Raw genomic sequence first — 54,989 nt, 5'->3', positions numbered from 1 at the left:
GATGGGCAAGTCGCCAGCCGAGGCCGCATAGTGCAGCGCCGTCCAGCCGCTCTGGTTGACCTTGGCGCCCTTGGCCAGCAAGGCGTTCACGGCTTCCAGCTTGTGCTTGTAGGCTGCCATCATCAGCGCCGTGTTGCCGTTGGCCGAACGGGCTTCGATATCGATGCCGGGCGAATCGAGCAATACCTGGAACACCCGGTCCGCATCGTCGCGCAAGGCCAGCACGAGGGGAATGTCGCCCCGCTGCGCGTCAGGCTGGTTCGGATTCATGCCTTCCGCCAGCATGCTGCGCACGCCGCTGACATTATTGACGGAGACGGCGCGGAAGAAAGCGTCCGGTTCCGGCGCCGCGTGGCTGGCGGTGGTGCAGCACAGCAGCATCGCCAACGCGAGTTTTTTCATCATGTCTGACCTTAAGAAGTTACGGCAACTGATTGAATAACTTGAAGAAATTATCCGTCGTCTGGCGCGCCACCTGGTCCAGGGGGATGCCTTTCAAGGTCGACAGGTATTCCGCCACGTGGGCCACATAGCCGGGTTCGTTCATGCGGCCGCGGAACGGCACGGGCGCCAGATACGGCGAATCCGTCTCGATGAGGATGCGCTCGAGCGGCACTTCCAGGGCCACGGCCTGCAAGTCTTTCGCGCTCTTGAACGTGACGATGCCGGAAAAGGAAATATAGAAGCCCATGTCGATGGCCGCGCGCGCCACTTCCAGAGATTCCGTAAAGCAATGCATGACGCCGGCCACGCCGCCGTCGGACACGCCCGCACTCTCTTCGCGCATGATGCGTATGGTGTCTTCACTGGCCGCTCTTGTGTGAATAATCAAGGGCTTGCGCGTGATTCTTGAAGCTTTGATGTGAGTGCGAAAACGCTCGCGCTGCCATTCCAGGTCGCCCGTCAAACGGAAATAGTCGAGACCCGTCTCGCCGATGGCGATGATCTTCGGATGATCGGCCAGGCGGACCAGGTCTTCCACGGACGGTTCAGGCGTGTCCTCGTAATCGGGATGCACGCCGACGGAAGCAAAGATATGCGGATACTGCTCGGCCAGGGCCAGCACCTGTGGAAAGTCCGGCAAGTCGACGGACACGCACAGCGCGTGCGTCACCTTGTTCTCGGCCATCTTGGCGAGGATCTCGGGCATGCGAGCAGCCAGCTCGGGGAAATTGATATGGCAATGGGAATCGATATACATAAGGCGGGATTGTACCGGAGCACGGGAAAACTGGCAGGGGGAAGGTGCAAATTCCTACTGCCGCTGACTGCTCCCGTGTGGTTCGCCTATTGCCCCTGCGGCGGCTGCCACAGCTCCACCTTGTTGCCCTCGGGATCGATGACCCAGCCGAACTGGCCATATTCGGAATTGGGCGCCTTTTCCAGCACGTTGCAGCCCTCGTCGCGCAAGGCTTGCAGCAGCGCGTCGAGGTCGTCGACGCGGTAGTTGATCATGAAGGAGGCCTTGCCGGGCGCGAATTGCTCGCTGTCCTTGGCCGCGACGGACCAGATGGTGGTGCCGCCAGTGGGCTTGCCATCGGCGTCCGTCCAGGTGAAGGCGGCGCCGCCCCAAGGCTGCACGTCCAGGCCCAGGTGGCGCTGATACCAGGCGCGCAGCGCAGCCGGGTCTTGCGCGTGGAAAAAGATGCCGCCGATGCCAGTGACTCGCTTCATTTGATGCCTCCGGTGCAGCGCTGCCGCGTGGTTTGCAAGGATGACTGACTGTAACACCGCGTTCCCGGCATGGCAAACGGACCTGGCCTGGGGAAGCGGCCAGCCTTGACTTGCATGGCTAGGCAAAAATATTATCAAGATGTATAGTGGCTTGCCGGAGTGCAACCATGGGGTTGCGCGCGGAACCGTGGAGAGTGTTCATGCTGAAAGTTGCCGGCCCTTTGATACTGCTGGCCTGCCTGGCCCTGACAGCGCATGCGCAAGACAAGCGCGATGCGCCGAAGGCCACCCCCGATGCCGGACTGTGCCAGCCCGTCTGCGCCTCGGCGCGCCAGGATTGCCGCGCACAAGCGCAAGGCGCCACGGAAAACGATGGCAGCCCCATGCTGTTGATGAAGCCGAGCAGCAATCCCTACGTTGCCGCTGGCAAAGAAGCCGGCGCCCAGTCGCAGCAGTTGCGCCCGACGGAGGCCGAAGCCTTCCGCGCCCGGCGCGCCGAGCGCCAGCAAGCCTGCGAAGTGCAGTACCGCAGTTGCACGCGCACCTGCGGCTAAGTCATTCCAAACCGGCAAAAAAGCGCACAATCCGGATTAACTTGGCAGCGCAAGTGTTTGATTTTATTGGCAACTGGATGCGTAGTCGAGCAGCATGTCTTCCAGGAACAGCTTGGGCGACAGCGGATGCTCGGCAATCGCCCGGCGTTCGTTGGCGGCCTTGATGGCGGCCATCAAACGGCTCACGTTGATGCGTCCCGCCAACGCTTCCAGTTCGCGCCGGTGGCGCGGGTAGTAGCGGATGGTGCCGGACAGCTTGACTGAAAACACGTCGTACAGCCAGCGCTGCAAGGAAGCGACCAGCGGCGCCAGCGGAGACTTCTGTAATTTGTCCGCCGCCTTCAGGGCCGCTTCCACGCCAGGGTTAGCCAAGACTTGCAACAATTGTTCCGTCTCTTCGCGGCCACCCGATTCGGACTGGGCTAGCGCAGCCAGCGGCGCGCCGCCCTGCTCGCGCAGCCAGCTGTCCGCATCGTTCAAGCCTTGTTGCTTGAGCCACGTCAAGGCTTGCTCATGGCTGGGCATCGGCAAGGCAAATTTCCTGCAGCGCGACAATATCGTCGGCAGCAGGCGGTCCAGGCTGTTCGATGCCAACAGGAACAGGGTGCCCGGCGGCGGCTCTTCCAGCGTTTTCAGCAAGGCATTCGAGGCAGGCGTGTTGAGCGCCTCGGCCGGGTACAGCACCACCACGCGCAAGCCTTGGCGGTGCGTGGAAATGTTCATGAAGTCGGCCAGGTTGCGGATCTGCTCGATCTTGATGTCTTTCGACGGCGTCTTGGTCTTGGCGCTTTTCTTCGCGCCTTCCCCCTCTTCGCCATCGTCCGCCACGTCGTCTTCCAGCGCTTCCGGACGGACCCGGCGGTAATCGGGATGGTTGCCCTGGCTAAACCAGCCGCACGAGGCGCAGGCGCCGCACGCATGGCCGTCGGCGCGCACGTCTTCGCACAGCAATGCTTGCGCGAAATGCTCGATGAAGTCGGCCTTGCCGATGCCCTGCGCGCCATGGAACAGGATGGCGTGCGGCATGCGTGGGCGCAAGGCTTGCAATTGCTGCCAGGCATCCTGCTGCCACGGATAGAGAGAAGTCGTCATTTTATTCTTTACAAATCAACAGGTTACGATGCTTTTCTCAAGTAACACGTCAAGCAGCTGCGCCAGTTGTACTTGAATATCGGCAATGCTTTGCGTGGAATCGATGATGCGGAAACGCTGCGGGAACTGGGCCGCGCGGCGCAGATACTCGTTGCGCGTGGCGGCGAAGAAGTCGGCCTGCTCCTGCTCGAACTTGTCGAGCGCACGCGTGGCGTCCAGGCGGGCACGGGCGACGGCCAAGGGCACGTCGAACAGGAACGTCAGGTCCGGCTGCAGGTGCGGGTGCACCCACGCTTCCAGTTGCTCCATCTTGCGCAAATCCATGCCGCGCCCGCCGCCCTGGTAGGCGAAGCTGGCATCGCTGAAGCGGTCGGAAATGACCCATTCGCCGCGCTCGAGCGCGGGCGCGATGACTTGCGCGATGTGTTCGCGGCGGCTGGCGAACATCAGCAAGGCTTCCGTTTCCAGGTGCATCTTTTCATGCAGCAGCAGTTCGCGCAGCTTTTCGCCCAGGCTGGTGCCGCCCGGTTCGCGCGACGAGACGAGAGTCACGCCCCGCTGCTGCAGGTAGTCGGTGACAAAGCCGATATGCGTCGACTTGCCCGCGCCATCGATGCCTTCGAAGGTGATGAAACGGGGTTGATAGTGTGGTGTCATGAAGCTTCTAGTTTGAAATAATTAACGCTGGTATTGATTCACGGCGCGGTTATGGTCGGGCAAGTTGGCCGAGAACTGGCTGGTGCCGTCGCCGCGCGCGACGAAATACAGCGCCTGCGTGCGGGCCGGCGCCAGCGCCGCCGTCAGCGATTGCGCGCCAGCCAGGGCGATCGGCGTGGGCGGCAGGCCGCCGCGCGTGTAGGTATTGTACGGGGTGTCCGCTTCCAGGTCGCGTTTGCGGATCTTGCCCTGGTAGTTGTCGCCCATGCCATAGATCACGGTCGGGTCCGTCTGCAGCAGCATGCCTGTCTTCAGGCGGTTGACGAACACGCCGGCGATCATGGCGCGCTCGGACTTTTGTCCCGTTTCCTTTTCCACGATGGAGGCCATGATCAGCGCCTCGTACGGGTTTTTATACGGCAAGGCCGGATCGCGCTTGTCCCACGCTTCGGACAGGCGGCCGATCATGGCCGCGTGCGCCTGCCTGAAAATCTGCATTTCGCTGGCGCCCTTGGCGAACAGATACGTATCCGGGAAGAACAAGCCCTCCGGCAACACATATTCCGGGCTGATTTTCGCCATCAGTTCCTTGTCGGACAGGCCCGCGGTATCGTGCTTGAGACCGGCATGGTTGGCCATGGCCATGCGCATCTGCTTGAAGGTCCAGCCTTCGATGATGGTCAGCGACTCTTGCGCGAACTCGCCGCGCGCCAGTTGCGTGATCAAACGCTGCGGCGTGGTGCCCGGTTTCAATTCGTAGGAACCGGCCTTGATCTTCGACGTCTTGCCTTCGATGCGCGCCAGCATGTTGAACAGAATGGGCACGATGGGCACGCCCGCGTCCGCGATCTGCTGGCCGGCCGCATGCGCGCCGCTGCCCGGGCTGATCGTAAACGGAATCGCGTCGCCGTCCGTGGTGATGGGCTGCTGCGCCCAGTACACAAAAGTACCACCGACGCCGATGGCGGCGATGACCGAGCTGACTACAAGTTTTTTAAAGAAAGCCATTGTTCCGATTCTTGTGATGCGGGCGCTGATGGCCAACGTCCGCTTGTTATGATCGTTCATTTGTGAAGCAAGTGCGCGCAAAGCGGCGCCAACACTGGCAATCTTGCCGCTGCCGACGCAATCTGCCCGACATCACTATAATGAACCCGTAATGATAATGCTTAATCGCTGATCTAATGGAAATTATGAATAACTGGAATCAATTTTTAACCGCACAAGGCGCCCGCCCCGTTGCCGCCGATGGCGCGCCTGACAGCACCGCCCCCATCGCCACCGCCCCTATCGCCGACTTCGGCCAGTCCCTGACAGTGTCCCAACTGCAAGAAGGTTTTGTCGCGGCCATCACGGACCAGGGCTTGATCGGCTTGATCGGCGACGAGGCAGCCAGTTTCCTGCACGGCCAGCTGACCAACGACGTGGAACACCTGAGCCCGGAGCAAGTGCGCCTGGCCGGCTACTGCACGCCGAAAGGCCGGATGCTGGCCAGTTTCCTGATGTGGCGCAACGCCACCACCATTTATCTGCAATTGCCGCGCGCCATACAGCCAGCCATCCAGAAGCGGCTGCAGATGTTCGTGCTGCGCGCCAAGGCCAAGCTGCACGATGCCTCCGGCGACGAAGCGAACCAGGTCGTGCTGGGCCTGGGCGGCAAGCACGCCAACGCGGCCCTGTCCGCCTGGTTCCCCGTCCTGCCCGCCACGCCGTTCAGCAAGGTCGAACACGCGTCCGGCACCCTGCTGCGCGTGGCCGACGCCTTCGGCAGCCCCCGCTATGAATGGCTGACGTCGGCCGCCACGGCGCGCGACGCGTGGCCGCCATTGACGGCACAGCTGGCCAAGGGCGGCAATGACGCCTGGCAATTGTCGGACATCCACGCGGGCATCCCGCAGATCACGGCCGCCACGCAAGAGCAATTCGTGCCGCAAATGGTCAATTTCGAGCTGCTGGGCGGCGTGAATTTCAAGAAAGGCTGCTACCCGGGCCAGGAAATCGTCGCGCGCAGCCAGTATCTGGGCAAGCTCAAGCGCCGCACCACCCTCGTCAGCATCGCTGACGCAAGCGTCGTCGCCGGTGGCGAACTGTTTGCCGTCAGCGACCCCGAGCAGCCTTGCGGCATGGTCGTCAACGCGGCGCCCAACGGCGACGGCGGCATCGACGCCCTCGTCGAAATGAAGCTGGGGGCGATCGAAGAAGGTTCAAGCGCCGCCGGCGCCGTGCGCTACGGCTCGGCCCAGGGCGCCGCCGTGCAGTTCCTGTCCATGCCTTACGTGCTCGACGCACTCGACTTGTGAGAATGCCATGAAAGATCTGTACGTTTACTATCAGGTAAAAGAAGAGCACGCCCAGGCGCTGGAAGCGCGGGTCCGCGCCCTGCAGGGCAAGCTGGCGGCCGCTTCCGGCGTGGCGCCGCAGCTGAAGCGCCGTCCGGAAGCCAAGGACGGCTTGCAGACGTGGATGGAAATCTACCCCGTCGTCGGCGAAGGCTTTACGGAACTGCTGGCCAACGTGGCCGAGGAAGCGGGCTTGCTGTCCCTGACGGCTGGCGCGCGGCATACGGAAGTGTTCATGGATTTGCCCCCATGTGCCTGATCGTTTTTGCCTGGAAAGTCAATCCGCACATCCCGCTGATTGCCGCCGCCAACCGCGACGAATTCTATGAACGCGCCAGCGCCCCCGCCGGCGCCTGGCCCGAGCACCCGCAAGTGTATGCGGGCCGCGACTTGCAGGCAGGCGGCAGCTGGATGGGCATCACCCAGGCCGGCAGCGGCAGCTCGCGCTTTGCCGCCATCACGAATATCCGCAGCCCGCAAGACCGCAACCCGGACGCCCCCTCGCGCGGCGCCCTGGTGGCAGACTATCTGGCTGGCGACATGTCGCCACAGGACTACATCGCGCAAATCCGCCCCGGCTGCAAAGCCTACAACGGTTTTAACCTGGTGCTGGGCGACGCGGATACCCTGATCTGGTTTTCCAACCGGGGCGACGGCGATGCGCGCAATGGCCAGCCCTTGGAACCGGGCATCTACGGCCTGTCGAACGCCCTGCTCGACGCGCCGTGGCCGAAGGTGCTGAAAACCAAGGCCCAGTTCGCCAGCCTGCTGTGCCAGGGCGCGCCCGACGAAGCGTATTTCGACATGCTGGCCGACACCACGCGCGCGCCCGACTTCCGCTTGCCGGACACGGGCGTGCCGCTCGACCTCGAGCGCGTGCTGTCCGCCGTCTGCATCGAAACGCCGGGCTACGGCACGCGCACGTCCACCGTCGTGAAGCTGTTCCCGGACTCTCCCGGCGAATTGCACGAGCTGGTGATTCAGTAATTGCTGCGGGGCCGGCACCGTCCGGCTCCGCCCCGTTTCCCTCATTCATTCCCTCCCGCGCGGCTTGCTTGCCTTGGCAAAATATCGTTCGCGCAAAAAAAGAAAGCGCTTGCGCAAGCGCTTTCTTTTGTTTACGATAGCTTCAATCGCGGCGACACAGCCGTACCCAATCGCAGTACACAATAATAAAAAAAACCTCAGGAGACACCATGGCCACCATGGAAGATGTAGCGCGGGCGGCGGACGTATCGCTGTCGACCGTCTCTCACGTAGTCAACGGCACCCGCAAGGTCAGCCCGAAAACCGTCGCCGCCGTCAACGCGGCCATGCAGCAGATCGGCTATGTGCCGAACATGCTGGCGCGCGCACTGGCAGGCTCCTCGTCGGGCACCATCGGCGTGGCCATTTCCGCCTTCACCAATCATTATTTCAGCGAAACCGTGCGCGCCATCGAGGCGGCTTGCACGCGCCATGGCTTGATGATGCTGTTTTCCGATACGCATGACGACCCCGAACAGGAGTTGAAGGTGGTGCAGAACTTGCACCAACGCCGCGTCGACGGCATCGTGCTGGCGCCGTCCGGCGATCCGCACAACCGCGCCCTCGACTATTTGACCAGCAACAAGATCGCTTCCGTGCTGGTCGACCGCATGTCGCCCCAGCCCTTCGACCAGGTGGGCGTGGAAAACACGCACGCCACGGCCGAGCTGGTCAGCCACCTGATCACGGTCCACGGCCACCGCCGCATCGGCTTCATCGCGGGCGCACCGGGCCTGTCCACGACGGACGAGCGCATCGCCGGCTACCGCCTGGCCTTGCAGCGCGCCGATATCGCCTTCGATGGGGACTTGCTGCGCTCGGGCGACTCCAACCTGGAGCGCAGCGGCGCGGCCACGCGCGAATTGCTGGCCCTGCCCGCCGCACAGCGTCCCACGGCCATCGTCGCCGGCAATAACCTGATGACCATCGGCACCATGCACGCCTTGCGCGACGCGCACATTGCGGTACCTCAAGACGTCGCGCTGGCCGGCTTCGATGATTTCGACTGGGCCGATTATTTCAGCCCCCGCCTGACCGTGATGGCGCAGCCGCTCGAAGAGCTGGGCGCCATGGCCGTCGACCTGTTGATCGACCGCATCGCCAATCCGGGCCGCGCCCAGCACGTGCAGCGCCTGTCGCCAACCTTGCGCGTACGCAACTCCTGCGGCTGCCCCTGACCTTCACATATAGACACACCATGCATCCAGCCATTTCCCTCGGTATCGACCTCGGTACCTCCGAACTGAAAACCGTGCTGATGGACAGCGCAGGCAGCGTGCGCGGCCAGGCGTCCGTGCGCATCGACACCAGCCGCCCGCAAGCAGGCTGGTCCGAACAAGCGCCGCAGGACTGGTGGGCCGCCTGCGTTCAGGCGCTGGACCAGCTGCGCGCCGGCTGGCCGCAGGACTATGCGCAGATCGCCTGCATCGGCCTGTCGGGCCAGATGCACGGCGCCGTGCTGCTCGACCTTGATGACAACGTCATCCGTCCCGCCATCCTGTGGAACGATGCGCGCGCCGAAGCCGAGGCCGCTACCCTGGCGCGCGACTATCCCGCGTATGCGGACGTGACGGGCAGCCTGCCCATGGCGGGCTTGACGGCACCGAAACTGCTGTGGCTGCAAACGCACGAGCCTGACGCCTTCGCCGCCATCGCCTGCCTGCTGTCGCCAAAGGACTATCTGCGCCTGCAATTGACGGGGATCAAACTCACGGACATGTCCGACGCGGCCGGCACCCTGTGGCTGGACGAGGCCCGACGCGCCTGGTTCGCACCCATGCTGGCCGCCTGCGGCCTGACGCCGGAGCAGATGCCGGCCCTGGCCGAAGGCGACGCTGCCACGGGCACCGTGCTGGCGTCCATCGCCGACCAGCTGGGCTTGCCGGCGGATGTGGTGGTGGCGGGCGGCGGCGGCGACAATCCCGTCTCGGCCGTGGGCATCGGCGCCGTCAACGGCGGCGACAGTTTTATCTCGCTGGGCACCAGCGCCGCCATCGTGTCCGTCACCGAAGCGCCCCTGGGCAATCCGGCCGGCGGCGTGCACAGCTTTTGCCACGCCCTGCCCGGCCGCTGGTATGCGATGGGCGCGATCCTGTCCGGCGCCAGCTGTTTGCGCTGGGCCACCGGCGTGCTGGACCAGCCCGACGAAGCGGCCCTGCTGGCGCTGGTGGAAGCGGGCTTGCCGCTCGACGCCCCCGTCGCCCCGTCCGCGCCCCTGTTCCTGCCCTATCTGTCGGGCGAGCGCACGCCGCATAACGACCCGCAAGTGCGCGGCGCCTTTTTGCAACTGGGCCACGACAGCACGCCGGCGCAGCTCGGCTACGCCGTGCTCGAAGGCGTGGCCTTCGCCTTGCGCGACGCCATGGCGGCCGTCACGTCGACGGGCGCCGTCGTTCCCCACTGCATGCTGGTGGGTGGCGGCGCGCGCAGCCAGTACTGGGCGCAATTGCTGGCCAATGTGCTGGGACGCGAAATGCGCACCCTGCACAACAGCGAACTGTCGGCCAGCCTGGGCGCGGCCAAGCTGGGCTTTGCCGCCATCGGCAAGCGCCAGCTGCTGCCCACCGGCTTGCCCATCAAAAACACTTTCCTGCCCGATGCCGCGCACAGCGCAGCCTTGAGCATCCGCTACGGCCGCTACCGTAGCCTGTTTCCCGCCGTGCAAGCCTTGCACCAACTCAGTGATAAGGAATAGTAATGAATCAGCTGCAACAATTGAAGCAACACAGCACCGTCGTCGCCGACACGGGCGACTTCCTGCAACTGGCGCGCTTCGCGCCGCAAGACGCGACCACCAACCCGTCGCTGATCTTGAAGGCCGTGCTGCAGCCCGATTACGCGCCCTTGCTGGAAAGCACGGTCGCCGCGCATCAATCCGCCAGCCTGGACGATATCGTCGACCAGGTGCTGGTGCGCTTCGGCCTGGAAATTTTGAAAGTCGTGCCGGGCCGCGTCTCGACGGAAGTCGATGCCCGTTTGAGCTTTGACCGCGACGCCACCGTCGCCCGCGGTCGCCGCCTGATCGCCCTGTACGAGCAAGCCGGCGTGGCCCGCGAACGCGTGCTGATCAAGGTCGCCGCCACCTGGGAAGGCATCCAGGCCGCGCGCGAGCTGGAAAAAGATGGCATCTTTTGCAACCTGACCCTGCTGTTCGCGTTTTGCCAGGCCGTCGCCTGCGCCGATGCGAACGTGCGCCTGATTTCGCCGTTCGTGGGCCGCATCTACGACTGGCACAAGAAGTCGCAGGGTGCGGCATGGGACGAAGCGGCGCGCAGCCTGTCCAACGATCCGGGCGTGCAATCGGTCACGCGCATCTTCAATTACTACAAGCAACATGGCATCGCCACCCAGGTGATGGGCGCCAGCTTCCGCAACGTGGGTCAGATCACGGCCCTGTCCGGCTGCGACTTGCTGACCATCAGCCCGGACTTGCTGGCCAAGCTGGAAGCGGCGGATGCGCCGTTCGAGCGCGCGCTGGGCGGCGACCTGGGCGCGGCGCAGCCGGCCGTCACCTACGATGAAGCGGCTTTCCGCTATGCCTTGAACGACGACGCGATGGCGACCGAAAAGCTGGCCGAAGGCATCCGCGGCTTCGCCGTCGATGCGGGCAAGCTGGACGCCATGATCGAGAAATTGCGCACTCGCTGAGTTTTCACCCAGTTTTTACCGTAGCACCGTTTGTTTTTTACAATAAAAACCCTTGGAGATCCTCATGAAAAAAGTCATTACCGCCTCCCTGCTGCTGTCCGCCGCCTGCGGCGCCTTCGCCGCCGACAAACCGCTGAAATCCATCGGCGTGAGCGTGGGCGACCTGGCCAACCCGTTTTTTGTCGCCATTGGCCGCGGCGCGGAAGAAAGCGCGAAAAAACTGGGCGGCCCTGGCGTGAAAGTCACGACTGTTTCCAGCAAGTATGACCTGAACACCCAGGTGGACCAGATCGAGAACTTCATCGCCAACAAGACCGACATCATCATCCTGAACGCCGTCGATTCCAAGGGCATCGCGCCAGCCATCAAGAAAGCGCGCAATGCGGGCGTGGTCGTGATCGCCGTCGACGTGGGCGCCGTGGGCGCCTCGGCCACCGTGATGTCCGATAACACCATGGCGGGCGACGTGTCGTGCGCCTACCTGGCCAAGCAGATCGGCGGCAAGGGCAACGTGGTGATCCTGAACGGCCCGCCCGTCACGTCCGTGATCGACCGCGTGAATGGCTGCAAGAAGACCCTGGCCGCGTTCAAGGATATCAAGATTCTGTCCGACAACCAGAATGCGGGCGGCAGCCGCGACGGCGGCATGACCGTGATGTCGAACCTGCTGACGGCCCATCCGAAGATCGACGGCGTGTTCGCCATCAACGACCCGACGGGCATCGGCGCGGAACTGGCGATCAAGCAATCGAAGCGCACGGACGTGAAACTGATCACGGCCGTCGACGGCGCGCCCGATGGCCAGAACGCCCTGAAAAACAAGGCCGGCCTGTTTGCCGCCACTTCGGCGCAAAACCCGTACCGCATGGCCACGGACGCCGTGCAGATGGGCTACGACATCATGAACGGCCGCACGCCGAAACAGACCATGGTGCTGTTGCCGACCCCGGCCATCACCAAGGAAAACGTCGCCACCTACACGGGCTGGGTAAAGAACTGATCTGCCTGACCTGAACCACGTGGCGCCGCCTGCGGACAGGCGGCGCCAGTTTCACCAGCAAGGAAGGACAGTCATGAGCGACGATATTATTTTTGAAATGCGCGGCATCGAGAAGCGCTTTGGCGCCACGCGCGCGCTGCGCGGCGTGCACCTGACGGTGCGCAGCGGCGAAATCCATGCCGTGATGGGCGAAAACGGCGCCGGCAAGAGTACCCTGATGAAGATTCTGTCGGGCGTGTACACGCCGGACGCGGGCGAAATCATTCTCGACGGCAAGCCGATTCGCATCCGCAACCCGGGCGAGGCACGCGCGCTGGGCATCAACCTGATCTACCAGGAATTGAGCGTGGCCAAGAACATGACGGTGGCGCAGAACGTCTTCATGGGCAGCGAGCCGCAAGGACCGTTCTGGACCGTCAAGGGCGGCGAAATGCGCGCGCGCACGAACGCCATCCTGGCCGACCTCGGTTCCCGCTTCGATGCCGACACCATGGTGTCCACCCTGTCGATCGCCGAGCAGCAGCAGGTGGAAATCGCCCGCGCCCTCGTGCACGAAAGCCGCATCCTGATCATGGACGAGCCCACTGCCGCCCTGTCCGACCGGGAAACAGAACAATTGTTCCGCATCATCGAAGAACAGCGCGACAAGGGCCTCGCCGTGCTGTACATCAGCCACCGCATGGCCGAGGTGGAGCGCCTGGCGCGCCGCATCACGGTGCTGCGCGATGGCGCCTATGTGGGCGAGCTGGGCAAGGATGAGCTGGATCAAAAGAAAGTCGTGCAAATGATGGTGGGCCGCCCCGCCGACGACTTTTATTCGCACCAGCGGCGCACCACGCGGGGCGCCGAGCGCTTGCGCGTGGAAAACGTGGGCGGCGGCAAGGTCAAGCCCGCCTCGTTTTCCCTGCATGCGGGCGAAGTCACGGGCCTGGCCGGCCTCGTCGGCGCGGGCCGCACGGAACTGGCGCGCCTGATCTTTGGCGCCGACAAGAAACAATCGGGACAAGTGTGGCTCGACGGCCAGGAAGTGCACATCCAGCGCCCGCTGGCGGCCATCCGCCACGGCATCGGCTACCTGCCCGAGGACCGCAAGAGCCTGGGCTTGTTCATGCAATTGTCGGCCATGGAAAACATGTCGATGAATATCCTGTCCAAGCATGCGACGGCGGGCGTCGTCAACCGTGGCGCCCTGACGCAGCTCACGCGCGAGGCGATCAGCAACCTGAACGTCAAGGTGTCGGGGCCGGATGGCATCGTCGGCGGATTGTCTGGCGGCAACCAGCAGAAAGTCTTGCTGGCGCGCTGGCTGGCCATCGCGCCGAAAGTGCTGATCCTCGACGAACCGACGCGGGGCGTGGACGTGGGCGCGAAGAGCGAGATCTACAAGATCATCCACCAGCTGGCCGATGCGGGCACGGCCGTGCTGTGCATTTCCAGCGAACTGGCCGAGCTGGTCGGCATCTGCGACCGCGTGATGGTGATGTGCGAAGGACGCCTGACGGGCGAAGTGACGGGCGACGACATCACGCAGGAAAACATCCTCGCCTATGCCACCCAGCTGGAAGCGGCATAAAAACACCTGTCAAAACCTACTGCGCGTCGCGGGTTGCGGTTTCCGATGCTCACTGACTCGGCGTCCCCGTGCTTCGCACAGTTCCGCGTCTCAACCACACCCCACATCCGCTCGCTACGGTTTTGTCAGGCGTTTTAAGAATACGTCTTAAATAATCATTCAGGAGACTCATGATGACAACTAGCACCACCCGCGGCGCCGCGCGCGCCGGCGAACCCTTCAATGCCTCGAACCTGATGCGCCGCCTGGGCATGCTGCCCGTGCTGGTGGTGCTCTATCTGGCCATGTATGGCTTGACCGTGTATTTCTCGGCCGACGGCACGTCCACGTTCATGACCAGCAATAACACCATGAACATCTTCCGCCAGGTGTCGATCAACATCGTGCTGGCGTCCGGCATGACCTTCGTCATTTTGACCAGCGGAATCGACCTGTCCGTCGGCTCCGTGCTGGCCGTCTCGGCCGTGGCAGGCATGCTGATGTCGCTGTCGGCGCAGTTCGCCGGCTTCTCGATTCCCGCCTTCCTCATCGTCGGCCTGCTGCTGGGCGCGCTGAACGGCGTGCTGGTGGCCCTCGTCGGCCTGAACCCCTTCGTCGTGACCCTCGGCACCATGACGGCCCTGCGCGGCGCCGCTTACCTGCTGGCGGATGGCACCAGCGTGCTGAACACGGAAATCCCCAGCTTCGAATGGATGGGCAACGGCAGCTTCCTGGCCGTGCCCTGGCTGATCTGGCTGGCGGCGGCCGTCGTCGTGCTGACGTGGTTCATCTTGCGCAAGACCACCCTGGGCCTGCATATCTATGCCGTCGGCGGCAATATCCAGGCGGCCCGTTTGACGGGGATCAAGGTCGGTCTCGTCTTGATGTTTGTCTACACGATCAGCGGCCTGTTCGCGGGCCTGGGCGGCGCCATGTCGGCCAGCCGCCTGTATGCGGCCAACGGCAACTGGGGTACCGGTTATGAACTCGATGCCATCGCGGCCGTCGTGCTGGGCGGCACCAGCCTGATGGGCGGCGTGGGTTCCGTCTGGGGCACAGTCATCGGCGCCCTGATCATCGGGGTGATGAACAATGGCTTGACGATCCTGGGCCTGTCGTCGTTCTGGCAGTATGTAGCCAAGGGTGTCGTGATCGTGCTGGCCGTGATTCTCGACAAATGGCGCCAGTCGCACGCGCAGAACTAGGAGCACTCCGCACGACGTCCATGGCTGCGTTGCATTGCCTAGCCGTACTATTCGTACTGTCTTCGGCAATGCGCCTTGCCCTGAACGCCGTGCGGGGCACTCCAGCATTCGCTGATTAAGTCAGCACCAGCCGCATTTCCACATGCGCAATCCCCGCCTCTTCGAATACTTCCCCCTGCTGCACGAAACCGTGGCGCGCATAGAATGGCGCGGCCACGGTTTGCGCGTTCAGCACCACGGCGGCATCGCCCCGTTCGCGGGCTTTGTCCATCAGCAAGGTCAAAATGGCGCCGCCCACGCCCGTGCCGCGGCCCGGCTGGCGCACGGCCATGCGGCCGATGTGGCCGTCAGGCAATAGCCGGCCCGTGCCGATGGCGTTGCCGGCATCGTCGTAGGCCACGGCGTGCAGGCAGACGGCGTCCATGTCGTCGAGTTCGATCTCGGCCGGCACTTTCTGTTCATCGACGAAAACTTCAAAACGGATGGCGGTGGCGTCAGGGCCCAGGGTGGCCCAGTCGCCGAGGCGGATGGTGTGCTTGGTCATGGTGTAATGTAGAAAGAGACAGGCCGCAATTGTCGCACGACCTGCCTTTCCACAGAGAGATCAGCTGAGCTTGACCAGTTGCTTGCCGAAGTTGCGCCCTTTTAAGAGGCCGATGAACGCTTCCGGCGCGCTGGCCAGGCCGTCAGCCACGGATTCGCGGAATTTCAGCTTGCCCGTCGCCACCAGCGTGCCCAGTTCACTCAAGCCTTGCGGCCAGAATTCCGGCTGCTCGGAAACGATGAAGCCGCGCACGGTGAGGCGGTTGGTGAGGATCAGGCGCGCATTGTCGAGCGGCGTCGGTTCGCCGTTGTAGCCGGCGATCCAGCCGCACACGGCGATCCGGCCAAACGCGTTGGTGCGCGCCAGGGCCGCATCGAAGATGGCGCCGCCCACGTTTTCAAAGATGGCGTCGATGCCGTCCGGCGTGGCCGCCGCCAGGTCGGACGCCAAGCTGCCCGTCTTGTAGTCGACGCAGGCGTCGAAACCCAGTTCATTCACCACATACGCGCACTTGTCCGCGCCGCCGGCGATGCCGACCACGCGACAACCTTTCAATTTCGCCAACTGCCCCACGACGCTGCCCACGGCGCCGCTGGCCGCCGACACGACGACCGTTTCGCCCGCTTTCGGCGCCATGATCTGGTTCAAGCCATACCACGCCGTCATGCCCGGCATGCCGACGGAACCCAGGTAGGCGGAAGCGGGAATGTGCGTCGTATCGACCTTGCGCAGCATGGTGCCGTCCGACACGGCCACTTCCGTCCAGCCCAAAGTGCCCACGACGGTGTCGCCCACGGCAAACTTCGGATGCTTCGATTCCAGCACCACGCCCACCGTGCCGCCTATCATGGTTTCATCGAGCGCCTGCGGCGCCGCATAGCTTTTATTGGCGCTCATGCGTCCGCGCATATAAGGGTCGAGCGACAGGTACTGGTTGCGCACCAGCAATTCGCCATCCTGGATGGCGGGAATCTCTTTGGTTTCCAAACGGAAATGTGCCGGCTGCACTTCCTCATTGGAGGCGGGGCGCGAGGCGAGGACGATGCGTTGGTAGGTGGTCATGATGCTCCTGTCAATAAAGTGAGAGAGTTACATGCTGATGAACAAGGTGTCTGCTGCGTAAAGACTAGATCTCATAATCCATACATTGTCTGGCTTCCCGCACGGCGCCAAAGAATGGCTTGATTTTCACGTGCTCGGGGTGGTACTGGTAAGCGTCGAGCGCCTCGCGGCTGGCAAATTCGCTGTACAGCACGATGTCGTAGGTCGCTTCCAGGCCCGGCTGGGCCACGGCTGCCTCGAATTTCAATATGCCCGGCACCAGGTCCGAGCAGGAATCGAGCAGGGCTTTCAGTTTCAATGCATTGGTGGCGCGGTCGGCGCCTTCGGCGTGGTCTTTGAGTTTCCAGAAAACGATGTGCTTGATCATGGCGGCAGGCTGCTTGTTTATTAATGAAGCATTACTGTAACCGCTATCGGCGCGTCTTGCAGGAACAGGGCGCGAAATGCAAACGGGCGGCCCTGGAAGCCGCCCGCGGACCAGGTTTACCTATATCACAGCACTTCGAACAGCCCGGCCGCGCCCTGCCCGCCGCCGATGCACATGGTCACCACCACGTATTTGACGCCACGGCGCTTGCCTTCGATCAAGGCGTGGCCCGTCAGGCGGGCGCCCGACACGCCGTACGGGTGGCCGACGGCGATCGCGCCGCCGTTCACGTTCAGGCGGTCCATGGGGATGCCCAGGGTGTCGGCGCAGTACAGCACTTGCACGGCGAACGCTTCATTGAGTTCCCACAGGCCGATGTCGGCTACCGTCAAGCCCGCCTTTTTCAGCAGCTTCGGGATGGCAAACACGGGCCCGATACCCATTTCATCGGGTTCGCAGCCGGCCACGGCGAAGCCGCGGAAGATGCCCAGCGGCTGCAAGCCTTTCGCTTCGGCCACTTTCGCATTCATGACGATGGCCATAGCCGCGCCATCGGAAAACTGGCTGGCGTTGCCGGCGCTGATGACGCCGCCCGGAATGGCCGGGCGGATCTTCGCCACGCCATCGTACGTCGTGTCCGCGCGGATGCCTTCGTCTGCCGAGATCGTCACTTCGCGCGACACCAGCATGCCGCTGGCCTTGTCGGCCACGCCCATGATGGTGGTCATCGGCACGATCTCCGCATCGAACAGGCCGGCAGCCAGGGCCGCGGCGGCGCGCTGCTGGCTTTGCGCGCCGTAGGCATCCTGGCGCTCGCGCGAGATCTGGTAGCGCTTGGCCACGGTTTCAGCCGTCTGCAGCATGGGCCAATACACTTCCGGCTTGTGCTGCTGCAGCCAGACGTCGCGGTACATATGCGTATTCATTTCATTTTGCACACAGGAAATCGATTCCACGCCGCCAGCCGCATAGATATCGCCTTCGCCGGCGATGATGCGCTGCGCCGCCAGGGCGATGGCCTGCAAGCCCGAGGAACAAAAACGGTTGACGGTCATGCCGGCCGTCGTGACGGGGCAGCCGCCGCGCAAGGCCACCTGGCGCGCGATGTTGCCGCCCGTGGCGCCTTCGGGAAATGCGCAGCCGACCAGCACGTCTTCCACTTCTTCCGCTTCGATGCGCGCGCGCTCGACGGCGGCCGCCAGCACATGGCCGCCCAGGGTGGCGCCATGCGTCATGTTGAACGCGCCCTTCCAGGACTTGGCCAGGCCCGTGCGGGCGGTCGATACGATGACGGCTTCATTCATGCTGTGTCTCCTTGTGGGAATGTTATATGGTCGGGTGATAGATCTGCGGAATCAGAATAGCACATTTAAGTACGGTCGTTCGCAAAGTTGAAATGAATGGCAACTTGTAAGCTTGCTGTAAGTTTCAAGCAAGCATGACGTAAGGTTCGGAGAACACACTCGCCTCCAGCTGTTGCAAGAATGGTCAAAAAGACCGCGGCAATGGTTCACTATAAAACATAGGGAGACAAACCATGGCATCACCATCCGGCTCTGCCGACGTACGGAAAATTTCCACCAAAGGAACGCCGATTACGCCAGAGGAACGCAAGGTCATCTTTGCATCCTCCTTGGGCACCGTCTTTGAATGGTACGATTTTTACCTGTACGGTTCGCTGGCATCGATCATCGCCAAGCAATTCTTCATCGGCGACCCCACCACCACCTTCATCTTTGCGCTGCTGGCCTTTGCCGCCGGCTTCATCGTGCGTCCGTTCGGCGCGCTGGTCTTCGGCCGCCTGGGCGACATGATCGGCCGCAAGTACACTTTCCTGATCACCATTCTGATCATGGGCGGCTCCACCTTCATCGTCGGCTTGCTGCCGGGCCACGCATCCATCGGCATCGCCGCACCGATCATCCTCGTCATCCTGCGCATCCTGCAAGGCCTGGCGCTGGGCGGCGAGTACGGCGGCGCAGCCACCTACGTGGCCGAGCATGCGCCTGAAGGCAAGCGCGGCGCGTTCACGGCGTGGATACAGACGACGGCAACCCTGGGCTTCTTCCTGTCGCTGATGGTCATCCTGGGCACCCGCCTGGCGACCGGCGAGAAGGATTTCGAGGCGTGGGGCTGGCGCATTCCCTTCCTGGTCTCCGTCATCCTGCTGGGTATTTCCGTATGGATCCGCCTGGCCATGAATGAATCGCCGGCGTTTGCCAAGATGAAGGCCGAGGGCAAGACCTCGAAAGCCCCGCTGACGGAAGCGTTCGGCAAGTGGAAGAACCTGAAGATCGTCATCCTGGCCCTGATCGGCTTGACGGCCGGCCAGGCAGTCGTGTGGTACACGGGCCAGTTCTACGCCCTGTTCTTCATGATCCAGACCCTGAAAGTGGATCTGGCAACGGCCAACGTGCTCGTCGCCGTCGCCCTGCTGCTGGCCACGCCGTTCTTCCTGTTCTTCGGCAGCCTGTCCGACCGCATCGGCCGCAAGTACATCATCCTCGGCGGCTGCCTGATCGCCGCGGCTACCTACTTCCCGATCTTCAACGGCCTGACCCACTTCGCCAACCCGCAGCTGGAAGCAGCACTGAAGAACTCGCCAGTGGTGGTGGTCGCCGATCCGGCTTCCTGCCACTTCCAGTTCAACATGACGGGTACCAAGAAGTTCCCATCGTCGTGCGACATCGCCACGGGCTTCCTGTCGAACAGCTCGGTGAACTACACGAAGGAAGACGCGCCGGCCGGCAGCATCGCCAAGGTGCGCATCGGTACGAAGGAATTTAGCTCGTTCAACGCCGTCATGACGGCCGACGGCCTGAACTTCGATGCGGACAGCAAGGCCCACGAAGCGGCGCTGAAGAAAGAACTGGGCGCCGGCATCAAGGAAGCGGGCTACCCTGCGAAAGCGGATCCGGACCAGATCAACAAGCCGATGGTCGTCTTGCTGCTGTTCATCCTGGTGCTGTACGTGACCATGGTGTATGGCCCGATCGCCGCCATGCTGGTGGAAATGTTCCCGACGCGTATACGCTACACCTCGATGTCCCTGCCCTACCATATCGGTAACGGCTGGTTCGGCGGCTTGCTGCCGACCACGGCCTTCGCGCTGGTGGCCTTCAAGGGCGACATTTATTATGGCCTGTGGTATCCGATCGTCGTCGCCCTGGCGACTGTCGTGATCGGCACCCTGTTCGTCAAGGAAACCAAGGACAACAATATCTACGCCGACGATTAAATGGATGCCGGCCCCGGCCGCAAGACCGGGGTCCGCAAAGCAAAACGCCGCTGACTGGTCAGCGGCGTTTTTTTATGTGGCGTCTATGGCGGCAGGCTTACTTGTCGTTTTTCTTTTTCAGCTGGTCGCGCTGCTGCACGTATTCCTGGTAGCTGGTCTGGTTGCGCTTGCGGCAGGCGTTGCGGTCGTCAAAATTATTGAGGCTGTTGCAATACTCGCCGATCTTGTCCCGGTTTGCGTCATACAGTACTTCACAGCCAGTAATGGCCAGCAAGAAGGGAATGATCAGATATTTCATTGCTACTCTCATGGATAGGGACGGGATTGCGCGAAAAACACCAGATTGCCCACTGGATAAGCGGGCAGCTTTATCTTAACGCGATCCTGGCGAAAAGTACAAGCGCTCGGTATTACTTATTAGAAAGGATTACCTGCGCGCGCGCCACTGCATGCTATGGTGGAAGTTTCTCCAACCGGATTCGTCCCCAGGCATGCCGACCATCGCCCCCGCCCCCTGCGGCCCGCTGCAGCAGCATTTCGACGCCTTGCTGCAAGACGTCTGCGCCAGCCTGGCTGCGCACGCCGGTCACTTGCTGGACGGCATATACCTGTACGGCAGCATCGCCCGCGGCGATGCCACGCCGGGCGTGTCCGACCTCGACCTGACCCTGGTGCTGCGCCAGCCGCCCACGCCGCCGCAGCGGGAAACGCTGGAAGCGCTGCGCCTGGCCCTGCAGGCACGCCACCGGGAAGTACTGAAAATCGATTTCGATATCGGCCACCGGGCCCAGGTGCTGGCGCCGGAGCACCTGTACAGCTGGGGCTACTGGCTCAAGCACCAGTGCCGCTGCCTGTGGGGCGAGGACCTGGCGCCGCACTTTGCGCCCTTCTCTCCCTCGCGCGCCATCGCCCTGGCCGTGAATGGCGACTTTGCCCGCGTGCTGGACGATTATGCGCGGCGCCTCGATGACGAGCGCGACCTTGCCGCCATCGCCCGCCTGCAGCGCGAAGCGTCGCGCAAGCTGATCCGTTCCTGCAACCTGCTGCGCCAGGATGGCGATCCCGGCTGGCCCGCCAGCCTGGACGAGCATGTCGCGCTGTTGCTGCGCCGCTATCCCGCCATGCAGGCGCAGGCGGCCTATTTTCTTGCCCAGGCCAGGCCCGGCGCCGCGCCGGCCAGCGGCTTTGCGCCGGCGCTGCGCCAGTTCACGCAGTGGCTGGCGCAGCAACAGGCGGGCTAGACGCCGGCCTCGTCGTTCAACAGCGGATTGCCGGCCGCAAACGCCGCCAGGTGCTCGAGCAGCACGCGCACGCGGGCCGGCAGGTAGCGCCGCTGCGTCCACACGGCGTACACGTGGCGGGGCTGCGGCATCCAGTCGGGCAGCACGCGCACCAGGCTGCCGCTGGCCACTTCGTCGCGGCATTGCAGAAGCGGACACAGCAGGATGCCGATGCCCGCATCGGCCATCTCCACGGCCAGGCGCATCTCGTTCACGCGCAGGCGCGCCTGCGGTTCGATCACCATTTCGGCGCCGTCGCCGGGCCGCCGCAAGCGCCAGGTGCGCAGCGGTTCGGCCACGATCAGCTCGTGCTTTTCCAGCTCCTGCAAGTCGCGCGGCACGCCGGCGCGCGCCAGGTAGCCGGGCGCGGCCACCATCACCAGCGCGGCGCTGCCCAGGCGGCGCTGCATCAGCGAGGAGTCGTCGAGCGAGCCCACGCGGATGGCCAGGTCGGCGCCGCTGCCCACCAGGTCTTGCAGCAGGTTCGACAGTTCCAGCTCCAGGCGGATGTCCGGATACTTCTGCATGAAGCTGACCCAGGCCGGCGTCAGCAAGCCGCTGGCGAAGTTGACGGGCGCCAGCACGCGGATGCTGCCCGAGACGGCCGACAGGCTGGCGTCGAGCTGCTGCGTGGCTTGCCGCAGGGCATGGACCAGGGGACGGCACTGCTCGTAGTATTGCCAGCCTTCCGCCGTCGGCTGCAGGCGGCGCGCGCTGCGGTTGAGCAAGCGGTAACCGAGCTGGCTTTCCAGCTTTTGCAGCCGGCGCGTGACGGTGGCGGCGGGCAAGTCTTCCTTGACGGCCGCCGCATGCAGGCTGCCCGCCTCGACAATGGAAACAAACAGGGCTAAATCATCGAGCATGATTGCATTTTCGGAATTTGAAATTAAAAATATGGCTCTAGTATAGATTGCTGCAAGTTGTTACGCTGCCCTTTCCTTACCATTTTGAAAGTGTCCCATGTCCGAAGCCCTGCGTTTGCGTTGCGTATTTGCCTTCCTGATGTCGCTGGTCATGACCCTGCTGATGAGCGCCTGGGTCACCTGGCTCAATATCGGCCTGCAGGCGGACTTCCTGCCCCGCTGGCGCCACGCGTTCTTCGCCGCCTGGCCCGTGGCCTTCTGCGCCGTGATGCTGTTCGCGCCCCGCGTGCAAGTCATCAGCCGCAATATCGTCACCCGGCTGGCGCGCCCGGCACCGACCTGCCCCGCCTGCGCGGCCGATGCGCCATGTGCGTGCGCCCGCCGCCCTTAACCAGCAGTCGGCCACCGGCAGTATCACTCGGTCACTCCCGCCCCCGGCCGCCCTGATCCGGGCTATGCTATGGCCGTCCTTGTTTTTACTGCGGAGTGACCATGCTCGACCACGTTTCCCTCACCGTCAGCGACCTGGAACGCGCCGAGCGCTTCTACGACGCCATCTTCGCCGCGCTCGGCGTGCCCAAGGTGGGCAGCGACCATGCCAATGCGTGGATAGGCTATGGCGAGCGCAGCGATGCCGAACACCCGGAACGCAGCTATTTTTCCGTGCGGCTGGGCCCCGCGCCCGGCGACGCGCCGCGCCGCCATTGCTGCTTCAAGGCCCCCTCGCGCGCGGCCGTGGAAGCGTTCTGGCATGCGGGGCTGGCGCAGGGCGGCATCGACCTGGGCGCGCCCGGCTTGCGCCACTATCACGCCAGCTATTACGCGGCCTTTTTGTTCGATCCCGACGGCAACCGCATCGAAGCCGTCTGCCACCGCGCCGACGCCGGCTGACAGGACGGGAAATCCACCTCTGTTCGGCATTTCCACTTCGTGACGATTTGCCTATAATGGCTGGCACGCCATACCGGTCCCCGGTCCCTGCACCAAGAAGGAGATTCATGCATCATCTATTCGTCGGCCGCCCCGCGCGCACCATGCTCCTCTCCAGCGCCGGCTTGCTGCTGGCAGGCTGTTTTTCCGGCTGCTCCCTGTTGCCATCGACCCCGGTCATGCCCGGCGTGCCGGCTACCGCCGCCCTGCCCGACGCCAGCATCGCCTACACCGTGAGCGGCCAGGGCGGCGTGCCCGTCGTGTTCCAGTCGGCCATGGGCGACGGCAAGGATGTGTGGGCCAAGGTGGCGCCCGAAGTGGCCAAGCAGCACCGCGTGCTCGTGTACGACCGTCCCGGCTACGGCGGCAGCAAGAAAACCACCACGCCGCGCGACCCGTGCACCATCGCCGCCCAGCAGCGCGCCCTGCTGGCGCAAGCGGGCCTGAAACCGCCGTATGTGCTGGTCGGCCATGGCTTGGGCGGGCTGTACCAGTATGTGTATGCGAAGCTGTACCCGCAGGACGTGGCCGGCCTGGTCTTGCTCGATCCCACGCACCCGCAGCAATGGAACCGCCTGCAGACGGACGCATCCACCTACGCCATGCTCGTCAAGACGCGGCGCAAGCTGATGTTCAACAGTACGGAATCGGCCGAATTTGATGCCCAGACGCAATGTCTGCAGCACGTCGACATGGGCAGCCCGCTGCGCGTGCCCGCCATGCTGCTGGTGCGCGACAAGTTTGGCATCGAGGAAATGGGCTCGTTTGAAAACGTGGTGCGGGCCCAGGAAAAGGATTGGCAGCGCCTGTCCGGCGCGCCAGCCATCGAGCGCATCACGGGCGCCGGCTACTACATCCAGAAGGACAACCCCGTCATCGTCAACGAAGCGATCAAGATGGTAGCGAAGAAGAAATAAAAAAAGGGCAGAGAAATCTGCCCTTTATCATTCAACAGCCCAACATCAACTATTGAAGCCCTTGCCCTCGCCCGCCAGCTTCACCAGCAGGGGCGCCGGCGTCCACGCTTCGCCATGGCGGCCTTTCGCATAGCCGGCGATCGTATCGAGCACGTTCGGCAAGCCGACCGTGTCCGCGTAGAACATCGGGCCGCCGCGGAACAGCGGGAAGCCGTAGCCCGTCAGATACACCATGTCGATGTCCGAGGCGCGCAGGGCGATGCCCTCTTCCAGGATGCGCGCGCCTTCGTTGACCAGCGCATATACGAGCCGTTCGACGATTTCCTGGTCGCCGATCTTGCGCCGCGCCACGCCGATGTCGGCGGAGTGCTGGACTATCATGGCGTTGACCTGTTCCGAGGCGTACGCCTTGCGGTCGCCCGGCTTGTAGTCGTACCAGCCGGCGCCCGTCTTCTGGCCATAGCGCCCCAGTTCGCACAGCAGATCGGCCGTCTTCGAATACGTCACTTCCGGTTTTTCCACATAGCGGCGCTTGCGGATGGCCCAGCCGATGTCGTTGCCGGCCAGGTCGCCCATGCGGAACGGGCCCATGGCAAAGCCGAATTTCTCGACGGCCTTGTCGACCTGCTCCGGCAGGCAGCCTTCTTCCAGCAGGAAACCGGCTTGGCGGCTGTATTGCTCGATCATGCGATTGCCGATGAAACCGTCGCACACGCCGGAAACGACGCCCGTCTTTTTCAGCTTTTTCGACAGCGCCAGCGCCGTGGCCAGCACATCCTTGCCCGTTTCCTTGCCGCGGACGATTTCCAGCAGCTTCATGACGTTCGCCGGGCTGAAGAAATGCGTGCCGACCACGTCTTGCGGGCGCTGGGTGAACGCGGCGATCTTGTCCAGGTCCAGGGTCGAGGTGTTCGAGGCGAGGATGGCGCCCGGCTTCATGACGGCGTCGAGCTGCTTGAAGACAGTTTCCTTGACGCCCAGCTCTTCGAAGACGGCTTCGATGACGATGTCCGCCTGCGCGATGTCCGCATACGCCAACGTGCCGGAAACGAGCGCGATGCGCTGCTCGGCCTTGTCCTGCGTCAATTTGCCCTTCTTGACCGTGTTTTCATAATTCTTGCGGATGGTGGCCAGGCCCTTGTCCAGCGCTTCCTGCTTCGTTTCCAGCAAGGTCACGGGGATGCCCGCGTTGGCGAAATTCATGGCGATGCCGCCGCCCATGGTGCCGGCGCCGACAATCGCCGCGCTGGCGATGGCGCGCACGGGCGTGTCGGCCGGCACGTCGGGCACCTTGCTGGCGATCCTCTCGGCAAAGAAGGCGTGGCGCAGGGCTTTCGATTCCGGCGACTGCACCAGCTGCATGAACAGTTCGCGCTCGTACTTCAAGCCGTCGTCGAACTTCATCGTCACGGCGGCCGCCACGGCATCGACGCATTTCAGCGGTGCGGGGAACGGGCCGGACATGGCTTTCACGGTATTGCGCGAAAATTGCAGGAACGCTTCGTGGTTCGGGTAATCGACCTTGCGCTCGCGCACTTTCGGCAGCGGGCGCACGTCGCCCACTTTCGTGGCGAAGGCCACGGCGGCGGCCAGCAAGTCCGCGCCGGGCGCGATGACTTCGTCGAACAGGGCCGTGCCGGCCAGTTTTTCCGACGCCACGGGCGTGCCCGAGACGATCATGTTCAAGGCCATTTCCAGGCCCAGCACGCGCGGCAGGCGCTGCGTGCCGCCCGCGCCCGGCAAGATGCCGAGTTTAACTTCAGGCAAGGCCATCTGCGCGCCAGGCGCTGCCACGCGGTAGTTGCAGCCCAGCGCCAGCTCCAGGCCGCCGCCCATGCAGACACTGTGGATGGCCGCCACTACAGGCTTGGTCGATTGCTCGACGACGTTGATCAAGGTATGTAGCGTTGGTTCCGTGAGCGCCTTGGGCGAATTGAATTCCTTGATATCGGCGCCGCCCGAAAAGGCCTTGCCGGCGCCCGTGATGACGATGGCTTTGACGGCGTCGTCCGCCAGCGCCTGGCGGATGCCGGCCACGGCGGCCGTACGCGTCGCCAGGCCCAGGCCGTTGACGGGCGGGTTGGCCAGGGTAATGACGGCAACGGCGCCGTTCACTTGATATTCAGCACTCATGTCTCTTCCTTGTTGGTCTATAGGTTTTTGCTTGGCGATGAGGTGGTTGCAAGGGATGAAGCTGCACTATACCGCATAAAAGAACGCTCGTATTATTTTTGTCGTGCGCGCGCAGGCGCCAGCATGGTACGCCATGGTACAACATCATTTGCGGAAAGATTCTGCTGCATGCAGCAAGGTCCAGTAGAAGCTATCACTTGAATATTCATTTAAATAATAAAAGCACAATAATAATAACGCCGTTTTATTATGTAAGAAAATGCGTTTGTTATATGCCGGCATGGGCCAATTGCGACAGTTTTTACATTATTTATTCCCGCCCCTTGTTTTTCGCCAGATGCTGGGGAATAATAAAATTGTTGATACAAATCAATACTCTACAATTTATCTACAATAAGGCATACCGCAGGAAAAACACTGGCGGCCGTTCTGCGCGCACATTCTCACCGATTATCACCAGATGTCGACCGCGGCAATAACATTGCTGCCTTTTATGGATAGCAGTAAAAGTAATAGCAGCGGCATTATCGTTCCCATTCCTCTTCTCACCCCGAAGGAAATACTATGGACGCAGCCAGCCATGTCAGCCACTCCCAGGATCTGGACTTACAAGCGATAAATACTGCATTGAACCGTGTCCAGGCCGTGATCGAATTCGAACTCGACGGCACCATCCTGCATGCGAACGACAATTTCCTGCGCGTCGTCGGCTATACCCTGGCGGAAGTACAAGGCAAGCACCATGCCATCTTCTGCGACCCCGAGTATGTCAAGACGGATGAATACAGCAACTTCTGGGCCAAGCTGGGACGCGGCGAGTTCGACCATGGCGAATACAAGCGCCGCGCCAAGGATGGGCGCGAAGTGTGGATCAACGCATCCTACAACCCCATCCTCGACGCGGACGGCAAACCGTATAAAGTCATCAAGTTTGCCACCGACATCACGGCCACCAAGCGCCGCAACGCCGATTACGAAGGCAAGATCGACGCCATCAGCAAGGCCCAGGCCGTGATCGAATTCCGGCTCGACGGCACCATCCTCGACGCCAACGACAATTTCCTCAAGTCCGTCGGCTACACGCTCGACGAGATCAAGGGCAAGCATCACCGCATGTTTTGCCTGCCCGACTACGCCAACAGCGACGACTATGCGCAGTTCTGGCACAAGCTGGGACAAGGCCAGTTCGACGCGGGCGAATACAAGCGCGTCACCAAGGACGGCCGCGAAATCTGGCTCAATGCCTCGTACAACCCCATTTTCGATACGGAAGGCCGGCCCTTCAAGGTGGTCAAGTTCGCCAGCGACGTCACGGCCCTGAAAAAGCGCAACGCCGAATACGAAGGCAAGGTCAGCGCCATCGGCAAGGCGCAGGCCGTGATCGAATTCGACATGCAGGGCAATGTGTTGGATGCGAACGACAATTTCCTCGCCGTCATGGACTATGACTTGAGCGATATCAAGGGCGAGCACCACCGCATGTTCTGCGAGCCCGAGTACGCGAGCAGCGCCGAATACAAGAAATTCTGGCAAAAGCTCAACCGCGGCGAATTCGACGCGGGCCGCTACAAGCGCCTGGGCAACCATGGCAAGGTGGTGTGGATACAAGCCACCTACAACCCCATCCTGGACCTCAACGGCAAGCCGTATAAGGTGGTCAAGTTCGCCATCGACATCAGCGAACAGGTGAACCTGGAAAACAGCATCCAGTCCAAGGCCGCCAACGACAGCCGCAAGGTCAATGCCCTGCTCGAGTCGGTGGCGCGCGCGGCGCAAGGCGACCTGACCTGCAATATCGTGCCCGAGGGCGACGAGCCGATCGACCTGCTGGCCGGCGGCATCAGCAAGATGATCATCGACTTGCGCGGCGTGATCGGCAACGTGGTGTCGGCGGCGAACGGCTTTGCCGACGCCTCGCACGCGATCGCCGAACGGGCCACGGGCGTGGCCGTGGGCACGCAGGCGCTGGGCGCCACGGTGGAAGAAATGAACGCCTCCATCGACGGCCTGACCTTTTCCATCAATTCCATCGCGGAAAACACCTCGAACGCCGATTACCTGGCGAAAGCCACGCAGCAGGAAGCGGAAGCGGGCGCGCGCGCCGTCGCCAAGTCGATCGAGGCGATGGACTTGATCAACCGCTCGTCGGAAGACATCGGCGAAATCGTCAAGGTGATCAGCGAAATCGCCAACCAGACCAACATGCTGGCCTTCAATGCGGCCATCGAGGCGGCCCGCGCGGGCGAGCACGGCCTGGGCTTTTCCGTCGTCGCCGACGAGGTGCGCAAGCTGGCCGAGCGCTCTTCGCAGGCGACCAAGGAAATTTCCAAGCTGATCAACGAGTCCGTCAAGCGCGTCTCGACGGGCAGCGAAATCTCCCGCCAGGCCAGCGACGCCTTCGACAAGATCGTCTCGGGCGTGGCAAAGACCACCCTGGCCATCTCGGATATCTCGAAGGCGGCCAACGAGCAGCTGCTGACGGCGCGCGAAGTCTCCACGGCGATCCAATACATTGCCGAGGAAACGGAAAAGTCGGCCGCCAACTGCGACAGCATCGCCCGCTCGACGGATGGCTTGAACGAGCGCGCGGGCAGCCTGAACCAGACTGTCTCCGGCTTCGTGGTGTAAGCCATGAGCCACGCGGCCACCTTGACGCCCGAGGTGCTGACGACCCTGATCGCGCTGGTGCGCCAGCATACGGGCATCGCCATGACGGCGCGCAAGAGCGTCTTGCTGGAACGGCGCTTGCAGCCACGGCTGCAGGCGCTGTCCCTGCACAGCTACCAGGCGTACCTGGACCGCGTGGCCAGCGACCGCGACGAGGTGGCCCATTTCATCGACCTGGTGACCACCAACGACACCCTGTTCTTCCGCACGCCGTCCATCTGGGATTATTTCCGCGACCGCTACCTGCCCGCCTGGGCGCGCGCGCATCCGGGCGGCTGCCTCGCCATCTGGTCGGCGGCGGCCGCCAGCGGCGAAGAACTGTATTCGATCGCCATGCTGTGCGAGCAATTCAAGCTGCAGGCGCCCGCCTTCCGCTACCAGATCCTGGCCAGCGACATTTCGCAGCAGATCCTGGGCGCGGCGCGGGCCGGCCAGTACAGCGGCCGCTCCGTCGAGCGCATCCGCCTGTCGCATCCTGACTTGCTGCGCAAATATTTCACGCCCGCGCCGCATGGCGTCAAGGTCAACGAGGAGTTGCGCCAGCACGTCAGCTTTGCCCAGCATAATCTGCTGGAAGCGCTGCGCCCGGCCCAGCGCTTCGACCTGGTCTTCCTGCGCAATGTGCTCATTTATTTCGACGCCGAGCACCAGGAAACCGTGCTGCGCCAGGCGCGCCTGAGCCTGAAGGACGAGGGCCGGCTGATCCTGGGCGAGTCGGAAACCATCGCCCGCCTCGGCACCGGCTATCAATTCGAGTTTCCCATGATTTATAAGGCGGGTACCGCATGAGCATCATCATCGAGCATAAGCTGCCACTGCAACATGTTGGCATGGGGCAACTCAGCGTGGGCACGCAGGGCGAGCAGCTGCAAGCCTTGCTCGGTTCCTGCATCGGCATCGGCTTCATCTGGAAGAATGGCCCGTGCTGCGGCCTGGCCCACTGCCTGCTGCCGGAAGCGCCCGGTACCGCCGGCGCCCCTGGCGCTCCGAATGCACGCTATGTCAGCCAGGCCGTGCCCTCGCTGCTGCGCCTGATGGGCGTGCGCCAGGCCGATTACGCCGATATCGAAGTGGTGCTGGCGGGCGGCGCCAGCATGTTTGGCCCGCGCAACGGGCGCTTGCAAGTGGGCCGACAAAACGCGGAAGCGGCGCAAAAATACCTGGACCAGTGCGGCTTGTCGGTGAGTTTTTGCGCGCTGGGCGGCCGCCACGGGCGCCAGTTGCTGATCGATTGCGCCCGGCACAGCTATGCCGTCACCGATGTGGTGGCGCAACCCGAATTGATTCCACGCAAGGAAGGCGCATATGGATATGCATGAAGCAACGGGCTTGCAAGCGCAGGGGGCCAGCGACACGGCCACCGAACTGTTCGGCTCCTTCCACCTGGGCGACGATGAATTCGCCCTGCCCGCCAGCTGCATCCGCGAGGTCGTCAATTACCCCGCCAAAGTCACCGCCCTGCCCCTGTCGCCCGCCTACCTGGAAGGCATGTTCACCTTGCGCGGCAGCGTCATTCCGGTGGTCAACCTGGGCCGCTTGTTCCGCGCCGACGCGCCGCGCGCCGTGGCCACGGACAAGATCGCCATCCTCGATTTCCAGCAGGTGCTGATCGGCATCGTCTTCCAGGATACGGGCGAAATCCTGCGCGTGCCCGCCAGCGCCCGCAGCGCCCTGCAGTATGCGGCCGGCGACAGCCACGCCGTCATCGCCGGCACGATCCTGCAGGACGGCGGCGCGCGCCTGCTGCAGGTACTCGACCCGCACGCCCTGCTGCGCATCGAAAACGTGCCCCACGTGCTGGCCCTGCAGGCCACGGGCGCCAGGCTGAGCACGTCCCGCTACCATGCGCAAAGCGAACGCCGGCAGTGCGTCAGCTTCCATGCGGCGGGCGCCACGTTTGCCTTCGAAATGCTGGCCATCCAGGAAATCATCCGGGTGCCGGAACTGCACAGTTCCCTGCTGAACAGCGAACTGTGCCTGGGGCGCATGCATTTTCGCGGCAGCCAGGTGGCCGTCGTCGATTTCGGCGCCCTGCTGCAGGCGGGCGAGCCCGGCAAGGCAGCCACCGGCGACCAGCGCATCATCGTCGTGCGCCTGGAGGACACGACCGTGGGCTTCCTCGTCGACTCCGTCGACAGCATCGTGCATTTCTTTGGCGACGAAGTGCTGCCGATTCCCCTGCTGAGCAAGGCGCGCGCCGCCATGTTTGCCGGCTGCATCACGAAAGAAGGCCTGGGCGACATCATTTTCCTGGATCACAAGGAAATCCTGTCGCAGGCGGAGATCGTCGAAATGCGCGACGGCCACGCGCGCCTGTACCCCAGCGACCCGGAAACGGCCACCGCCGCCACGCGCAAGGCGCAGCGCCGCGTCTACATCACGTTTACGGTGGAAACCCGCTTCGCCGTGGAAATCGGACAAGTACGCGAAATCATCGATTTCAGCGGCGCCATCACCATGCCGCCAGGCATGCCGGCCTGCATGCGCGGCATGCTGAATTTACGCCAGCAAATGATCAGCATCATCGACTTGCGCCAGCTGTACGCGATGCCGGCCTTGCCGGACGCCAGCGCGGGCAAGATCCTGATCGTGGAACGGGGTGACGAGCGCTACGGTTTTCTCGTCGACCATGTCGATAACATCATGACGATATCCGACAGCCAGCGCTTTGCGGCGCCGCAAATCATCCGCACGGGAGAGCATGACGACTTGCGCAGCGAAATGGATGAAATGATCGATATCGGCACGGATAAGCAGCGCCAGACCCTGTCCGTCTTCCAGTGCGATCATTTGCTGGAAAAGCTGGGGTCGGCGCTGCCGCAGGCGGCCTAGGCTGGATTACATCCCCGGCAGCTTGTGCCCCTTGAACTGCTCGCGCAGCTTGTTTTTCTGGATCTTGCCCGTGGCGCCCATGGGCAAGGCATCGATGAACAGCACGTCGTCCGGCGTCCACCACTTGGCGATCTTGCCTTCGAAGAACTGCAATAGCGCATCGCGCGTGACCGTCATGCCGGGACGCAGCACCACCACCAGCACGGGCCGTTCATCCCATTTCGGGTGGAACACGCCGATACAGGCCGCCTGCAGCACGGCCGGGTGCGCCATGGCCAGGTTTTCCAGGTCGATGGTGCCGATCCACTCGCCGCCCGACTTGATCACGTCCTTGCTGCGGTCCGTGATCTGCATGTAGCCGTCCGCATCGATGGTAGCCACGTCGCCCGTGGGGAACCAGCCATCCTGCAGCACCTCGCCGCCCTCGTTCTTGTAGTACGAGGAAATGATCCACGGCCCTTTCACCAGCAAATGGCCGTAGGCCACGCCATCCCACGGCAATTCCTTGCCATCGTCGTCGACGATCTTCATGTCCACGCCATAGATCGCATGGCCCTGCTTTTGCAGGATCTTGCGCTGTTCCTCCTTCGGCAAGTCCATGTGCTTGGTCTGCAAACCGCCTGCCGTGCCCAGCGGCGACATTTCCGTCATGCCCCAGGCGTGGATGACCTCGATGTCGAACTTGTCGATCAGGGTATCCATCATGGCGGGCGGGCACGCGGCGCCGCCGATCACCGTGCGGCGGAAGGTGGAAAACTGCAAATTATTCTGCAAGGCGTGATTGAGCAAACCCAGCCAGACGGTGGGCACGCCAGCCGAGAACGTCACCTTTTCCGCCTCGAACAGTTCGTACAGCGACTTGCCATCGAGCGCCGCGCCGGGAAACACCATGCGCGCGCCAGACAGGGGCACGGAATACGGCAAGCCCCACGCATTCACGTGGAACATGGGCACGACGGGCAGCACGGTATCCGAAGCGCGCACGTTCAGGGCGCTGGGCATGGCCGACGCATACGCGTGCAGCACGGTCGAGCGGTGCGAATACAGGGCGCCCTTGGGGTTGCCCGTCGTGCCCGACGTGTAGCACAGGGTGGCGGCTGCATTTTCGTCGAACAGGGGCCAGGCGTAATCGTCGGAATGCGTGGCGATCAAATCTTCATAGCACAGCAGGTCGGGAATCGTGCTGCTGGCGGGCATGCGGTCGCGGTCGCACATCAGCACGAAGTGACGGACAAACGTGCAGTCGGCGGCGATTTTCTCCACCACGGGCAAGAAGGTCAAATCGAACAGCAAGACCTGGTCTTCGGCATGGTTCGAGATGTAGGCGATCTGGTCGGGGAACAGGCGCGGATTGATGGTGTGCAGCACGGCGCCCGAGCCGGACACGGCATAATAGGCTTCCAGGTGGCGGTAGCCATTCCAGGCCAGGGTGGCGACCCGGTCGCCCATGCCGACGCCGAGGCCATGCAAGGCGTTCGCCAGCCGGCGCGCGCGCTGGTGGCAATCGCGGTAGGTGTAGCGGTGCATATCGCCCTCCACCCGCCGCGAAATGATTTCGCTGCCTCCATAATGACGCGCTGCAAACTCGATAATGCTGGAAATCAGCAGGGGCTGATTCATCATCTGGCCCATCACTGGACTCAAGGGAAATGCCGACATCGTGTCTCCTGGGTTGGATACTCGGTTATTGTTGGAATTTAAAGATTTTCCTTAGTTTCGTACGGTCGTGCGGAAATCGTCAACGCATTTCGATATTGCATTGCAGCATGGAATTTTCGATTCCGTTTTTTGCCGCCTTGGCCCCCATTTCCGCGCCCGCCACGCAGCTTGGCGCCGTGCGGTAAAATCGCCTTCCAGGCTGGCGCACCTTGCCGGTCCCTCTTATCTGACTGGAATTGCCATCACCGCTCATACCTTACCACTGGATAACGCCTTTGCGGCCTTGCCGCCCGCGTTCTATACGCGCTTGATGCCCACGCCCCTGCCCGCCCCGTATTTCGTGGCCGCCAGCGCGCCGGCCGCCAGCCTGGTCGGCCTCGATGCCGCGCGCCTGGACGGGCCCGATTACGTGGAGCTGCTGAGCGGCAACACGGTTGCCGAGCGCTCGATTCCCCTGTCGGCCGTGTATTCGGGCCACCAGTTCGGCGTCTGGGCCGGCCAGCTGGGCGACGGCCGCGCCATCTTGCTGGGCGATATCGCCACCGAACACGGCCCGATGGAGCTGCAGCTGAAAGGCGCCGGCGCCACGCCGTATTCGCGCATGGGCGACGGGCGCGCCGTGCTGCGCTCATCCATCCGTGAATTCCTGTGCTCGGAAGCCATGGCGGCGCTGGGCATTCCCACCTCGCGCGCGCTGTCCATCATGGGTTCGCAGCAAGGCATCATGCGCGAAACGGTGGAAACGGCCGCCGTCGTGACGCGCATGGCGCCCAGTTTCGTGCGCTTCGGCTCGTTCGAACACTGGTTTTACCGCAAGAAGCCGGACGAGCTGAAAATCCTGGCCGATTACGTCATCGACGGTTTTTATCCCCATTTGCGCGCCGCATCAAATCCATATCAAGCCTTGCTGGCCGAAGTGTGCGTGCGCACGGCGCACATGATTGCGCACTGGCAAGCCGTGGGCTTCATGCATGGCGTCATGAACACGGACAATATGTCCATCCTGGGCTTGACGCTCGATTACGGCCCCTTCGGCTTCATGGAAGCGTTTGACGCCGAGCACATCTGCAACCATACGGACCAGCAAGGCCGCTATTCCTACGCCAACCAGCCGCAAGTGGGCCACTGGAACTGCTATGCGCTGGGCCAGGCCCTGCTGCCGCTGATTGGCGAAGTGGAGCTGGCGCAGGCGGCGCTGGACAGCTACCAGCCCGCGTTTGCGGACAAGATGAATGCCTTGCTGCGCGCCAAGCTGGGTTTGCGCACGACGCAGGAAGACGACACGGCGCTGTTCGACAGCATGTTTGCGCTGATGCAAGCCAACCACGTGGATTTCACCAACTTCTTCCGCGCGCTGGCGACCTTGCAGGTGGCGGCCCCCGAACACGACACGATGCTGCGCGACATGTTCATCGACCGCCCCGCCTTCGATGCGTGGGCGACGACCTACCGCGCGCGCCTGCTGCAAGAAAAGAGTATCGATGCCGAGCGCAGTGCAGCCATGAACCAGGTCAACCCGAAATACGTGCTGCGCAACTACCTGGCGCAAGTGGCCATCGAGAAAGCCCAGCAGCACGATTACACGGAAGTGGCGAAATTGCTGGAAGTTTTGCAAAAGCCATTTGACGAACAGCCCGAACACCAGCACTATGCGGCCCTGCCGCCCGACTGGGCCAGCCACCTTGAAGTCAGCTGCTCATCCTAAGGAGTCCTTATGACCACGAATAAAGTCAAGAAAACCGACGCCGAATGGCGCGCCATGCTCGATTCGATGCAATACGAAGTCACGCGCCACGCGGCCACGGAACGGGCCTTCACGGGCAAGTTCTGGGACCACCATGAACACGGCGTCTACACCTGCGTCTGCTGCAACACGCCATTGTTTGCTTCGGACACGAAATTCGACTCGGGCTGCGGCTGGCCCAGCTATTTCCAGGCGCTCGACCCGGCGAATGTCACGGAAATTGTCGACCGCAGCCACGGCATGGTGCGCACGGAAATCGTCTGCGCCGTCTGCGACGCCCACCTGGGCCACGTGTTCCCGGACGGCCCGCCGCCGACCGGCTTGCGCTATTGCATCAATTCGGCTTCCCTGCGCTTCGATCCGCAGCCGTGATGCTGGCAATGGCTTGGGCCTTGCTCCTAAGCCATTCCTAAGATGATTTTAATAAGACCAGTGTAAAGTCTCGCCATGAAATTTCTATTCGACCTCTTCCCCCTGATCGCCTTCTTCACCGCCTTCAAACTGGGCGGCATGTATGAAGCGGCCACGCACGATTTCGTGCAGCAATATCTGTCCGGCTTCGTGTCCGGCGGCCTGATCAAGGCCGACCAGGCGCCGTGGATACTTGCCACCCTCGTCGGCATCGTCGCCACGGCTTGCCAGGTCAGCTATCTGCTGCTGCGCGGGCGCAAGGTGGACGGCATGCTGTGGCTGTCGCTGTTCATCTTTGTCGTGTTCGGCGGCGCCAGCATTTACCTGCATGACGATTTCTTCCTGAAATGGAAGCCGACCCTGATCTACTGGCTGTCCGGCCTGGCCCTCTTGATCGCCCACGTGGGTTTCAAGAAAAACCTGATCCGCAAGACCATGGAAGCGCAAGTGCAATTGCCGGAAGCCGTCTGGAACCAGCTGCTGGCCGCATGGATCATTTTCTTCGGCGCCATCGGTGCACTGAACCTGTTCGTCGCCTTCGTGCTGTACAAGGGCGACATGGCTGCCTGGGTCAGCTTCAAGGCGTTTGGCGCGACAGGCATTTTCTTTGCCTTCATCGTGGCGCAAACCCTGTTCCTGGCCAAACATATCAAGGAAGACGCATGATGCACACCACCACCGAAAATACTTCGCCGGAAACGCGCATGCAGCGCATTCGTACCCGCTTGGAAACGGCACTTTCCCCTCTGGAATGCGTGCTGGAAGACGACTCGGCGCGCCACCGGGGCCATGCGGGCGCCGCCTCGGGTGGCGGCCATTACAATCTACGCATTATTTCTAGTCAATTTGAGGGGCTCAGGCTCGTCATGCGCCATCGACTGGTGTATGATTCCGTGCACGATATGATGCATAATGAGATACATGCATTGGCGATTGTGGCATTGGCGCCATCCGAGGTAGCATAAGGATGGCGTTTTTGGCGTACCCGGATCACTTGGGTATGCCCTTGCTTCTGGCGCCATGCCTGGATTTCTTTCCATGCGTTTTTTACGAAACTTTCCCTAACAGGATTTAATAATGACTTTTAAGCCAGCCCGCTTGCTGATCGCACTACTCGCCGTTGTCGCGGTACCTGTTTTTGCGCAAAATGTTGCCGTTGTTAATGGCAAGCCTATCCCATCGTCGCGCGTTGATGCAGTCGTCAAGCAAGTCGTCGCCCAAGGCCAGCAACCGGATTCGCCGCAATTGCGCGAAATGATCAAGAAGGACTTGATCGGCCGTGAAGTGCTGATGCAAGAAGCGGAAAACAAAGGTTTCGGTAAAGATGCAGCAGTCAAGCAGCAAATCGAGAACGCACGCCAGGCCATCGTCATCAACGCCCTGGTCGGCGACTACCTGAAAAAGAACCCCGTCAACGACGCTGAAATCAAGGCGGAATACGACCGTTTCGTGGCTCAGACCGGCGACAAGGAATACCACGTACGCCACATCCTGGTAGCGACCGAAGCGGAAGCGAAAGACATCATCGCCAAACTGAAAGGCGGCGCCAAGTTCGAAGACCTGGCCAAGCAATCGAAAGATGCCGGTTCGGCCGACAACGGCGGCGACCTGGATTGGGCAGCACCATCGTCCTTCCCGAAAGTCTTCTCCGACGCCTTCGTGAAACTGCAAAAAGGCCAGGTCACCGACACCCCGGTGCAAACGCCTAACGGTTTCCACGTGATCAAGCTGGACGACACCCGCGCGGCAAAACTGCCGACCCTGGAAGAAGTCAAGCCACAGATCGCCGAAGCGCTGCAGCAAAAGAAACTGCAAGCGTATCAGGAAGAAATGATCAAAAAAGCGAAAGTTCAGTAAGAACTGACCTCCCCGGCGCCCTTTTCGGCGCCGGTCGTGTATTCTGCGCCTGAATGCGTACTGCACGGCAGTCGCGATCTTTTGTATCGGTTTTTGTATACTTATTAGGAATGAACATGATTTTGAAGCCAGCCCGCCTGATCTTAGCCCTGGTCGCCGTTGTAGCGATCCCTGCGTTCGCGCAAAACGTGGCCACCGTGAACGGCAAGGCCATCCCTTCGTCGCGCGTCGACCAGGTCGTCAAGCAAGTCGTTGCCCAAGGCAAACAAGCGGATTCGCCGCAATTGCGCGAAGCCATCAAGAAAGACCTGATCGGCCGTGAAGTGCTGATCCAGGAAGCCGACAAGCAAGGTTACGGCACCCGCCCGGAAGTCAAGTCGCAGATCGACAATGCCCGTCAAAGCATCATCATCAACGCCCTGCTGGCCGACTACGTGAAGAAAAACCCTGTCAAGGACGCTGAAATCAAGGCCGAATACGACAAGTTCAAGGCACAAGCGGGCGACAAGGAATACCATGCACGCCACATCCTGGTCGCCACCGAAGCGGAAGCGAAAGACATCATCGCCAAGCTGAAAGGCGGCGCCAAGTTCGAAGAACTGGCGAAAGTATCGAAAGACGGTTCCGCAGCCAATGGCGGCGACCTGGACTGGGCTAGCCCAGCTTCGTACGTGAAGCCATTCTCCGACGCCATGGTCGCCCTGAAACCAGGCCAGGTCACGCAAACGCCAGTGCAATCGCAATTCGGCTTCCACGTGATCAAGCTGGAAGAAACCCGTCCGACGAAGTTGCCGGCACTGGAAGAAGTAAAGGGCCAGGTGGCCGAGTCGCTGCAACAGAAGAAACTCGCCGCCTACCGCGATGAACTGATGAAGAAGGCAAAAATCCAGTAATATCGGATGAAGATGAAAAGGCGCTCCACGGGGCGCCTTTTTTACGCCTGGAGATACCATGAATCTACATCAAGAATTAAAAATCGCGCTGGAAGCGGTTGCCGAACCGGGCCGTGCGGGGCCCATGCAGGCCTACATGCGTGACCAGTTCGTTTTCCTGGGCGTGGCGGCGCCGCAGCGGCGGCTGGCCGCCAGGGGCTTGCTGGCGGGCTTGCAAGGCGTCGGTGCCGATGCCCTGCTGGAACACGCGCAACTGCTGTGGCAACAGCCGGAACGCGAATACCAGCACGTGGCGCTCGACATGCTGGCCCTGCACCGGCGCCAGCTGGGCATCGAACACCTCCCCGCCCTGCTGGGACTGGCGCGCCAGCGCGCGTGGTGGGACAGCGTCGACGGCATGGCGGGCATCGTCGGCGAGGTGCTGCAGACGGAACGGCAGCGCGGCGGCAACGGCCATGCGCACATGGAGGGCGCCTTGCGCCATGAGGACTTCTGGCTGCGCCGCATCGCCATGCTGCACCAGCTGGGCTGGCGGGCCGACACGGATGCGGCCTGGCTGTTCGGCGCGGCGCTGGCGCTGGCCCACGAAGACGAGTTTTTCATCCGCAAGGCCATCGGCTGGGCCTTGCGCGACTACGCGCGCCACGCGCCCGAGGCCGTGTCGGCATTTGCCGACGCGCACCGCCAGCAACTGTCGGCGCTCAGCTACCGCGAAGCGCTGAAGCACCAGCCACGCTGAAGGCCGAGCCGCCCAGCAGGCGCAGCGCGGCATCGATGCGCGGCGCGGCATCCCAGGCCGGCGCGGGCGCCAGCAAACCCAGCGCCATCTGCCGCAGGGGCTCGGCAATCACCATGGCCAGCAGCAAGCCGGCCAGCTCCCGCCCATCCTGCAGCGCCAGATGGCCGCGCGCGGCCTGACGCTGCAGCCAGTCGGCCAGCAGGGCCGTGCCCCGCTCGATGCCGTTGCGCTGATACACGGCAAGTAGATCCGCGCGGGCGGGAAACTCCGTGCACAGCAGGCGGAACAGTCCGACGGCGTCCGCCGTCAGCACGCGCGCCGCCATCGCCTGCAAGATCTCTTTCAACAGCGGCAACACCTCGCCAGGCCCGGCCGCATCGTGCGCCATGGCCGGCAGGAAAGCATCCGTCCAGCCGCGCACCACCAGGGCGACCAGTTCCTCGCGGTTGGCCGCGTATTGATACAGCGATTTCTTTGCCATGCCCGCGTGGCGCGCCACCGCTTCCATGGTCGTGGCCGCATAGCCTTCGTTCAGCAGCAGCCAGGTGGCCGCCTGCACGGCCGCCTCGCGTGCCTCCTCGGGAGGCCGCGCCGGACGGCCCCGTCCGCGCAATGCCTTGCTCTCTTCTTCCTGCATGCCAGCTCCAAGCTTGATCGATGAACAATTTTACACTGAAACATATTTAGGAAACGTTAAACGTTTCTTTAATATATAATTGGCTCACCTCAACAAAGGAGAACGACATGACGCAGCATATTGAATTCCCATGGAGCATTACCAGCACGGGCGACTTGCTCGACCCATTTCCCCTGCACCTGGAAACGGGCGTCACGCGCCTGGAAAACGGTTGCCTGCTGGTGGCGGCGCGCACGGAACTGCACGGCTGCAGCGGGCGCATGCTGGACTGGTGGTTTACGTTTTTCGAGACGACGCAGCACATCAAATGGTGGCACCCGCACGATCACGTGGCCCATCATGGCTGGAACAGCGCGTGGAAAAAGGGAGAAAGTTACTATGGCGCCTCGATCGAGGCAGTGGAATCGCTGGGCGACATTCCGCCCGTGAAAGCCAAGCTGAAGTTCCATGATCCGAAGGATGTATTTGATACGGCGCAACTGCAACAAGCCAGGGACAGCGGCGCCCTGTCGGCCGCCATCTGCGCGCGCATCGGCTTCGGCGACCACGTGGTGCTCGATCCGCAGGGCGACCCGCTCGATGGCGAAATGCTGCACCTGACGCGCGACACCCCCACGGGCTGCGTGCTGCGCAGCCGCTTCTTGCTCGGCCGCAATAGCCTGAACCCCGTGCGCGACGTGCCCGACGTGCTGGGCCTGAACTTGCTGCGCCATTGCTACAGCGAATTTACCTACCTGTCGCGCTTCCTGCCATCGCTGTATTACGGCGAGCACGCGAATGGAGAGCAAGCCCCGTTGCCCTGGTAAAACATTACAGCCGCTTGTGCATGCGCGCCAGCGGCAGTTTGATGCCGTCGGGCAAGTCCAGGTAAAAATCTTCCGTCACGGCAAAGCCGCTGGCCAGGTACAGCGGCACGCCGGGCAAGGTGGCGGCCAGTTCCAGGGCGGTAAAACCGGCGGCCAGCGCATGGCGTTCGCAATGGCGCATCAGCATGCTGCCCAGGCCCTGACGCGCGGCGCCTGGCTCCACAAAGAAGGCGCGGATGCGGCCCGGCTGGCTGGCCGGATCGAGCAGCGGGTCCGGGCCGCTCTTGGCGCGGTCGGCACCATACAGGGTGGCGCGCCGGCTCCAGCCGCCGCAGGCCAGCATGGCGCCCTCCCGTTCGATGAGGAAATACGTCTGGTCGGCAACGAGCTGCGTATCGACGCCGAACACGTGGCGCGTCACGGACTCGGCCTGTTCCGGCGTATAAAATCCCGCGCTCAGCGCCACGCCGGAACGGGCAATCAGCGCGTTCATGGCAGGCACGTCGGCCGGCAGCGCCACGCGCAAGCTGCTCAAAGCGCCAAAGCTGAACCAGGCGCGGCTGATGCGTCCCTGCTCCACTTCATACGTCGCCACCAGTTCCTGCGCCGACACGCCATCGTCCGTGTCGCCATGGACGATTTCATGGTCGATCACCAGCTTGCCGCAGGCGATGCGGTTGAGCAACTGCGCATGCGGTTTGCTGGCGGCGAAGCGGGCCGTGAAACGGGGGCCGATTTGCCCGCTGCCCGTGGCCAGCAAGGTATCGGGATGCTGGAATTGCTGTGCGTCATCGGCATAGATGGCCAGCAAGGCCGGCACGTCGTGCGCGTTGTAGGCGTCCAGTTGGGCCTGGACCACCGCGACGGGAGAAATGCGTGTATCGTTGGCAAGCGCCATGCGTGTACCTGTTGTGATGTGGGTGGAAAGTTGCAAAGCGTAACACTGTCGCTCCTGTCGCGGCGCGGTTTGCTGCGATAATTATAAGACTCGTCATAAGATTCGTCGCCAGACGCATCTTGCGACGTCACCAATCAATCGCAAATCGCAGCAGGAGTAGATATCATGAAATGGGAAGGCAATCGCGAAAGCGACAATGTGGAAGATCGCCGTGGCGAAGACGGCGGTGGGGGCGGCGGCGCTGGCGGCTTTGGTTTTGGCGGGCGCTCGATCGGCATCGGCACCATCGTCATCGCCCTCGTCGGCTCATATGTGCTGGGCGTCAATCCCTTGACCTTGCTCAACCTGCTCAGCGGCGGTGGCGGCCAGATCAGCACCCAGCAAAGCCAGTCGCCCGCGCGCCAGCCGCCCGAATCGGACGAGATGGCCCGCTTCGTGAAAACCGTGCTGGCCGATACGGAAGACACCTGGGGCGCCCTGTTCAAGGCGGAAGGCGGCAGCTATGTGAAACCCAAGCTGGTGCTGTTTTCCGGCAGCACGCCGACGGCTTGCGGCACGGGCCAGAGCGCCAGCGGCCCTTTCTATTGCCCCGGCGACCAGAAAGTCTACCTGGACCTCGATTTCTTCAACCTGATGCAGCAGCGCTTCAAGGTCTCGGGCGAATTTGCCGAGGCCTACGTGATCGCGCATGAGGTGGGCCACCACGTGCAAAACCTGATGGGCTTGTCCGAGAAGGTCGACAATGCCCGCCGCACGCAGTCGGAGCGCCAGGCCAACGCCATGTCCGTGCGCCTGGAATTGCAGGCCGACTGCTTTGCCGGCGTGTGGGCGTATCACGCGAACGCCGACCGCAAGATCCTGGAACAGGGCGACGTGGAAGCGGCCCTGAAAGCGGCCACGGCCATCGGCGACGATGCGCTGCAGCGCCAGTCGCAAGGCCATGTCGTGCCGGACTCGTTTACGCACGGCACCTCGGAGCAGCGCGTGCGCTGGTTCAGCAAGGGCATCGAGAGCGGCCAGATTTCCCAGTGCAACACCTTCGAGGCGCGCCAGTTGTAGGCCCTTGCCGGCCGGTTGCAGGCGCACTGGGCACGGCGCGCCTGCCCGTGCCACGCTACTTCACGTCGATGCGCCCATATTGTCCGTGCGCCTCGTCAGCCGGCCCTGCCGCATAGAACAGGGTATTGACGGGCTGGCTGTTGAGACCATTGCCGAAGGCGATGCCCCACAAGCCATCGATCACCAGCGGCGTGCCGTCGGGCTTGAGCAGCGGCCCGCCAGCCTTGCCCGTGACGGTGTCATAGGCGTTGATCTTGCCATCACCAAAATTCCCGATCAACAGCATATTGCTGGCAGAGCCGAAGTCGGCCGGCGCCAGCGCCATGCCCCATGGCGCATTCAAGGCCCCACCGCTCACCAGCCGCTTGATCAGCGTGCCGCCGGTGTCGTACACATTGACGATGCCCAGGCCCGCGCCCGCCTCCTCGTCGTCGTCGCTGGCTTCGCGCTTGGCATAGGCGACATAGATGCGCTCGCCAATGGCCTGGATGCCGAACGGCGCATAGCCGGCCGGCAAACCGGGATCGCTGAACGCGCCAGGCCAGCTGGCCCTGGCAAAATTGGCATCGAAGACGTCGACGCGCCCGTTATGGAAATCGGCCGCGTACAGGTAGTTGGCGCCCGCACGGGCGGCAATCGCCAGGCCCTTATAGACGCTGCCGCCGGCGCTGCCGTCATACACGACCAGGGCCGTGACGGGGCTGACCGTGGGCGACCAGGCCGAGATGCTGCCGCTTTCGCTGGCGAAGATGAAGGGGCTGGGCGCCGTCACGCCATTCTGGCTCAGCTTGAAATCCTGCGTGCCGTTGAAGACGATGCCCGTCGGCCCTGCCGGCGTGCTGACCACCAGCGATTGCGGCACGCCGTTGCCATCGTACAAGGTCGACTTCGCCGTGCCATTCGCCGCCACCCAGACGAAGCCGCGCGGATTGAACGCCACGCCCCAGGCATTGACGAGGTTGGGGTCCGTGTGCGCGGCCGGCAGCGCGGCCGTATCGGACACGAGGCTGGTCGCCGCATATGCGTTCAGGGCTGGCGGCTTGTGATGGTGGTGGCCGCCGCCGCAGGCAAACAGCGCGGTGGCCAGCGCGGCGGCGAGACAGGCGCAAACAATCTGCCTGGTGGTATGCGTTTTCATGGCGTTCCCCTTCTGCGTGATGGGCAGAGTTGCGCTGCCTGCCATCAGGGTATAAGCGGACCGTGCCGGACGCTTGAGCCGCGTCAAGCGCAGCGCAGATAGGGCTTGCGCCCCGTCAGGGTATGCCGACGTCGTAGCGCTTGCCCAGCTTTTTCAGTTCGCCTGTCTCGATCAGGCTATTCAATTCCTGGTCGAACTGCAGGCGCAGCTTGTCGAAGGCGGGCGAGCGGGGAAAGGCAAAATAGCCGTTCTGCACTTCTATGACTTTGGGCAAGGGTTTCACCTGGCGCCCATAGCCGAGGCGGGCGATCACGGGGTCGGTATTGCGGCGGTTGCTGACGAATACGTCGACGTGATTGTGCACCAGCATCTTCAAGCCGTTTTCCACGTTATTCGCCACGCTGACCTGCAAGCCGGGGCGCACGCGCTCCCAGTCCGCGCCGTAGGCCCAACCATTGAGCAGCACCACCCGGCGGCTCTTCAGCACCGCGTAGTCGCCATCCCAGCCGAAGCTGGCATCCTGGCGCGTATAAAAGACCATCTGGTCCTGGTAAAACGGCTTGTCGGAAAACGCCATGCCGGCGATACGCTCGGGCGTCTTGTAGGGCCCGATCAAGATATCGGCCTGGCCCTGTACCAGCATGGCTTGCGCGCGCGCCCACGGCACCATGCGAAAACGCACGGTATTGCCCGTGCGTGCCGCCATCAGGCGCAGCAGTTCCGCGCCCAGGCCGCCATACTCGCCGCTGTCCTGGTACTCGAAGACGCGCTCGAACTGCGCGCCCACGGCCAGCAGTTCGCGCGCCTGCAGCGGCGCGGCGAATGCCGGCCACAGCAGCGCCAAGGCCAGCAGGCGCCGCCCTGCTCCGCTCATCAGCCGACGATGCGCAAGGAGTAATCGGTGGCCCGCACGTCCTTGGTCAGGCTGCCGATCGAGATGCGGTCCACGCCCGTTTCGGCAATCGCGCGCACGGTATCGAAATTGATGCCGCCGGACGCTTCCAGCAAGGCGCGGCCATGCGTCAAGGCCACGGCGTCGCGCATCATGTCGTTGCTGAAGTTATCGAGCAAGACGGAAACGGCGCCCGCGTCCAGCGCTTCCTGCAATTGCGCCAGGGTTTCCACCTCGATTTGCACGGGCACGCCCGCGTCGAGGTTGCGCGCGTTTTCCAGGGCCTGGCTGACGCCGCCCGCGGCCGCGATATGGTTTTCCTTGATCAGGATGCCGTCATACAGGGCCAGGCGCTGGTTCTTGCCGCCGCCCACGCGCACCGCATACTTTTGCGCCAGGCGCAGGCCCGGCAAGGTCTTGCGCGTGTCCAGGATGGACGCCTTGGTGCCGGCGACCACGTCGACATACTGGCGCGTGGCCGTGGCGACCGCCGACAGCAGCTGCAGGAAATTGAGGGCGCTGCGCTCGGCCGTGAGCAAGGCGCGGGCCGGCGCTTCGATCGTGCAGACGACGCTGTCGGCCGTCATCATGTCGCCTTCCGCGTAATGCCAAACGATGTCGATGCTGCGGTCCAGGCTTTTCATGATGCCTTCGAACCACGGCGCGCCGCACAGCACGGCTGCTTCGCGCACGATGACACGGGCCGTGACGATATGGTCTGGCGGCACCAGTTCACCCGTCAGGTCGCACTGGCCCACGTCTTCCAGCAAGGCGGCCAGCAAATTGCCTTCGAATGCGCGCGCCAGGGCCGGATCGAAAGGAGCGAAAGAATTAACGAGGGTACTCATGCTGGACCGATTCCTTGGAACAATGTGGTTTCTTTTGCCAGGTCCGCGCCCGGCTTGAGGCCCGCCTTCTTGGCGGCGGCAAAATCGAGCATGCGGTTGATCGAACGCACGGCCAGCTGGCCGACGGCGGGATCGACGTGGATTTCGTTGTGCATGTTTTCCAGCGTCTGCGCCAGGTTCAGCAAGCCGTTCATGGCCATCCACGGGCAGTGCGCGCAGCTTTTGCAGGTGGCGCTGTTGCCGGCCGTGGGCGCTTCGATGAAACGCTTGCCCGGCGCGGCCGCGCGCATCTTGTGCAGGATGCCGTTGTCGGTGGCGACAATGAAAGTGTCCGCATCCATGGTTTGCGCTGCCGCAATCATTTGCGACGTGGAACCGACCATGTCGGCCAGCGCCACCACATTCGCGGGCGACTCCGGATGCACGAGCACCTTGGCTTGCGGATACTCTTCCTTGAGCAAATCGAGTTCGATGCCCTTGAATTCGTCGTGCACGAGGCAACTGCCCTGCCACAGCAGCATGTCGGCGCCCGTTTCCTTCTGGATATACGAGCCCAGGTGCTTGTCCGGCGCCCACAGGATTTTCTTGCCCTGCGCATGCAAATGGGCAACGATGTCGAGGCCGATGGACGACGTCACCATCCAGTCCGCGCGCGCCTTGACTGCGGCGCTGGTGTTGGCGTAGACGACGACCGTGCGGTCCGGATGGGCGTCGCAAAAGGCCGTGAATTCGTCCACCGGGCAGCCCAGGTCGAGCGAACAGGTCGCGTCAAGGTCGGGCATCAAGACCGTTTTTTCGGGACTGAGGATTTTCGCCGTTTCGCCCATGAAGCGCACGCCGGCCACGACCAGGGTCTTGGCCGGATGGTCGCGCCCGAAGCGGGCCATTTCCAGGGAATCGGAGACGCAGCCGCCCGTGGCTTCCGCCAGGTCTTGCAGGTCAGCATCAACGTAGTAGTGGGCAACGAGCACGGCTTCGCGCTCGATCAGCAAGCGCTTGATGCGCGTGATCAGTTCGGCTTTTTCGGCCGGGGAAGGCGTCGCTGGCGTGCGTGCCCAGGCGTGGGCAGTGCAGCTGGCTCCGTCTTGTGGATGTTCGTACTCGACGGATTTGATGGCTAAAGTTTGCATGGCTGTGTCAAACAAAAACGGGATAGACCGGCACGATTGCAATAAAGCAGGTGCGCCGGAACGAAAGGACCGCGGCGCGTCGGTGTGGTGATACCAGAGTACACCACCAGCTTTCCAAACGCCTGATAAAACCGTAGCGAGCGGCAGCGATTTGTGGCCGAGAAGCGCAACCGTGCTGAAGCACGGTGAGCATCACAGGCCGCAAAGCGCGACGCGCGAGGTTTGATCAGGTGTTTAATCAATACCCTGGCTCTTCAAATAGTCTTCGTAGTTGCCGCGGTAATCGACCACTTCATCTTCCTTGATCTCGATGATGCGGTTGGCCAGCGAAGAGACGAATTCGCGGTCATGCGACACAAAGATCAGGGTGCCCGCGTATTTTTCCAGCGCGATGTTCAGGGATTCGATCGATTCCATGTCCATGTGGTTGGTCGGCTCATCGAGCATCAGCACGTTGTGGCGGCCCAGCATCAGCTTGCCGTACATCATGCGGCCCTTTTCGCCACCGGACAGTACCTTGACGGCCTTCTTGACGTCGTCGCCGCCGAACAGCAAGCGGCCCAGGATGGAGCGCACGGCCTGGTCGTCGTCGCCCTCTTTCGTCCACTGGCCGATCCAGTCGGTCAGGTTCGTGTCCTTGGCGAAATCTTCCGTCGGATCTTGCGGCATGTAGCCCACGTTGGCGTTTTCCGCCCACTTCACGCGGCCCTGGTCAGGCTGCAAGCCGGCGATGTCGCCAGCGATGCAGCGCAGCATGGTGGTCTTGCCGGCACCGTTGGCGCCGATGATGGCGATGCGTTCACCCGCCTCGACCATGATGCTGAAATTCTTGAACAGCTGGCGATCGAAGCCTTTCGAGATATTCTCGACTTCCACGGCCAGGCGGTGCAATTTCTTTTCGCCGTCGAAACGCACGAACGGATAGGCGCGCGACGATGGCTTGATATCGTCGACCTTGATCTTTTCGATCTGCTTGGCGCGCGACGTCGCCTGGCGGGCCTTCGACTTGTTCGCGGCGAAGCGGCGCACGAATTCCTGCAGCTCGGCAACCTTGTCTTTCGCTTTCGCGTTGTTGGCCAGCTGCTGGTTGCGCGCCTGGGTCGAGGCGAACATGTATTCGTCGTAGTTGCCTGGATAAATCTTCAGGGTGCCGTAGTCCATGTCGGCCACGTGGGTGCACACCTGGTTCAGGAAGTGGCGATCATGGGAAATGATGATCATGGTGGAATTGCGCTCGTTGAGCACGTCTTCCAGCCAGCGAATCGTGTTGATGTCCAGGTTATTCGTCGGCTCGTCGAGCAGCAGGATGTCCGGGTTCGAGAACAGCGCCTGCGCCAGCAGCACGCGCAGCTTCCAGCCTGGCGAGACATTGCTCATCGGGCCTTGATGCAAATCAATGGCGACACCGGCGCCCAGCAGCAGTTCGCCGGCGCGCGATTCGGCCGTGTAGCCGTCGTATTCGGAAACTTTGCCTTCCAGCTCGGCGGCCTGCATGTAGTCGTCGTCCGTCGCTTCCGGGTTCGCGTAGATCGCGTCGCGTTGCTGGATGGCGGCCCACATTTCCGTGTGGCCCATCATGACGACGTCGAGGACGCGCATGTCTTCAAACGCAAACTGATCCTGGCGCAGCTTGCCCAGGCGCTCGTTGGTATCGAGCATGACGTTGCCGCCCGACGGGTCAAGGTCGCCGCCCAGGATCTTCATGAACGTCGACTTGCCGCAGCCGTTCGCGCCGATCAAACCATAGCGGTTGCCGTCGCCGAACTTGACGGAGATATTCTCAAACAATGGCTTGGCGCCAAACTGCATCGTAATATTTGCGGTTGAAAGCATGTGATATTAGGTCTTTATTCAGTTAAAACAGCTAGTTAAGTACTTTTCCCCCATTATACAGCACCCACCCTCTTCCACTCTATAGTGGCCCGGCAGTCGCAGCCGGAGCCCATGCGCAGGCATACGGCGCAGAAATAATGGCAAGAAAATATGATTGCCGTATTCCCATTTAGCAGCTACGCTGCGTGGCATTGTTTTCTACCCTTCACCTCACAGGCATCACTTGAAAAAAATCACCATCGCCGCCGCCGTGGCCGTCATTGCCGTTGCTGTCACCGCCTACGCTTCGCCCTACTACACCTTGCACCAGATCAAGGCCGCGCTGGCCGAGCGCAACGCCGATGCCCTGGCCGCACACGTGGACTTCCCCGCCCTGCGCGCCAGCGTCAAGACGCAGCTGGAAGCGAGCATGGCGCGCAGCATCGAGGCGACCGCCGGCAGCGGCAACCCGCTGGCCGCGCTGGGCCAGTCGATCGCCAGCGCCATGCTGGGCAAGATGGTCGACACCATGGTCTCGCCCGCCGGCGTGGTGGCGCTGGTCAACAAGAGCGCCGTCAGCCCGCAGGCAAGTGACACGGCAGATGCGCCCGCCGATGGCGCGCGCAAGAAGGCCGACTATTCAGCCGGCTATGCCGGCCTGAACACCTTCATCGTCCGGGCGAAGGATGGCAATGCGCAGGAAGGCGCGCTGATCCTGCTGCGCCACGGCGTGTGGGGCTGGAAGCTGAGTTCGATCGAGATTGCGTCGGCGATGGCCGCACGCTAGAAGAAGCGCGCATGCGCAGGCAATCTGATACACAATGCGGGCCACTTGTATCCGATTGCAGGAGATTTCATGCTGAAACACACGACCCTGGCGCTGGCCATGGCCTTTGCCGGCGCCGCACCATCCGCCCATGCCCACGATGGGATCGCCGCCGCCGAGCGCAGCCACTCCGTTGCCGCGCGCATGCAGGCGGAAACGTCCAGCGCCGCCGATCCGGACGCCCCGGCACTGCTGCCCATGCCCAGCGACATTTCGCTGGCCGAGCTGGAGCGCCGCCTGGCGCTGGGACAGGCGCAGGCCGCTGAAAAACACTATACCAGCGCGCTCGATCCGGCCGTGCTGAGCACCCTGGCGCAACAGATGGGCTGCGAGGATATCGTCGGCATGCAGCCGTTCGGTTTCCCGCTGGAACAAGCGCAAGCGACCGTCCTGAGCGGCGCGCACCTGCTGGCGCGGTGCCCGGACCGGGCCTATGTGACGATCACGGCCATGTCGATGGCCGGCAAGACGGGCAAGCGCGCCCACATTTCGCCGCAATCGTTCAAGCAGCAGGTCGATGGCAGGCCCGCGCGACGCCTGTACTACAAGGCGCCCAACGGCCGCCAGAAGGAGTCGCTGACCATCATCGACGGCAGTTATGCGTATGCGCTCGAGTACTGGTCGCTCGATGACAGCCAGCAACGCGGCATGGTCGGCATTCGCAGGATGGAAACATTGACGTTGCCGCAATAAAATAGACGCGAACAGGCGGAATACTGTATATTCATACAGTTATCTATTATCCCCTTTTCGAGCATGCCTGCACACCCGCCCATCCAATTACCCTACACCATCTGCGTCAGCGCCACGATCGACGCGGAAGTCGAGCAAACCATCCTCGAGGGCTTGAATGCCTACAACGATGCCATCACCGGCTATAGCGACAGGCAGGTATTGAGCGTCGTCGTGCGCGACCGCGACAGCCAGCGGGTGCTGGGCGGCGCCATGGGCCGGACTTCGCTGGGCCTGCTGTTTCTCGATTTGTTTTATTTGCCCGCCGCCTTGCGGGGACTGGGACTGGGCAGCCGGATACTGGCGCAGTTCGAAGAGGAAGGACGCCGGCGCGGCTGCGCCTCGGCGGTGCTGTACACCATCACCTTCCAGGCGCCCGAGTTTTACGAACGGCGCGGCTGGCGCCGCTTCGGCGAAATTGCCTGCAGTCCCGAAGGGACGAGCCGGGTATTCATGAGCAAGACCCTGTAGGCGGCATGCGACCAGGGCTGGCGGCAGGTTTGCCGCCAGCCCTGGTCAGCGACCTCTGCTTACATGCCCAGGGACTTGAGCAAGTCGGCGTTGTCGTCGTCTTCCGGTTCCGCGGCAGGCGCCGGGGCGGCGTCCCGTTCGCGGTTCGCGAATTCGCCATCCATCAGCGAGTCGGCGTCGACTTCGCGGGAATCGAAATCGTGCAACTTGATGAACTCGGTACGGTCGATCGCCAGTTCCAGATAGAAAATATTGTTCTTTTCCGTGTAGAAAGTGACGCGGCGCATTTCCGGGCGGTCCAGCGGCGTGTCGACGCTGAGCATCACCTGCTTGTTCAGCACCAGCATCTTCGGCTGGCTCTGGGTGATATTCGTTTGCAACTCGCGCCGTACCTTGCCCGTGAAGTCGCCCACGATCTGGTTCATCAGCTCGCCCATGATGTTCGACACTTCGTCCGATGTGTAGAAGCTGGCCAGCTCCGACTTCGGCATACCCATGTGCAACATGTAGCGCTCGTAGATTTCCATCGCCGTATCGGCGGCAAAATTGAGCACCACCAGGCCCGTGAAACCGCCATCGAACATCACGAAACAGCCGATATCCGGCTTCAGGCCCGTCTTGGTGATGCGCTGCACCATGCCTGAATAATTGACCTTGCTTTGCGTTGCAACGTTGAGCACCCGAACCACCGAGTTGCACAAACTCATCAACAAATCTTCTGTACCGTACACAACATCCTTTTCTGCATCCATGAGCAACCTCTCCTACTATTTTAAAGATGACAGCACTGTTCCCTGCCCGCCGCGAGCCGAAACCTGACAGTTTCGCTCAGCTGGCGGACGACTTCACCTTTGCATGCCTGACCTTGCGTGGCGGCGCGCGCCGCGTTGCCGCCGCCCCGAACCGCCCTCTTACCTTTTTCTGTATAGAAATAAGTATCATGCGCAGAATACCCAGATGTAACATTTCCGTCCAGCCATACCTGCATTTACTTGACGATCTGTGCGGAAATACCAATACACTGCAATGCAACATTATGCGGAAGATAAGCATGCAGGAAGATTCAGGCTGGCACGGTTGAAACCATGGCGAAAAGGCAGCATCACGTATACTGCCCCGCGGGACGCAACTACCGAAAGGCATGAGAGGATGAGTACACTGCAGGAACAGGCAACGGCGGAAATGATGGCGGCCGTGGAGGCGTGGTTTGTCGAGCGCCTGAAGCGCACCGATCTGGAAAGCGCCGTGAATCGGACCACCTTGCAAATGGGTATCTTTAACGATCTCTTGCTCGACTACAAACCCGGCCGCACCACGGCCGACGATTACCATCTGGCCGATGCCGGGGATTTCGCGCAGAGGACGCCATCGCGCCTCGATGAAACCGTCGTGCGCGACAGCATCGCGCCCCAGCTGGTTGCCATGGTGCAAGCAAAGCTGGCAACGCTGGCCGACACGCCCCTGATCGACTATCGCTTCAGCTTTCGCGGCAAATTCCAGACGGCACAGGGCACGCTGCACCTGAATCTGCTCGATCATGTCAACGAAGGCAAGCGCAGCGCCCTGCTCGCGCGCATCCACAGCTACGTCGAGCAGAAACTCGAGCGCGGCAACCGGCCGACGAAAAAGCTGGAAACCTTCTTCCTGGCGCGCCACCTGCTCGATCCCCAGCTGTTTCCGCAGCCCGACATCGCCTGGACCATCGCACAATTCGAGCGCATCGAACAGCTGAACAAGTCGCGGCCGCAAGTGCTGGCCGAACATCGCAGCGACATCATCCAGGCCGTGTCGGCCTGGGCGGAAAAACAGTTCTTGCCGCAGTTCTATGACGTGCAAACCTCAAGCTACAGCGGCACGGAATACACCTTGAAAGCGGGCGCGGCACCCGATGCCCAGGCGCTGGCGCCGATCGACCTGCTGCTGTACGGGGCCGTGATGATCTTGCGCCACGAACCGAGCTACGCCAAGTCGACGGGCCTGAAATTCCTGGAAATCGCGCGTGAACTGGGCAGCGAACGGGCCGTGCGCATGCTCAAGGAAGGCAGCGGCACCTTCCCCGACGGCGACATCCACGTGAAAAATGCGCTGCTGGAATGCCGCGCCAACGACGTGTTTGCCACGATCAGCATCACGATTGCCCAGGAAGAAGAAGGCGCGTATGCGCAGGCGCTGGCGTTCATCACGCACCTGCTGAACAACGGCTTCCCGAAAAGCTACCGGATCAAGCTCAAATCGAAGGTCAAGGAATATCTGCCCTTGAAAGGCCTGGCCCGCTCCGACACGCACCGCTTCTTTGCCAACGCCCTCGCCCATGCATCGCTGCAGCCGCAACTGGACGCGTATGCGCGCGCCGCCATCGGGCAATACGAGTTCTATGCCGACACGGAAGGCGAAAAGAATTGCATGCCCGGCAGTTACGCCACGTTTGGCCTGGGCTTGCTCGACGCACGCCATTTCTCGCTGGTGCAGCACTACATGGCCAACGTCGACGAGGAGCACCAGTCCGTGCAGGATCAGTTCACGGCCGCCTTCGCCGAACGGCATGGCGTGACGACGGAGTCCATCCCCGTGCTGGCGGCCTGCCTGCGCGCGTGCACGGATAACGCCAAAGTCAAAATCCAGGCGGAACTGGAAGAGGTGGAGAAACTGGAACTGTTCTGCCAGCAACTGCAAGGGCTGGAAGGCTATCTGGTCGAGCACATGCTGTATCCCATCTGGGGCAAGCTGGAAAAACTGGCGGCCCTGGCGCGCAAGGCGCAAGGCCGGCGCAGGGAACTGCTGCTGGCCTTGCTCGAAGCGGCCAGCAAGACCGGCGCCTAATGTGCGCAACGTTATGACTTTCACCATATATAATGCGCGGCGCCAGAGTTGCTTTAATGCATCTTTTGGCGCCTGACATTGAATCGTGGAGAAAATACATGCATCAAACACAACAAACATCGCGCACCTTCCTGCTGGCAGCAAGCTTTGCCGCCGCCGTGGCGCTGGCCCAGCCCGCCATCGCCGCCGACGCCGCGGAACTGGCCCCGCTCGATGCGGCCGACCTGTACATCAAGACCATCATCAACCTGGATGAAGCCAGCGTCGCCAAGCTCAACGCCTACCTGCGTCCCACCCGCCTGGCCGGCCACCAGAGCGCCGAATACGCGTCGTACAGCGACATGAAGGAAGCGGACGCCAAGTTTCCAACGGAAACGGGCAAGCTGATCGCCGACCTGTTCCCCGCAACCATGCGCGCGGCCGTGACGCCGGCCGCCGAATTGCTGGCGACGAACGTCATCGCCGCCAAGAAGGGCGCAGTGTGCCAGGCCACCAAGGCGGACCCGGTGACGGTGGAAAACGGCATCCAGACGGCCGCCGTCAGCTTCGAATGCCAGATCGTCAAGGTACCGCTGGCATGGGCGCCTGCCGCCCAGCAACTGGCGAAGAGCGGTTGCAAGGTCGAGCAATGCAAGGCCGGCCTGCAAAAGATCGCCGCGACCTACACGAACTCGCCGAAACAGACCTGGCGCGCCGTGTTTGCCGTCAGCCGCGAAAAGAACTCGGAAGCCTGGCGCAACGATTTCGCGCGCGAAACTTTCGATGAAATCTGGGAATACCTGTAATCCTTCACTCATCCCTAAGGCTGCCGGTGGATAAACCCAAACTGACACCCGTCGCCCAGCCGGCAGGCCTGGCCCTGCTGCGCCTGCTCGAACCGGACCACGTGGACGGTGCGCTGAGCAAGCAGGTATTGGCGCAAGACCTGGCCAGCCTGCACGGCAAGCAATTGCTGGCGCTGCTGCGCCGGCTGCGTGCCGCGCAATCCAACCAGCAGGATTATGCAGGCGCCAGCCCAGAGCAGGCCGAGCAGCAGTTCGGCGCCGCCATCGCCGCCGTCAAGGCGGTGCTGGCCACGCGCCCGCACATCCCCAACAAGCAGGAAGCGAAGGCCTTGCGCCAGGCGACGGCCAAAAAGCGTTAATCGAGGCGCAAGCCGGCCGCCAGCAAGGCCATGCCCTCGCCGAACGCGGGGGCGATGACGCGTACCTCGGTCGGATCGAGGTCGCCGAAGTTGACGTACGCCAGGGCCGGCGCCGCGCCCGCGCGATAATCGAGCAGCAGGCATAGCGGCCCGCCATCGGAACCGATCCCCAGGCACTGGCCGCCCAGGTAGCGCTGCAGTTGATACGCGCCATTCAGCGCCACCAGCTCGCGCGCGGGCCACAGCGACAGCGATTGCCCATCGACATCCCCTGCGCCGCCATCGGACCAGCACAGGAAGTCGTGTAAATCCGGCGGCAACGGCAGGCCCATGGCCTGTTCGATGGCAGCCAGGGATGCCGGCGTGGCGCCAGGATTGGCACGCCAGTACGGCGCGACGGCGGCGATGACTGGGGCAAGACGCATAGAGATGGGTTTCCTTTGAATGGGCGCGCGGCGGGCTGCCTCAGCGCGCCATCATCGGCGAGCGGACGCCGGGCGTCAAGCGGCCATCCAGCCGTGCGCGCAAGCTCGTCGGCCCCCTCCTATAATCTGAGGCTCTATTGTTTCCGCTACAGAAAGTTCCCCATGTTCATACAATTTCCCCGCCATGTCATCGGTTGCGCCGTATTGGCCTTTTCCGCTTTGGTCGCCATGCAGGCCGCCCATGCCGAAGAGACGGGGCCCATCGATGCGCGTGCCGTCTGGCAGGAACGCTCGCTGTCGGCCTGCCGCACCGGGCAATCGCACTCCGCGCCCGACGTCTGCCTGCTGCGCACCATGAAGCGTACCGGTGCGCCCCCGCAAGCCATCGCCGCCGCCAGGATGCTGGTCGGGGCAAACATGCCAGGCTACATCTCTGCCTGGCGCCCGCTGGGCAAGGTGGCGCTGGCC

At 62.6% G+C, this 54,989-nt stretch carries 58 protein-coding genes (2 of these 58 only partly in view); 35 read left to right on the top strand and 23 right to left on the bottom strand.

Features of this window, described 5'->3' with window-relative positions; translation table 11 throughout:
• From O3298_RS12270 to O3298_RS12260, 3 genes are all read right to left on the bottom strand, one after another.
• Positions 1–405, bottom strand: partial view of an ankyrin repeat domain-containing protein gene (locus O3298_RS12270; protein WP_305059488.1) — the 5' portion only. Its footprint begins 246 nt before the window's first position; the window shows 405 of its 651 coding nt (coding positions 1–405); it begins with the start codon at positions 403–405; its stop codon lies off the left edge, out of view.
• A gap of 16 nt (positions 406–421) precedes the next feature.
• The gene (locus O3298_RS12265) at positions 422–1,201 is read right to left on the bottom strand and encodes a TatD family hydrolase (RefSeq protein ID WP_305059487.1); all 780 of its coding nucleotides are present in this window, start codon (positions 1,199–1,201) and stop codon (positions 422–424) included.
• Positions 1,202–1,287: 86 nt separating this feature from the next.
• Complete coding sequence (locus O3298_RS12260; RefSeq protein WP_305059486.1) at positions 1,288–1,674, bottom strand: VOC family protein; 387 nt, start codon at positions 1,672–1,674, stop codon at positions 1,288–1,290.
• 200 nt (positions 1,675–1,874) lie between these two features.
• Between O3298_RS12260 and O3298_RS12255 the strand changes: the two genes are divergently transcribed.
• Positions 1,875–2,228: a hypothetical protein gene (locus tag O3298_RS12255; RefSeq protein ID WP_305059485.1), complete on the top strand. Its 354-nt coding sequence runs from the start codon at positions 1,875–1,877 to the stop codon at positions 2,226–2,228.
• 63 nt (positions 2,229–2,291) lie between these two features.
• Here O3298_RS12255 and O3298_RS12250 read toward each other — a convergent pair whose 3' ends face one another.
• From O3298_RS12250 to mltG, 3 genes are read right to left on the bottom strand one after another with little or no spacing between them, the layout of a single operon-like run.
• Positions 2,292–3,320, bottom strand: coding sequence for a DNA polymerase III subunit delta' (locus tag O3298_RS12250; protein ID WP_099667903.1), 1,029 nt, complete (start codon positions 3,318–3,320; stop codon positions 2,292–2,294).
• A gap of 15 nt (positions 3,321–3,335) precedes the next feature.
• Positions 3,336–3,977: a dTMP kinase gene (gene tmk, locus O3298_RS12245; protein WP_305059484.1), complete on the bottom strand. Its 642-nt coding sequence runs from the start codon at positions 3,975–3,977 to the stop codon at positions 3,336–3,338.
• Between the two features lie 21 nt (positions 3,978–3,998).
• Positions 3,999–4,985 carry an endolytic transglycosylase MltG gene (mltG, locus tag O3298_RS12240; RefSeq protein WP_289904899.1) on the bottom strand — a complete coding sequence of 329 codons (987 nt, stop codon included), beginning with the start codon at positions 4,983–4,985 and terminating at the stop codon, positions 3,999–4,001.
• Positions 4,986–5,161: 176 nt separating this feature from the next.
• On the opposite strand from mltG, the gene O3298_RS12235 reads away from it, so the two are divergent.
• The 9 genes from O3298_RS12235 to O3298_RS12195 all read left to right on the top strand — a co-directional run bounded on the left by O3298_RS12235 (position 5,162) and on the right by O3298_RS12195 (position 14,747).
• Positions 5,162–6,277 (top strand): folate-binding protein YgfZ, encoded by a 1,116-nt coding sequence (locus O3298_RS12235; protein WP_305059483.1) that lies wholly within the window; start codon positions 5,162–5,164, stop codon positions 6,275–6,277.
• A 7-nt stretch (positions 6,278–6,284) separates the two neighbouring features.
• Positions 6,285–6,575, top strand: coding sequence for a DUF4936 family protein (locus tag O3298_RS12230; protein WP_305059482.1), 291 nt, complete (start codon positions 6,285–6,287; stop codon positions 6,573–6,575).
• Positions 6,566–7,303: an NRDE family protein gene (locus tag O3298_RS12225; RefSeq protein WP_077404719.1), complete on the top strand. Its 738-nt coding sequence runs from the start codon at positions 6,566–6,568 to the stop codon at positions 7,301–7,303. The genes O3298_RS12230 and O3298_RS12225 overlap by 10 nt, the downstream gene beginning before the upstream one ends.
• A 209-nt stretch (positions 7,304–7,512) precedes the next feature.
• The gene (locus O3298_RS12220; RefSeq protein WP_305059481.1) at positions 7,513–8,520 is read left to right on the top strand and encodes a LacI family DNA-binding transcriptional regulator; all 1,008 of its coding nucleotides are present in this window, start codon (positions 7,513–7,515) and stop codon (positions 8,518–8,520) included.
• 32 nt (positions 8,521–8,552) lie between these two features.
• The gene (xylB, locus tag O3298_RS12215; protein WP_369811587.1) at positions 8,553–10,037 is read left to right on the top strand and encodes a xylulokinase; all 1,485 of its coding nucleotides are present in this window, start codon (positions 8,553–8,555) and stop codon (positions 10,035–10,037) included.
• Between the two features lie 2 nt (positions 10,038–10,039).
• A complete protein-coding gene (gene tal, locus O3298_RS12210; RefSeq protein ID WP_289914708.1) occupies positions 10,040–10,990 on the top strand; it encodes a transaldolase in 951 nt (316 codons plus the stop codon).
• A 64-nt stretch (positions 10,991–11,054) separates the two neighbouring features.
• Complete coding sequence (locus O3298_RS12205) at positions 11,055–11,990, top strand: ABC transporter substrate-binding protein (RefSeq protein WP_077404737.1); 936 nt, start codon at positions 11,055–11,057, stop codon at positions 11,988–11,990.
• A 73-nt stretch (positions 11,991–12,063) separates the two neighbouring features.
• Positions 12,064–13,563 (top strand): sugar ABC transporter ATP-binding protein, encoded by a 1,500-nt coding sequence (locus O3298_RS12200; RefSeq protein WP_099667895.1) that lies wholly within the window; start codon positions 12,064–12,066, stop codon positions 13,561–13,563.
• Between the two features lie 173 nt (positions 13,564–13,736).
• Positions 13,737–14,747 (top strand): ribose ABC transporter permease, encoded by a 1,011-nt coding sequence (locus O3298_RS12195; RefSeq protein ID WP_099408562.1) that lies wholly within the window; start codon positions 13,737–13,739, stop codon positions 14,745–14,747.
• A 115-nt stretch (positions 14,748–14,862) separates the two neighbouring features.
• Here the strand turns inward: O3298_RS12195 and O3298_RS12190 are convergent, their stop codons facing one another.
• From O3298_RS12190 to O3298_RS12175, 4 genes are all read right to left on the bottom strand, one after another.
• Entirely contained in the window at positions 14,863–15,291 is a 429-nt protein-coding gene (locus tag O3298_RS12190; RefSeq protein ID WP_305059479.1) for a GNAT family N-acetyltransferase, read from the bottom strand.
• 60 nt (positions 15,292–15,351) lie between these two features.
• The gene (locus O3298_RS12185) at positions 15,352–16,353 is read right to left on the bottom strand and encodes an NADP-dependent oxidoreductase (protein ID WP_369811558.1); all 1,002 of its coding nucleotides are present in this window, start codon (positions 16,351–16,353) and stop codon (positions 15,352–15,354) included.
• 64 nt (positions 16,354–16,417) lie between these two features.
• Positions 16,418–16,720, bottom strand: coding sequence for a Dabb family protein (locus O3298_RS12180; RefSeq protein ID WP_305059478.1), 303 nt, complete (start codon positions 16,718–16,720; stop codon positions 16,418–16,420).
• Positions 16,721–16,845: 125 nt separating this feature from the next.
• On the bottom strand, positions 16,846–18,024 hold the full coding sequence (locus tag O3298_RS12175; protein ID WP_305059477.1) for an acetyl-CoA C-acyltransferase: 1,179 nt from the start codon (positions 18,022–18,024) through the stop codon (positions 16,846–16,848).
• Between the two features lie 233 nt (positions 18,025–18,257).
• Between O3298_RS12175 and O3298_RS12170 the strand changes: the two genes are divergently transcribed.
• On the top strand, positions 18,258–19,958 hold the full coding sequence (locus O3298_RS12170) for an MFS transporter (RefSeq protein WP_289904891.1): 1,701 nt from the start codon (positions 18,258–18,260) through the stop codon (positions 19,956–19,958).
• Between the two features lie 97 nt (positions 19,959–20,055).
• On the opposite strand, the gene O3298_RS12165 is transcribed toward O3298_RS12170, so the two are convergent.
• Complete coding sequence (locus O3298_RS12165) at positions 20,056–20,256, bottom strand: hypothetical protein (protein WP_077404762.1); 201 nt, start codon at positions 20,254–20,256, stop codon at positions 20,056–20,058.
• Positions 20,257–20,449: 193 nt separating this feature from the next.
• On the opposite strand from O3298_RS12165, the gene O3298_RS12160 reads away from it, so the two are divergent.
• Complete coding sequence (locus tag O3298_RS12160; protein ID WP_305059476.1) at positions 20,450–21,199, top strand: nucleotidyltransferase domain-containing protein; 750 nt, start codon at positions 20,450–20,452, stop codon at positions 21,197–21,199.
• Here O3298_RS12160 and O3298_RS12155 read toward each other — a convergent pair.
• Complete coding sequence (locus O3298_RS12155; RefSeq protein ID WP_251348622.1) at positions 21,196–22,101, bottom strand: LysR family transcriptional regulator; 906 nt, start codon at positions 22,099–22,101, stop codon at positions 21,196–21,198. The genes O3298_RS12160 and O3298_RS12155 overlap by 4 nt on opposite strands.
• A gap of 97 nt (positions 22,102–22,198) precedes the next feature.
• Here O3298_RS12155 and O3298_RS12150 point away from each other — a divergent pair, with 97 nt between their 5' ends.
• The 3 genes from O3298_RS12150 to O3298_RS12140 all read left to right on the top strand — a co-directional run bounded on the left by O3298_RS12150 (position 22,199) and on the right by O3298_RS12140 (position 23,948).
• Positions 22,199–22,492 (top strand): DUF2798 domain-containing protein, encoded by a 294-nt coding sequence (locus O3298_RS12150; RefSeq protein WP_305059475.1) that lies wholly within the window; start codon positions 22,199–22,201, stop codon positions 22,490–22,492.
• A 101-nt stretch (positions 22,493–22,593) separates the two neighbouring features.
• The gene (locus O3298_RS12145) at positions 22,594–22,992 is read left to right on the top strand and encodes a VOC family protein (RefSeq protein WP_099667886.1); all 399 of its coding nucleotides are present in this window, start codon (positions 22,594–22,596) and stop codon (positions 22,990–22,992) included.
• A 107-nt stretch (positions 22,993–23,099) separates the two neighbouring features.
• Entirely contained in the window at positions 23,100–23,948 is an 849-nt protein-coding gene (locus tag O3298_RS12140) for an alpha/beta fold hydrolase (RefSeq protein WP_305059474.1), read from the top strand.
• Between the two features lie 45 nt (positions 23,949–23,993).
• On the opposite strand, the gene O3298_RS12135 is transcribed toward O3298_RS12140, so the two are convergent.
• Positions 23,994–26,081, bottom strand: a complete 2,088-nt coding sequence (locus O3298_RS12135) for a 3-hydroxyacyl-CoA dehydrogenase NAD-binding domain-containing protein (protein ID WP_305059473.1) — start codon at positions 26,079–26,081, stop codon at positions 23,994–23,996.
• 627 nt (positions 26,082–26,708) lie between these two features.
• Here O3298_RS12135 and O3298_RS12130 point away from each other — a divergent pair.
• From O3298_RS12130 to O3298_RS12115, 4 genes are read left to right on the top strand one after another with little or no spacing between them, the layout of a single operon-like run.
• Positions 26,709–28,709, top strand: a complete 2,001-nt coding sequence (locus O3298_RS12130; RefSeq protein ID WP_251348618.1) for a PAS domain-containing methyl-accepting chemotaxis protein — start codon at positions 26,709–26,711, stop codon at positions 28,707–28,709.
• Positions 28,710–28,712: 3 nt separating this feature from the next.
• Positions 28,713–29,537 (top strand): protein-glutamate O-methyltransferase CheR, encoded by an 825-nt coding sequence (locus tag O3298_RS12125; protein WP_305059472.1) that lies wholly within the window; start codon positions 28,713–28,715, stop codon positions 29,535–29,537.
• Entirely contained in the window at positions 29,534–30,067 is a 534-nt protein-coding gene (locus O3298_RS12120) for a chemotaxis protein CheD (protein ID WP_305059471.1), read from the top strand. Before O3298_RS12125 ends, O3298_RS12120 begins: the two co-directional genes overlap by 4 nt.
• Entirely contained in the window at positions 30,054–31,580 is a 1,527-nt protein-coding gene (locus O3298_RS12115) for a chemotaxis protein CheW (protein ID WP_305059470.1), read from the top strand. The genes O3298_RS12120 and O3298_RS12115 overlap by 14 nt, the downstream gene beginning before the upstream one ends.
• A gap of 6 nt (positions 31,581–31,586) precedes the next feature.
• Here O3298_RS12115 and O3298_RS12110 read toward each other — a convergent pair whose 3' ends face one another.
• A complete protein-coding gene (locus tag O3298_RS12110; protein WP_305059469.1) occupies positions 31,587–33,239 on the bottom strand; it encodes a 3-(methylthio)propionyl-CoA ligase in 1,653 nt (550 codons plus the stop codon).
• Positions 33,240–33,465: 226 nt separating this feature from the next.
• Between O3298_RS12110 and O3298_RS12105 the strand changes: the two genes are divergently transcribed.
• The 7 genes from O3298_RS12105 to O3298_RS12075 all read left to right on the top strand — a co-directional run bounded on the left by O3298_RS12105 (position 33,466) and on the right by O3298_RS12075 (position 38,883).
• Complete coding sequence (locus tag O3298_RS12105) at positions 33,466–34,944, top strand: YdiU family protein (protein WP_369811586.1); 1,479 nt, start codon at positions 33,466–33,468, stop codon at positions 34,942–34,944.
• A gap of 9 nt (positions 34,945–34,953) precedes the next feature.
• Positions 34,954–35,355, top strand: a complete 402-nt coding sequence (gene msrB, locus O3298_RS12100; protein ID WP_034756083.1) for a peptide-methionine (R)-S-oxide reductase MsrB — start codon at positions 34,954–34,956, stop codon at positions 35,353–35,355.
• A 75-nt stretch (positions 35,356–35,430) separates the two neighbouring features.
• Positions 35,431–36,060: a septation protein A gene (locus O3298_RS12095; RefSeq protein WP_305059468.1), complete on the top strand. Its 630-nt coding sequence runs from the start codon at positions 35,431–35,433 to the stop codon at positions 36,058–36,060.
• The gene (locus tag O3298_RS12090; protein ID WP_251348613.1) at positions 36,057–36,359 is read left to right on the top strand and encodes a BolA family transcriptional regulator; all 303 of its coding nucleotides are present in this window, start codon (positions 36,057–36,059) and stop codon (positions 36,357–36,359) included. The genes O3298_RS12095 and O3298_RS12090 overlap by 4 nt, the downstream gene beginning before the upstream one ends.
• A 112-nt stretch (positions 36,360–36,471) precedes the next feature.
• Positions 36,472–37,251, top strand: a complete 780-nt coding sequence (locus O3298_RS12085) for a peptidyl-prolyl cis-trans isomerase (RefSeq protein WP_077404793.1) — start codon at positions 36,472–36,474, stop codon at positions 37,249–37,251.
• A gap of 116 nt (positions 37,252–37,367) precedes the next feature.
• A complete protein-coding gene (locus O3298_RS12080; protein ID WP_034756072.1) occupies positions 37,368–38,144 on the top strand; it encodes a peptidylprolyl isomerase in 777 nt (258 codons plus the stop codon).
• 58 nt (positions 38,145–38,202) lie between these two features.
• A complete protein-coding gene (locus tag O3298_RS12075) occupies positions 38,203–38,883 on the top strand; it encodes a DNA alkylation repair protein (RefSeq protein WP_305059467.1) in 681 nt (226 codons plus the stop codon).
• On the opposite strand, the gene O3298_RS12070 is transcribed toward O3298_RS12075, so the two are convergent.
• Complete coding sequence (locus O3298_RS12070) at positions 38,846–39,520, bottom strand: TetR/AcrR family transcriptional regulator (RefSeq protein ID WP_289914685.1); 675 nt, start codon at positions 39,518–39,520, stop codon at positions 38,846–38,848. The genes O3298_RS12075 and O3298_RS12070 overlap by 38 nt on opposite strands.
• 107 nt (positions 39,521–39,627) lie before the next feature.
• Here O3298_RS12070 and O3298_RS12065 point away from each other — a divergent pair, with 107 nt between their 5' ends.
• Positions 39,628–40,326 (top strand): DAPG hydrolase family protein, encoded by a 699-nt coding sequence (locus O3298_RS12065; RefSeq protein WP_180278785.1) that lies wholly within the window; start codon positions 39,628–39,630, stop codon positions 40,324–40,326.
• Between the two features lie 4 nt (positions 40,327–40,330).
• Here O3298_RS12065 and O3298_RS12060 read toward each other — a convergent pair whose 3' ends face one another.
• A complete protein-coding gene (locus O3298_RS12060) occupies positions 40,331–41,224 on the bottom strand; it encodes a GNAT family N-acetyltransferase (RefSeq protein ID WP_305059466.1) in 894 nt (297 codons plus the stop codon).
• A 165-nt stretch (positions 41,225–41,389) separates the two neighbouring features.
• On the opposite strand from O3298_RS12060, the gene O3298_RS12055 reads away from it, so the two are divergent.
• Positions 41,390–42,283, top strand: a complete 894-nt coding sequence (locus tag O3298_RS12055) for a neutral zinc metallopeptidase (RefSeq protein WP_305059465.1) — start codon at positions 41,390–41,392, stop codon at positions 42,281–42,283.
• Positions 42,284–42,338: 55 nt separating this feature from the next.
• Here the strand turns inward: O3298_RS12055 and O3298_RS12050 are convergent, their stop codons facing one another.
• The 5 genes from O3298_RS12050 to O3298_RS12030 all read right to left on the bottom strand — a co-directional run bounded on the left by O3298_RS12050 (position 42,339) and on the right by O3298_RS12030 (position 48,124).
• Entirely contained in the window at positions 42,339–43,421 is a 1,083-nt protein-coding gene (locus tag O3298_RS12050; protein ID WP_305059464.1) for a TIGR03118 family protein, read from the bottom strand.
• A 115-nt stretch (positions 43,422–43,536) separates the two neighbouring features.
• Positions 43,537–44,295 (bottom strand): ABC transporter substrate-binding protein, encoded by a 759-nt coding sequence (locus O3298_RS12045; RefSeq protein WP_289897814.1) that lies wholly within the window; start codon positions 44,293–44,295, stop codon positions 43,537–43,539.
• Positions 44,295–45,161, bottom strand: coding sequence for a carboxylating nicotinate-nucleotide diphosphorylase (gene nadC / locus O3298_RS12040; protein ID WP_289897813.1), 867 nt, complete (start codon positions 45,159–45,161; stop codon positions 44,295–44,297). Before nadC ends, O3298_RS12045 begins: the two co-directional genes overlap by 1 nt.
• Positions 45,158–46,291 carry a quinolinate synthase NadA gene (nadA, locus tag O3298_RS12035; protein WP_305059463.1) on the bottom strand — a complete coding sequence of 378 codons (1,134 nt, stop codon included), beginning with the start codon at positions 46,289–46,291 and terminating at the stop codon, positions 45,158–45,160. Before nadA ends, nadC begins: the two co-directional genes overlap by 4 nt.
• A gap of 234 nt (positions 46,292–46,525) precedes the next feature.
• Positions 46,526–48,124 carry an ABC-F family ATPase gene (locus O3298_RS12030; RefSeq protein WP_034756044.1) on the bottom strand — a complete coding sequence of 533 codons (1,599 nt, stop codon included), beginning with the start codon at positions 48,122–48,124 and terminating at the stop codon, positions 46,526–46,528.
• A 223-nt stretch (positions 48,125–48,347) separates the two neighbouring features.
• Between O3298_RS12030 and O3298_RS12025 the strand changes: the two genes are divergently transcribed.
• The 3 genes from O3298_RS12025 (at position 48,348) to O3298_RS12015 (ending at position 50,132) form a co-directional block, all read left to right on the top strand.
• Positions 48,348–48,890 (top strand): DUF2939 domain-containing protein, encoded by a 543-nt coding sequence (locus tag O3298_RS12025; RefSeq protein ID WP_305059462.1) that lies wholly within the window; start codon positions 48,348–48,350, stop codon positions 48,888–48,890.
• Between the two features lie 69 nt (positions 48,891–48,959).
• Positions 48,960–49,622 (top strand): hypothetical protein, encoded by a 663-nt coding sequence (locus tag O3298_RS12020; protein ID WP_305059461.1) that lies wholly within the window; start codon positions 48,960–48,962, stop codon positions 49,620–49,622.
• 63 nt (positions 49,623–49,685) lie between these two features.
• Complete coding sequence (locus O3298_RS12015; RefSeq protein ID WP_305052066.1) at positions 49,686–50,132, top strand: GNAT family N-acetyltransferase; 447 nt, start codon at positions 49,686–49,688, stop codon at positions 50,130–50,132.
• A 59-nt stretch (positions 50,133–50,191) separates the two neighbouring features.
• Here the strand turns inward: O3298_RS12015 and O3298_RS12010 are convergent, their stop codons facing one another.
• Entirely contained in the window at positions 50,192–50,884 is a 693-nt protein-coding gene (locus tag O3298_RS12010) for a DUF3334 family protein (protein ID WP_034784631.1), read from the bottom strand.
• 397 nt (positions 50,885–51,281) lie between these two features.
• On the opposite strand from O3298_RS12010, the gene O3298_RS12005 reads away from it, so the two are divergent.
• The 3 genes from O3298_RS12005 to O3298_RS11995 all read left to right on the top strand — a co-directional run bounded on the left by O3298_RS12005 (position 51,282) and on the right by O3298_RS11995 (position 54,096).
• The gene (locus tag O3298_RS12005; protein ID WP_305059460.1) at positions 51,282–52,952 is read left to right on the top strand and encodes a DUF6138 family protein; all 1,671 of its coding nucleotides are present in this window, start codon (positions 51,282–51,284) and stop codon (positions 52,950–52,952) included.
• A gap of 98 nt (positions 52,953–53,050) precedes the next feature.
• Entirely contained in the window at positions 53,051–53,737 is a 687-nt protein-coding gene (locus O3298_RS12000) for a hypothetical protein (RefSeq protein WP_305059459.1), read from the top strand.
• 26 nt (positions 53,738–53,763) lie between these two features.
• Positions 53,764–54,096 (top strand): hypothetical protein, encoded by a 333-nt coding sequence (locus tag O3298_RS11995; RefSeq protein ID WP_305059458.1) that lies wholly within the window; start codon positions 53,764–53,766, stop codon positions 54,094–54,096.
• Here the strand turns inward: O3298_RS11995 and O3298_RS11990 are convergent.
• On the bottom strand, positions 54,093–54,521 hold the full coding sequence (locus tag O3298_RS11990) for an SMI1/KNR4 family protein (RefSeq protein WP_251348598.1): 429 nt from the start codon (positions 54,519–54,521) through the stop codon (positions 54,093–54,095). The two genes, O3298_RS11995 and O3298_RS11990, sit on opposite strands and share 4 nt — an antisense overlap.
• Before the next feature lie 162 nt (positions 54,522–54,683).
• Here O3298_RS11990 and O3298_RS11985 point away from each other — a divergent pair, with 162 nt between their 5' ends.
• On the top strand, positions 54,684–54,989 hold the beginning of the coding sequence (locus O3298_RS11985) for a hypothetical protein (RefSeq protein WP_251348597.1). The gene runs 336 nt beyond the window's last position; only the first 306 of its 642 coding nucleotides appear in the window; the start codon lies at positions 54,684–54,686; its stop codon lies off the right edge, out of view.

This window comes from Janthinobacterium sp. SUN137 (genome assembly GCF_030587265.1).
Lineage (GTDB): Bacteria > Pseudomonadota > Gammaproteobacteria > Burkholderiales > Burkholderiaceae_D > Janthinobacterium > Janthinobacterium kumbetense.
The sequence above is the reverse complement of the archived record's forward strand: the minus strand, read 5'-3'. Positions and strand labels throughout refer to the sequence as shown.

Coding starts and splice junctions, on each gene's coding strand:
- O3298_RS12260 (WP_305059486.1), bottom strand. CDS start 1,674: ATGAAGCGAGTCACTGGCATCGGCGGCATCTTTTTCCACGCGCAAGAC.
- mltG (WP_289904899.1), bottom strand. CDS start 4,985: ATGGCTTTCTTTAAAAAACTTGTAGTCAGCTCGGTCATCGCCGCCATC.
- O3298_RS12110 (WP_305059469.1), bottom strand. CDS start 33,239: ATGTCGGCATTTCCCTTGAGTCCAGTGATGGGCCAGATGATGAATCAG.
- O3298_RS12175 (WP_305059477.1), bottom strand. CDS start 18,024: ATGAATGAAGCCGTCATCGTATCGACCGCCCGCACGGGCCTGGCCAAG.
- O3298_RS12085 (WP_077404793.1), top strand. CDS start 36,472: ATGACTTTTAAGCCAGCCCGCTTGCTGATCGCACTACTCGCCGTTGTC.
- O3298_RS12265 (WP_305059487.1), bottom strand. CDS start 1,201: ATGTATATCGATTCCCATTGCCATATCAATTTCCCCGAGCTGGCTGCT.
- O3298_RS12190 (WP_305059479.1), bottom strand. CDS start 15,291: ATGACCAAGCACACCATCCGCCTCGGCGACTGGGCCACCCTGGGCCCT.
- O3298_RS12055 (WP_305059465.1), top strand. CDS start 41,390: ATGAAATGGGAAGGCAATCGCGAAAGCGACAATGTGGAAGATCGCCGT.
- O3298_RS12050 (WP_305059464.1), bottom strand. CDS start 43,421: ATGAAAACGCATACCACCAGGCAGATTGTTTGCGCCTGTCTCGCCGCC.
- O3298_RS11990 (WP_251348598.1), bottom strand. CDS start 54,521: ATGCGTCTTGCCCCAGTCATCGCCGCCGTCGCGCCGTACTGGCGTGCC.
- O3298_RS12200 (WP_099667895.1), top strand. CDS start 12,064: ATGAGCGACGATATTATTTTTGAAATGCGCGGCATCGAGAAGCGCTTT.
- O3298_RS12000 (WP_305059459.1), top strand. CDS start 53,051: ATGCATCAAACACAACAAACATCGCGCACCTTCCTGCTGGCAGCAAGC.
- O3298_RS12120 (WP_305059471.1), top strand. CDS start 29,534: ATGAGCATCATCATCGAGCATAAGCTGCCACTGCAACATGTTGGCATG.
- nadC (WP_289897813.1), bottom strand. CDS start 45,161: ATGAGTACCCTCGTTAATTCTTTCGCTCCTTTCGATCCGGCCCTGGCG.
- nadA (WP_305059463.1), bottom strand. CDS start 46,291: ATGCAAACTTTAGCCATCAAATCCGTCGAGTACGAACATCCACAAGAC.
- O3298_RS12205 (WP_077404737.1), top strand. CDS start 11,055: ATGAAAAAAGTCATTACCGCCTCCCTGCTGCTGTCCGCCGCCTGCGGC.
- O3298_RS12145 (WP_099667886.1), top strand. CDS start 22,594: ATGCTCGACCACGTTTCCCTCACCGTCAGCGACCTGGAACGCGCCGAG.
- tmk (WP_305059484.1), bottom strand. CDS start 3,977: ATGACACCACACTATCAACCCCGTTTCATCACCTTCGAAGGCATCGAT.
- O3298_RS12020 (WP_305059461.1), top strand. CDS start 48,960: ATGCTGAAACACACGACCCTGGCGCTGGCCATGGCCTTTGCCGGCGCC.
- O3298_RS12010 (WP_034784631.1), bottom strand. CDS start 50,884: ATGGATGCAGAAAAGGATGTTGTGTACGGTACAGAAGATTTGTTGATG.
- O3298_RS12225 (WP_077404719.1), top strand. CDS start 6,566: ATGTGCCTGATCGTTTTTGCCTGGAAAGTCAATCCGCACATCCCGCTG.
- O3298_RS12180 (WP_305059478.1), bottom strand. CDS start 16,720: ATGATCAAGCACATCGTTTTCTGGAAACTCAAAGACCACGCCGAAGGC.
- O3298_RS12070 (WP_289914685.1), bottom strand. CDS start 39,520: ATGCAGGAAGAAGAGAGCAAGGCATTGCGCGGACGGGGCCGTCCGGCG.
- O3298_RS12250 (WP_099667903.1), bottom strand. CDS start 3,320: ATGACGACTTCTCTCTATCCGTGGCAGCAGGATGCCTGGCAGCAATTG.
- O3298_RS12115 (WP_305059470.1), top strand. CDS start 30,054: ATGGATATGCATGAAGCAACGGGCTTGCAAGCGCAGGGGGCCAGCGAC.
- O3298_RS12230 (WP_305059482.1), top strand. CDS start 6,285: ATGAAAGATCTGTACGTTTACTATCAGGTAAAAGAAGAGCACGCCCAG.
- O3298_RS12060 (WP_305059466.1), bottom strand. CDS start 41,224: ATGGCGCTTGCCAACGATACACGCATTTCTCCCGTCGCGGTGGTCCAG.
- tal (WP_289914708.1), top strand. CDS start 10,040: ATGAATCAGCTGCAACAATTGAAGCAACACAGCACCGTCGTCGCCGAC.
- O3298_RS12220 (WP_305059481.1), top strand. CDS start 7,513: ATGGCCACCATGGAAGATGTAGCGCGGGCGGCGGACGTATCGCTGTCG.
- msrB (WP_034756083.1), top strand. CDS start 34,954: ATGACCACGAATAAAGTCAAGAAAACCGACGCCGAATGGCGCGCCATG.
- O3298_RS12235 (WP_305059483.1), top strand. CDS start 5,162: ATGGAAATTATGAATAACTGGAATCAATTTTTAACCGCACAAGGCGCC.
- O3298_RS12140 (WP_305059474.1), top strand. CDS start 23,100: ATGCATCATCTATTCGTCGGCCGCCCCGCGCGCACCATGCTCCTCTCC.
- O3298_RS12080 (WP_034756072.1), top strand. CDS start 37,368: ATGATTTTGAAGCCAGCCCGCCTGATCTTAGCCCTGGTCGCCGTTGTA.
- O3298_RS12045 (WP_289897814.1), bottom strand. CDS start 44,295: ATGAGCGGAGCAGGGCGGCGCCTGCTGGCCTTGGCGCTGCTGTGGCCG.
- O3298_RS12185 (WP_369811558.1), bottom strand. CDS start 16,353: ATGACCACCTACCAACGCATCGTCCTCGCCTCGCGCCCCGCCTCCAAT.
- O3298_RS12155 (WP_251348622.1), bottom strand. CDS start 22,101: ATGCTCGATGATTTAGCCCTGTTTGTTTCCATTGTCGAGGCGGGCAGC.
- O3298_RS12015 (WP_305052066.1), top strand. CDS start 49,686: ATGCCTGCACACCCGCCCATCCAATTACCCTACACCATCTGCGTCAGC.
- O3298_RS12170 (WP_289904891.1), top strand. CDS start 18,258: ATGGCATCACCATCCGGCTCTGCCGACGTACGGAAAATTTCCACCAAA.
- O3298_RS12095 (WP_305059468.1), top strand. CDS start 35,431: ATGAAATTTCTATTCGACCTCTTCCCCCTGATCGCCTTCTTCACCGCC.
- O3298_RS12255 (WP_305059485.1), top strand. CDS start 1,875: ATGCTGAAAGTTGCCGGCCCTTTGATACTGCTGGCCTGCCTGGCCCTG.
- O3298_RS12125 (WP_305059472.1), top strand. CDS start 28,713: ATGAGCCACGCGGCCACCTTGACGCCCGAGGTGCTGACGACCCTGATC.
- O3298_RS12030 (WP_034756044.1), bottom strand. CDS start 48,124: ATGCTTTCAACCGCAAATATTACGATGCAGTTTGGCGCCAAGCCATTG.
- O3298_RS12075 (WP_305059467.1), top strand. CDS start 38,203: ATGAATCTACATCAAGAATTAAAAATCGCGCTGGAAGCGGTTGCCGAA.
- O3298_RS12090 (WP_251348613.1), top strand. CDS start 36,057: ATGATGCACACCACCACCGAAAATACTTCGCCGGAAACGCGCATGCAG.
- O3298_RS12135 (WP_305059473.1), bottom strand. CDS start 26,081: ATGAGTGCTGAATATCAAGTGAACGGCGCCGTTGCCGTCATTACCCTG.
- O3298_RS12165 (WP_077404762.1), bottom strand. CDS start 20,256: ATGAAATATCTGATCATTCCCTTCTTGCTGGCCATTACTGGCTGTGAA.
- O3298_RS12005 (WP_305059460.1), top strand. CDS start 51,282: ATGAGTACACTGCAGGAACAGGCAACGGCGGAAATGATGGCGGCCGTG.
- O3298_RS12150 (WP_305059475.1), top strand. CDS start 22,199: ATGTCCGAAGCCCTGCGTTTGCGTTGCGTATTTGCCTTCCTGATGTCG.
- O3298_RS12065 (WP_180278785.1), top strand. CDS start 39,628: ATGACGCAGCATATTGAATTCCCATGGAGCATTACCAGCACGGGCGAC.
- O3298_RS12195 (WP_099408562.1), top strand. CDS start 13,737: ATGACAACTAGCACCACCCGCGGCGCCGCGCGCGCCGGCGAACCCTTC.
- O3298_RS12160 (WP_305059476.1), top strand. CDS start 20,450: ATGCCGACCATCGCCCCCGCCCCCTGCGGCCCGCTGCAGCAGCATTTC.